The organism is Pedobacter kyungheensis (genome assembly GCF_000812965.1).
GTDB lineage: Bacteria > Bacteroidota > Bacteroidia > Sphingobacteriales > Sphingobacteriaceae > Pedobacter > Pedobacter kyungheensis.
This window is the reverse complement of the sequence record NZ_JSYN01000007.1, coordinates 57,672-115,342: the sequence shown is the minus strand read 5'-3', so window position 1 is coordinate 115,342 and position 57,671 is coordinate 57,672. Positions and strand designations below refer to the sequence as shown.

General features: G+C 40.0%; 40 protein-coding genes (1 of these 40 only partly in view). 18 read left to right on the top strand and 22 right to left on the bottom strand.

What is annotated here, in order from left to right:
- Window positions 1–1,949, bottom strand: partial view of a methionine--tRNA ligase gene (gene metG / locus OC25_RS08425; RefSeq protein ID WP_156131432.1) — the 5' portion only. It extends 160 nt beyond the left edge of the window; 1,949 of the gene's 2,109 nt are visible here — the first part of the coding sequence; the start codon lies at window positions 1,947–1,949; its stop codon lies beyond the left edge, outside the window.
- A 40-nt stretch (window positions 1,950–1,989) separates the two neighbouring features.
- On the opposite strand from metG, the gene OC25_RS08420 reads away from it, so the two are divergent.
- Both OC25_RS08420 and OC25_RS08415 read left to right on the top strand, forming a co-directional pair.
- Window positions 1,990–2,889 carry a S66 peptidase family protein gene (locus OC25_RS08420; protein ID WP_039474260.1) on the top strand — a complete coding sequence of 300 codons (900 nt, stop codon included), beginning with the start codon at window positions 1,990–1,992 and terminating at the stop codon, window positions 2,887–2,889.
- A gap of 1 nt (window position 2,890) precedes the next feature.
- The gene (locus OC25_RS08415) at window positions 2,891–3,298 is read left to right on the top strand and encodes a DoxX family protein (RefSeq protein WP_039474257.1); all 408 of its coding nucleotides are present in this window, start codon (window positions 2,891–2,893) and stop codon (window positions 3,296–3,298) included.
- A 70-nt stretch (window positions 3,299–3,368) separates the two neighbouring features.
- On the opposite strand, the gene OC25_RS08410 is transcribed toward OC25_RS08415, so the two are convergent.
- The 13 genes from OC25_RS08410 to OC25_RS08350 form a co-directional block, all read right to left on the bottom strand.
- Window positions 3,369–4,859 carry a RagB/SusD family nutrient uptake outer membrane protein gene (locus OC25_RS08410; RefSeq protein ID WP_039474254.1) on the bottom strand — a complete coding sequence of 497 codons (1,491 nt, stop codon included), beginning with the start codon at window positions 4,857–4,859 and terminating at the stop codon, window positions 3,369–3,371.
- Window positions 4,860–4,876: 17 nt separating this feature from the next.
- Complete coding sequence (locus tag OC25_RS08405) at window positions 4,877–8,044, bottom strand: SusC/RagA family TonB-linked outer membrane protein (RefSeq protein WP_039474251.1); 3,168 nt, start codon at window positions 8,042–8,044, stop codon at window positions 4,877–4,879.
- Between the two features lie 634 nt (window positions 8,045–8,678).
- On the bottom strand, window positions 8,679–10,181 hold the full coding sequence (locus OC25_RS08400) for a RagB/SusD family nutrient uptake outer membrane protein (protein ID WP_052266060.1): 1,503 nt from the start codon (window positions 10,179–10,181) through the stop codon (window positions 8,679–8,681).
- 25 nt (window positions 10,182–10,206) lie between these two features.
- Window positions 10,207–13,380: a SusC/RagA family TonB-linked outer membrane protein gene (locus OC25_RS08395; protein ID WP_039474248.1), complete on the bottom strand. Its 3,174-nt coding sequence runs from the start codon at window positions 13,378–13,380 to the stop codon at window positions 10,207–10,209.
- Window positions 13,381–13,610: 230 nt separating this feature from the next.
- Window positions 13,611–14,576, bottom strand: coding sequence for a DUF1735 domain-containing protein (locus tag OC25_RS08390; protein ID WP_039474245.1), 966 nt, complete (start codon window positions 14,574–14,576; stop codon window positions 13,611–13,613).
- Between the two features lie 31 nt (window positions 14,577–14,607).
- Window positions 14,608–16,209 carry a SusD/RagB family nutrient-binding outer membrane lipoprotein gene (locus OC25_RS08385; protein WP_039474242.1) on the bottom strand — a complete coding sequence of 534 codons (1,602 nt, stop codon included), beginning with the start codon at window positions 16,207–16,209 and terminating at the stop codon, window positions 14,608–14,610.
- 10 nt (window positions 16,210–16,219) lie between these two features.
- On the bottom strand, window positions 16,220–19,345 hold the full coding sequence (locus OC25_RS08380; protein WP_039474239.1) for a SusC/RagA family TonB-linked outer membrane protein: 3,126 nt from the start codon (window positions 19,343–19,345) through the stop codon (window positions 16,220–16,222).
- A 495-nt stretch (window positions 19,346–19,840) separates the two neighbouring features.
- Complete coding sequence (locus OC25_RS08375; protein ID WP_039474237.1) at window positions 19,841–20,329, bottom strand: lipid-binding protein; 489 nt, start codon at window positions 20,327–20,329, stop codon at window positions 19,841–19,843.
- A 22-nt stretch (window positions 20,330–20,351) separates the two neighbouring features.
- A complete protein-coding gene (locus OC25_RS08370; protein ID WP_039474233.1) occupies window positions 20,352–21,845 on the bottom strand; it encodes a SusD/RagB family nutrient-binding outer membrane lipoprotein in 1,494 nt (497 codons plus the stop codon).
- A gap of 12 nt (window positions 21,846–21,857) precedes the next feature.
- A complete protein-coding gene (locus tag OC25_RS08365) occupies window positions 21,858–25,070 on the bottom strand; it encodes a SusC/RagA family TonB-linked outer membrane protein (protein ID WP_039474229.1) in 3,213 nt (1,070 codons plus the stop codon).
- Between the two features lie 186 nt (window positions 25,071–25,256).
- Window positions 25,257–27,746, bottom strand: a complete 2,490-nt coding sequence (locus tag OC25_RS08360) for a M14 metallopeptidase family protein (protein ID WP_039474225.1) — start codon at window positions 27,744–27,746, stop codon at window positions 25,257–25,259.
- Window positions 27,747–27,916: 170 nt separating this feature from the next.
- Window positions 27,917–29,335, bottom strand: coding sequence for a SusD/RagB family nutrient-binding outer membrane lipoprotein (locus OC25_RS08355; RefSeq protein ID WP_039474222.1), 1,419 nt, complete (start codon window positions 29,333–29,335; stop codon window positions 27,917–27,919).
- An 11-nt stretch (window positions 29,336–29,346) separates the two neighbouring features.
- Window positions 29,347–32,394, bottom strand: coding sequence for a SusC/RagA family TonB-linked outer membrane protein (locus OC25_RS08350; protein WP_039474220.1), 3,048 nt, complete (start codon window positions 32,392–32,394; stop codon window positions 29,347–29,349).
- 179 nt (window positions 32,395–32,573) lie between these two features.
- On the opposite strand from OC25_RS08350, the gene OC25_RS08345 reads away from it, so the two are divergent.
- Window positions 32,574–33,875 carry a UDP-N-acetylmuramoyl-tripeptide--D-alanyl-D-alanine ligase gene (locus tag OC25_RS08345; protein ID WP_039474217.1) on the top strand — a complete coding sequence of 434 codons (1,302 nt, stop codon included), beginning with the start codon at window positions 32,574–32,576 and terminating at the stop codon, window positions 33,873–33,875.
- An 11-nt stretch (window positions 33,876–33,886) separates the two neighbouring features.
- Here the strand turns inward: OC25_RS08345 and OC25_RS08340 are convergent, their stop codons facing one another.
- Genes OC25_RS08340 through OC25_RS08330 form a run of 3 tightly spaced genes read right to left on the bottom strand, consistent with a single transcriptional unit; the run spans window position 33,887 to window position 37,035 of the window.
- Entirely contained in the window at window positions 33,887–34,381 is a 495-nt protein-coding gene (locus tag OC25_RS08340; protein WP_039474214.1) for a gliding motility lipoprotein GldH, read from the bottom strand.
- A complete protein-coding gene (locus OC25_RS08335) occupies window positions 34,350–35,885 on the bottom strand; it encodes a PSP1 domain-containing protein (protein ID WP_082018550.1) in 1,536 nt (511 codons plus the stop codon). Before OC25_RS08335 ends, OC25_RS08340 begins: the two co-directional genes overlap by 32 nt.
- A 1-nt stretch (window position 35,886) precedes the next feature.
- Window positions 35,887–37,035: a DNA polymerase III subunit gene (locus tag OC25_RS08330; protein WP_039474208.1), complete on the bottom strand. Its 1,149-nt coding sequence runs from the start codon at window positions 37,033–37,035 to the stop codon at window positions 35,887–35,889.
- Window positions 37,036–37,196: 161 nt separating this feature from the next.
- Between OC25_RS08330 and ruvX the strand changes: the two genes are divergently transcribed.
- The 7 genes from ruvX (at window position 37,197) to OC25_RS08295 (ending at window position 42,171) form a co-directional block, all read left to right on the top strand.
- A complete protein-coding gene (gene ruvX / locus OC25_RS08325) occupies window positions 37,197–37,613 on the top strand; it encodes a Holliday junction resolvase RuvX (RefSeq protein WP_039474205.1) in 417 nt (138 codons plus the stop codon).
- 7 nt (window positions 37,614–37,620) lie between these two features.
- Window positions 37,621–38,259 carry an O-methyltransferase gene (locus OC25_RS08320; protein WP_039474201.1) on the top strand — a complete coding sequence of 213 codons (639 nt, stop codon included), beginning with the start codon at window positions 37,621–37,623 and terminating at the stop codon, window positions 38,257–38,259.
- 84 nt (window positions 38,260–38,343) lie between these two features.
- Window positions 38,344–39,018 (top strand): glucosaminidase domain and LysM peptidoglycan-binding domain-containing protein, encoded by a 675-nt coding sequence (locus OC25_RS08315; protein ID WP_039474198.1) that lies wholly within the window; start codon window positions 38,344–38,346, stop codon window positions 39,016–39,018.
- A gap of 90 nt (window positions 39,019–39,108) precedes the next feature.
- On the top strand, window positions 39,109–39,951 hold the full coding sequence (locus OC25_RS08310; protein ID WP_039474196.1) for a glucosaminidase domain-containing protein: 843 nt from the start codon (window positions 39,109–39,111) through the stop codon (window positions 39,949–39,951).
- Between the two features lie 48 nt (window positions 39,952–39,999).
- Window positions 40,000–40,752 (top strand): hypothetical protein, encoded by a 753-nt coding sequence (locus tag OC25_RS08305; protein ID WP_039474193.1) that lies wholly within the window; start codon window positions 40,000–40,002, stop codon window positions 40,750–40,752.
- Window positions 40,749–41,072: a hypothetical protein gene (locus tag OC25_RS08300; RefSeq protein WP_245221935.1), complete on the top strand. Its 324-nt coding sequence runs from the start codon at window positions 40,749–40,751 to the stop codon at window positions 41,070–41,072. Before OC25_RS08305 ends, OC25_RS08300 begins: the two co-directional genes overlap by 4 nt.
- 94 nt (window positions 41,073–41,166) lie before the next feature.
- Window positions 41,167–42,171 (top strand): DUF3078 domain-containing protein, encoded by a 1,005-nt coding sequence (locus tag OC25_RS08295; RefSeq protein ID WP_039474190.1) that lies wholly within the window; start codon window positions 41,167–41,169, stop codon window positions 42,169–42,171.
- Between the two features lie 63 nt (window positions 42,172–42,234).
- Here OC25_RS08295 and OC25_RS08290 read toward each other — a convergent pair whose 3' ends face one another.
- A complete protein-coding gene (locus OC25_RS08290; protein ID WP_039474187.1) occupies window positions 42,235–42,969 on the bottom strand; it encodes a siderophore-interacting protein in 735 nt (244 codons plus the stop codon).
- A gap of 95 nt (window positions 42,970–43,064) precedes the next feature.
- Here OC25_RS08290 and OC25_RS26820 point away from each other — a divergent pair, with 95 nt between their 5' ends.
- Window positions 43,065–44,057, top strand: a complete 993-nt coding sequence (locus OC25_RS26820) for a helix-turn-helix transcriptional regulator (RefSeq protein WP_052266057.1) — start codon at window positions 43,065–43,067, stop codon at window positions 44,055–44,057.
- Between the two features lie 29 nt (window positions 44,058–44,086).
- Here the strand turns inward: OC25_RS26820 and OC25_RS08280 are convergent, their stop codons facing one another.
- Window positions 44,087–46,504, bottom strand: coding sequence for a DUF5916 domain-containing protein (locus tag OC25_RS08280; protein ID WP_039474182.1), 2,418 nt, complete (start codon window positions 46,502–46,504; stop codon window positions 44,087–44,089).
- A gap of 190 nt (window positions 46,505–46,694) precedes the next feature.
- Here OC25_RS08280 and ffh point away from each other — a divergent pair, with 190 nt between their 5' ends.
- The 6 genes from ffh (at window position 46,695) to OC25_RS08250 (ending at window position 53,154) form a co-directional block, all read left to right on the top strand.
- Window positions 46,695–48,032 (top strand): signal recognition particle protein, encoded by a 1,338-nt coding sequence (gene ffh, locus OC25_RS08275; protein ID WP_039474179.1) that lies wholly within the window; start codon window positions 46,695–46,697, stop codon window positions 48,030–48,032.
- A 175-nt stretch (window positions 48,033–48,207) separates the two neighbouring features.
- Window positions 48,208–49,746, top strand: a complete 1,539-nt coding sequence (locus OC25_RS08270) for a YifB family Mg chelatase-like AAA ATPase (protein WP_039474175.1) — start codon at window positions 48,208–48,210, stop codon at window positions 49,744–49,746.
- Between the two features lie 97 nt (window positions 49,747–49,843).
- Complete coding sequence (locus tag OC25_RS08265; protein WP_039474172.1) at window positions 49,844–50,863, top strand: hypothetical protein; 1,020 nt, start codon at window positions 49,844–49,846, stop codon at window positions 50,861–50,863.
- Between the two features lie 474 nt (window positions 50,864–51,337).
- Window positions 51,338–51,712, top strand: a complete 375-nt coding sequence (locus OC25_RS08260; RefSeq protein WP_039474169.1) for a hypothetical protein — start codon at window positions 51,338–51,340, stop codon at window positions 51,710–51,712.
- Between the two features lie 109 nt (window positions 51,713–51,821).
- Entirely contained in the window at window positions 51,822–52,391 is a 570-nt protein-coding gene (locus tag OC25_RS08255) for a Crp/Fnr family transcriptional regulator (protein WP_039474167.1), read from the top strand.
- Window positions 52,392–52,476: 85 nt separating this feature from the next.
- Entirely contained in the window at window positions 52,477–53,154 is a 678-nt protein-coding gene (locus OC25_RS08250; RefSeq protein ID WP_039474163.1) for a type 1 glutamine amidotransferase domain-containing protein, read from the top strand.
- A 49-nt stretch (window positions 53,155–53,203) separates the two neighbouring features.
- On the opposite strand, the gene OC25_RS08245 is transcribed toward OC25_RS08250, so the two are convergent.
- The gene (locus OC25_RS08245; RefSeq protein ID WP_039474322.1) at window positions 53,204–53,467 is read right to left on the bottom strand and encodes a hypothetical protein; all 264 of its coding nucleotides are present in this window, start codon (window positions 53,465–53,467) and stop codon (window positions 53,204–53,206) included.
- Between the two features lie 172 nt (window positions 53,468–53,639).
- Here OC25_RS08245 and OC25_RS08240 point away from each other — a divergent pair, with 172 nt between their 5' ends.
- A complete protein-coding gene (locus tag OC25_RS08240) occupies window positions 53,640–55,022 on the top strand; it encodes an MBL fold metallo-hydrolase RNA specificity domain-containing protein (protein ID WP_039474159.1) in 1,383 nt (460 codons plus the stop codon).
- A 138-nt stretch (window positions 55,023–55,160) separates the two neighbouring features.
- Here OC25_RS08240 and OC25_RS08235 read toward each other — a convergent pair whose 3' ends face one another.
- Both OC25_RS08235 and proB read right to left on the bottom strand, forming a co-directional pair.
- The gene (locus OC25_RS08235; protein WP_039474156.1) at window positions 55,161–56,408 is read right to left on the bottom strand and encodes a glutamate-5-semialdehyde dehydrogenase; all 1,248 of its coding nucleotides are present in this window, start codon (window positions 56,406–56,408) and stop codon (window positions 55,161–55,163) included.
- Window positions 56,409–56,523: 115 nt separating this feature from the next.
- A complete protein-coding gene (gene proB / locus OC25_RS08230) occupies window positions 56,524–57,603 on the bottom strand; it encodes a glutamate 5-kinase (protein ID WP_039474151.1) in 1,080 nt (359 codons plus the stop codon).
- Window positions 57,604–57,671: the final 68 nt, after the last annotated feature.

Genomic DNA, 57,671 nt, shown 5'->3' with positions numbered 1-57,671 from the left:
TCTTCGGGCTTATAATATTCGGCAATGCCCGAAACTACTGTACGCTCATCGATTCCGGTATTAACGGTTAGCTTTAACAGCTTTTTGGTCTTTTCTATCTTTTCGGCAGCAACAATAGTGGCTACACGGATATCTATTGCTGAGAAATCATCAAACTGGATATTTTCTTTCGCTGGTGTTGCCACCGCAGCACTTGCAGCATTGCTCACTTTGCTCTGATTTAATTTCTCGATCTGGAAATCGATAGCCGCATCTTCTATTTTTTCAAATAAAAGAATGGCCTCGCCAATTTCGTGACCTCGTTTCAGCAGGGTAACCGTTCCGGCATCTTCCCAGTCATGACCTCCGTTTTTAAGCATCTTCATCAGCTTCTCAGCAGTGAAAGGTAGGAATGGTTCGATTAAAATCTGGATATTGGCAGCAATCTGCAAAGCAATATTCAGAATCGTCCTTACCCGGTCTTCGTCGGTTTTAATCAGTTTCCATGGCTCTGTTTCGGCCAGGTATTTATTACCCAAACGGGCTACGTTCATTACTTCAGCCAGGGCTTCCCTAAAACGGTAATTTTCGATAGAAGCCGATATTTTAGCCGGATAACCTGCCAGTTCATCAATTACCGCCTGATCTACCGCTGTAATTTCCATACAGGTAGGTACCGAACCACCAAAATATTTGTGGGTTAGTACAACTACGCGGTTTACAAAGTTGCCCAATATGGCTACCAACTCGTTATTGTTTCTGGCCTGAAAATCTTTCCAGGTAAAATCGTTATCCTTGGTTTCGGGCGCAGTAGCGGTTAACACATAACGTAACACATCCTGCTGCCCTTCAAATTCCCTTAAATATTCGTTTAACCAAACGGCCCAGTTTTTAGAAGTCGAGATTTTTTGTCCTTCGAGGTTTAGAAACTCATTCGCTGGTACGTTATCGGCCAGGGTATATTCGCCATGCGCCATTAACATGGCAGGGAAAATAATACAGTGGAAAACGATATTGTCTTTACCGATGAAGTGTACGAGTTTGGTTTCGTCGCTTTTCCAGTACTCTTCCCAGCCGCATTTATCGGTTTCGTAGCTGCTGATGTAATATTCTTCTGCTTTGGGGTTCCAAACATCAAGTTTGGCGTAGTTACACAGCTCTTTAGTGGCCGAGATATAACCAATAGGTGCATCGAACCATACGTATAGTACTTTACCTTCGGCATCGCGCAAAGGTACGCGTACACCCCATTCTAAATCGCGGGTCATGGCTCTTGGCTGTAAACCTGCGTTTAACCAGCTCTGGCATTGTCCGTAAACATTCGGACGCCATTCTTTGTGGCTTTCGATATAAGCCCTTAAACGTTCTTCGTATTGATCTAAAGGTAAAAACCAGTTTTTGGTTTCCTTTAAAATAGGTTTATCGCCCGAAAGGGTCGATTTAGGATTAATTAAATCGGTGGCATTAAGTGTAGAACCGCAGTTTTCGCACTGATCGCCATAAGCATTTTCGTTACCACACTTAGGGCAGGTACCGGTAATGTAGCGGTCGGCCAGAAATTGCTTCGCGGTAGCATCGTAGTATTGTTCGGTAATTTCTTCGGTAAACACACCTTTTTTGTACAGGGTTTCGAAGAAATCGGCCGCAGTTTGGTGGTGCGTAAGTGATGAGGTACGGTGATAAATATCGAACGAAACGCCAAATTCTTTAAACGAATCGCCAATAATTTTATGATACTTATCTACCACTTCCTGAGGGGTAATACCTTCTCTTTTGGCTTTTAAAGTAATGGGTACGCCGTTTTCGTCAGATCCACAAATGAACTTTACATCGCGTTTATTCGACCGCAGGTAACGGGCATAAATATCGGCAGGAATGTAAACACCGGCAAGGTGCCCAATATGAACCGGTCCATTGGTATATGGAAGCGCTGCGGTTACGGTATATCTTTTTATTTTACTATTATCCAAAACAATTTTTATTAATTTGGCAAAGATAAGTGTTTTGAAGATGATTAAGCAGCCCCCGTATTTAAAAAAAGGAGATAAGATTGCGCTGGTTTGTCCGGCAAAGAAATTACCCAAACCAATTGACCACGCCATAGCGCTTTTAGAAAGCTGGGGACTGGAAGTTATTTTGGGCGATAGCGTTTATGCCAGTCACCACCAGTTTGCCGGAACCGACAAGCTAAGGACTAAAGATATTCAGCGTTTTTTAGATGATCCATCCATCAAAGCCATTATTGCCGGTCGTGGGGGGTACGGTACCATCCGGATTATTGATGAGCTTGATTTCAGCACCTTTGAGCAACACCCGAAATGGATAGTTGGTTTCAGCGATATTACCGTACTGCTTTCGCACCTGATTGCGCAAAACAACACGCAGTGTATCCATGCGCAAATGCCTTATACTTTCGACGAATCAACCGAAGCAGCACTGGTATCTTTACAAAAGTCGTTATTTGGCGAAAAACAGCAGTACGATTACGAGAGCAGTTTTAAAAACCGGTCGGGAGTAGCTACCGGCACTTTAATTGGTGGCAATTTAACTTTGCTGGCCATGATGCAGGGCTCGGTTTCGGAAATGGATTACAATGGTAAAATTCTTTTTCTGGAAGATGTAGGCGAACACGAATACAGCATTGACCGGATGCTGCGCATGTTAAAAAGGGCAGGGAAGCTGAAACACCTGAAAGGTCTGATTGTAGGTGCCTTTAACGAAATTTCGGAAGAAAAAATTTCGTTCGGCCAAACCGCCGATGAAGTGATCTGGGATATTGTAAAGGAATACGATTACCCCGTTTGCTTTAATTTCCCTACAGGACATATTAACAATAACCTCAGCATGGTTTTAGGGGCCGAGGTAACCTTAAAAGTAGAAACAAACAACGTTCAATTTACATATTTATAAGATGGCTATTTTAGATAATTTAGGGAAGTACAGAAACACAGGAATTTTACTTTTGCGCCTCGGTATTGGGGTGATGTTTATTATACACGGTTTTCCGAAACTGGCTGGTGGACCTGATGGCTGGACAGGCTTAGGCGGTAGCATGAAGGTAATCGGCATTAATTTCTTACCTATTTTCTGGGGCTTCATGGCCGCAGCTACCGAAACCTTTGGTGGATTTTTATTAATTGTAGGTCTGTTTTACCGTCCGGCGTGCATTTTACTGGTATTTACCATGATTATAGCCGCTTTGGTTCATTTTGGCAAAGGCGATGGTTTAGCAGGCGCCAGTCACGCTATCGAAATGGGTATTGTATTTTTCAGTCTGATTTTTATCGGCCCGGGGAAATACAGTGTGGATAAGAAGTAGGGCGCTGAATTTATTGACAATAAAAAAGGGATCGAAAGTACTTCGATCCCTTTTTTATGCCCATATGGATTTAAAAAGTATTAACCAGCGGGTTGGTATTTAATTCGCCTATCGGAATAGGGAAAGTATAACGTTGATCGGCAACCGGAATGGAAGTACCAGCACCAAATGATGGAAGTGGTGTCGCTTTTCTGGCTAGATCATTGTATCGGAATCCTTCGGCCAAAAGCTCAATTCTTCTTTCTTTTAAAATCGCGGCTTCTAATGCTGCTGGAGTAACCAACACGCCATACACAAAGCTTGCATCTGAACGCGTACGAACAGCTTGCAATAAAGCTTTCGAGCGGATTAAGTTACCTCCTGGCGCCAAGGCTTCTGCCTCAGCAACATTTAACAACACTTCTGCATAGCGGATCATCGGCACAAAATCGGTAAACGGCGATACGGCACCGTATTTAATCGGATACGAATGCAATACACCTGAGATGGTTGCATCCTGGGTTAACTGCGATTTTCTGGCATCACTTGTTGGCCAAATCGGATCAGCATAAATACCGGCACCTGTTTTATTTAGCGAATACTCCAGGTTTCCATTGCCTGCCCAGCTATAGTAATATCCGAGCTGGTTTTGCGTGCCTGGGGCATTGGTATCGGCCATTGGGAAAGAGAAGATAGATTCGGAAGTGGTAAACGGTGCCTGGAATACACTTACAATGCTAGGCTGTAAAGCATGGGCAGTACGGGCCGAATTGGTAAACGGTGCAACTTGCGGTACCAGCTTATTGCCTTCTTCCAACACTTTTGCATAATTACCCATCGCTAAATACACACGGGTTTTTAAAGCAATAGCACTGTTTTTATGTGCACGCGTGGTACGCAATAAAGGTGTACTGTAAGTATCGGGCAAACCAGCTTCTGCTTCGTCCAGATCTTTAATAATCTGCGCATAAATGGCTGCAACAGTACTGCTCTTAAGCGCATTATTGGCCAAAGATGTTTCTGGTGTTAAACGGAGTGGCAAACCTCTTGAAGCACCGTTATCGGTAACATAAGGCTTTGCAAAAATCTGTATTAAAGCAAAATAGTTTAACGCCCTGATAAACTTAGCCTCACCGGCATAATTGGCATTAAGCGCAGCTGTTAACACGGTACTGTTTTTAGACAACCCGTCCAGAAAAAGATTTGCCCGGTTAATGGTTAAATAAGCCTGCGAAAAGAAACTCGCTACATAAGTATTGGTTGAGTTATTGGTGCCCTGATAAACATCATAACCCGTAACCCCGTTGCCCGTTCTGTTTACAAATTCTTCTGCCCTGATATCGTTATAAATCAGGTACCGGCCACCAAATAACGAACCCGATTTAGATGATACATACAAGCCATTTACCTGACCTAAAATACGGGTAGGATTTGCAAATGCATCCTGATCCGGAAGGGTAAGTTCGGGAGCCTTTTCTAAAAATTCTTTTTTGCAGGAAGCAATACTTCCCACCAAAGGAATTGCAAGTATGGCTGCTGTAGCCAACTTCAATTTATATGTTTTGATATGAAATAATTTCATGGATATGCTGATTAATGTTATAAACCTAAACTAAGACCAAATGTAAACGACCTGCCCTGAGGGATTGAGTTACGCTCTACGCCACTGGCCAGGTTACTGTTACCATTGGTTGAAATTTCGGGATCGACACCGGTATAATTGGTGATCAGGAAAGCATTATTTACCGATGCGTAAACACGCACGCTATTAATGCCTGTTTTTCCAAACACACTTTTTGGAATGCGGTAACCCAAAGTTGCAGCCTGCAAACGCAAGAAATCACCTTTTTCCACATTGGCATCAATGGCAAACGACGAGCCGTTTGAAACGTTATCGCCATATACTACCCTCGGAATATTGGTTTGCTGACCAGGGGTGGTCCATGCATTTAAAACTTCAGTTGAGTTGTTCCAAACGCGCTGATCTAATAAACCGGCACGCGAACCATTGTAAATGTAGTTTCCACCAGAGAAAGTAAACATCAGGTTTAAATCGAAATTGCCGTAGTTTAAAGTATTATTGAAACCACCATACCATTTAGGCAGTGTTCCGCCAATCACCTGCGCATCGCCTGCAGGAGATGGGGCAGGTGTACCATCCAGGTAAGTCCAGGCATTGGCACCACCAAAATGCAGGTATTGAACTTCGCGTCCGGCTGCATTGATGTAGATTCTGCGACCGTTAGCAGGGTTTACGCCATTAGTTCTAACAGCATAAATACTACCTATCGATTCGCCAACACGGGTAACACTTGCCGACTCTAAACCGCCGGTTGTACCGATAATTTGCGACACATTCGGATCTAAGGCCGTTACCTCATTTTTAATGGTGGTAAAGTTTAAGTTAGCAGTCCACGAGAATTTCTCGGTTTTAACTGGTGTACCTCCTAATGCAAACTCGAAACCCCTGTTGTACATAGAGCCAACATTGGCAAGGATAGTACCTGCCGGATCGTTCGGAATACCTTTTGATAAAGCCTGAGGCACGTTTAATAATAAATTGTTGATGTCTTTTTTGAAATAATCGGCTTCAAAGGTTAATCTGTTATTAAATAAAGCCAGGTTTAAGCCGATATCTAATTGGTTACTGGTTTCCCATTTCAGCTCTTTATTACCTGCCTGACCAAAAATCCAGGCAAAAGGCGTTACGCCATAAAGTCCGGGGCTATAAGTGGTGTACTCACTATATGCAGGCACATTAGCATTACCCACACGACCATAACTTGCGCGTATTCTCAATGAATTTACGGTTTTACCCAGTGTCGAATTTTTAAAGAAATCTTCTTCTGAGATTGTCCATCCAACCGATCCGCCACCAAAGTTACCCCACTTATTTTCTGATGATAGGGCAGAGTTACCATCTCTTCTGAAGTTTGCACTTAGATAGTATTTACTTTTGTAATTATAGCTTGCGCTTGCCAGATAGGCCTGAAATGCCATTTCGTTTATTCCGTTACCGCCAGGTACATTGGTAGTAAATGTTCCCTGAAACTGATCGAAGAAAGTAGGATCTCCCAATCCCTGACGGATAGCTCCCCAGTTTTCGGTTCTGGTATTCTGAACATCGCTACCAATAGTCAGGTTTAAATTGTGTACGCCATTAAATGTTTTTTGGTACTGTAAGGTATTAATCCAGTTCCAGTTATTTCTACGGGCTGTATTGTTATAGGCATAACCATTAAAAGAATATCCATCACCCTGAAGTGGGTTCCAGAACTGGATGTTTTCGGTATTGGCTCTTTCCCATGAGAAATTAGACCTGAAGTTTAAGCCTTCAATAATTTTAAAATCAGCCCCTAAATTGGTTAAAAAACGGTTGTTTTCTGAGCTATTCACATCTTTATCAACCAATACGGTTGGATGCGCCCAGGTACTGGTAATAAGGTTTGCGCCGTTGCCTACGTTATTGGCTGAGATATTATAGCCACCTGCAGCATTGTAAACCGGAACGTTTGGTGCAATAGCAATGGCTATACGACCTAAACCCGATGAGTTGAACGCTGCACCCGGAGCCGAACCACTGTTAGGCGCTCTATTAATGCTATTGTTATAATTCACGTTCATGCTTAAGCTTAACCAATCGGTAGCTTTATGCGTAGCATTTATGCGGGCAGAATATCTTTTGAAAGTGTTATTTTTCAAGAAACCATCCTGGTCAGAAAGTCCGCCAGATAAATAATAAGTTGTTTTGGCTGTACCACCACTTAAAGTTACATTGTGGTTTTGAGATTGTGCTGTTCTGTAAACCTCATCGTACCATTTGGTATCAACCAAAGATCCATCTGGATTATAGCTCGGAAAGAAGCTTTTGTTGTTGGCATCTCTTTGCGATGCTGGAACTGCGTTTGGATTTAAAGTCAGGGCATTTGCAATGGCTGTGTTTTTACTATCCATAAATTGCTGTGCATTTAACAGCTCAGGCAAACGCACGGCATTATTTATTCCGTACCAGCCATCGTAAGTAATTTTAGCATCGCCGCTTTTTCCTTTTTTGGTGGTAATTACCAATACACCTGCTGCAGCCCGCGAGCCATAAAGTGCTGTAGAAGCTGCATCTTTTAAGATATCGATCGTTTCGATGTCAGATGGGTTAATATCGCCCAGTGGATTATTGGTTGCAGAGTTTGCAGAAGCATCGGAAGTTGGAAAAGGAATTCCATCTACTACGATGAGCGGGAAAGAACTTAATGAAATTGAACTTACGCCCCTTACCCGGATCACCGGAGGGTTGTTTAACAAACCGTTGGGCTGGATAATGCTTACCCCTGCAGCCTGCCCGGTTAAGCCCTGCACGAAACTTTGAACAGGTTTGTCTTTTAAATCCTCACCTTTAACGCTTGCTGCAGAACCGGTAAAGTCTCTCTTTTTGGTGATTCCGTAACCTGTAACAACAACATCTGATAATGTTTTAGCATCGCTCAATAAGCTTACATTAAGCGTGCTGACAGCTCCAACAGCTTTGGTTTGACTGATATAGCCTATAAATGAAAACTCAAGTGCACTAGCCCTCCCTGTAACGCGAATAGTATACTTACCATCGGCGCCGGTTATAGTTCCTCCTGTTGCACCCTTAATTTTAACACTTACGCCTGGGAGTGGAAAACCATCTTCCTGGCCCGTAACGGTTCCTGTGATTGTCCGGTCTTGCGCTATTGCAGAGCTTGCAATAAACAGCAATATGAACAAACTCTGTAGAAGTTTTTTCATAGAAATTTTAGTTTAGTTAATTAAATGATTGTTAATAAAGTAATTGGTGTTTGTTATCTGTTTTTGATTGAAAATTATTTTTACGACGACTATTAACTATTATAACAGCTATATAATTAATCAGCTGTTAAAATCAACACAAAAAACTACTTTAAATGTCTGTTATACATTTAATAATCGAATGATTAGTTGTGATATAAATAATGTGGATCTTCTCTGGCCGTAATCAGGCCAATAGTTGCTCTATAGCGGGTTATTGCTCCGGCTGCAATGAACTCCGGTATGAACAACTCCGGTTGGAGTTTTTTCATGAATTAGTTTAGTTTTAGGTTAACAAGCTGTCAATATAAAACTAAGTATTTCGTAATGCAAATTTTACACGAAAAAACAATAAGCTATAATTTTGTGATCGCGCGGAAATAAGGATAGAAATCCACGTAAAATCAGCCACCACACGTTCAAAACAAAGAAAATTAATGTAATTATTTAATTATCAACAAAATGAATTAAAACAAATAAAATACAATTACATTAAAATGGGATTAGAAACCAGAGCAGATAACATACTGTGGATCAAACAAAAAAGGGTGTCCATAAATTATGGACACCCTTTTTAAAGCATATAAATCTAAAACTATGGATTTTGAGGCCCGATGTTCGGATTTGCGTTTATTTCATCACGAGGGATAAGGAACAAGAACCTTACGTCGCCTGCCGGAATAGCCATAACGTTACTAACCGAAGTGGCTACGTAGTTTGGTACCGCATTTCTGTTAAGCGGCAAGTTAAGACGTTTCAAATCCAAATACCTGAAACCTTCTCCCCACAACTCAACCCTGCGGTTAATCATGATTTCATCTATAAGCGCTGTACCGATTTTAATGCTCTGAATAGCGCTTAAATCTCTTTTAGAAACTAAAGCGAAGAGCGCAGCTTGTGCTAAAACATCCTGACCATTTCTGGCATATGCTTCAGCTAAAATCAAATGCATTTCTGCACTTCTCATCCATGGCACATCGCCCAAAGAAGGATCACCTACTGTTTTTACCGAAAATTTTCTGCTCATATAAGCTCTTCTGGTAAACGAGGTAGTTGGTAAAGGAAAGTTAGCAGCCGTTGGCGATGGTTCCCACATTTTCTTCCTTACGTCTGTAGCAGAAATCTGATCGTACAATGCAGAATTAATCATTTTAGGCGTACCACGCATGTAAGTTGTGTTTGCATTATATGCAATCTGAGCATAATAAGAGCCAAAAGTATCTCCCTGCTCGGTAGTTGGCATAGCGCACCACATAAACTCCGATAACCCGTTGTTGTTAAAGCCGCTTTGATAATCTGTCTGGCTCATTAAAGGATACTTACCGCCATCAATTACATCTTTGGCATATTTAATTGCGTTAGGGTAGTCCTGCATGGTTAAGGCAACCCTTGCTCTTAGTCCTTTAGCCACCCATACGTCGGCGTGGGTTTTATTTGTTTTAGTGGTAACATTTAAAGCTATTGCTTTGTCCAGATCTGAAATAATCTGAGTGTAAACCTGCTCAACCGAAACACGTGGTTTAGCAATATCAGCAGATGTTAACACCAGAGGAACAGCCAATTGGTTATTCGGTTTCGCCGATGCATCATACCGGGTACCATAAAACTGAACCAGATAAGAGTAAGCATAAGCCCTAATCGTGTAGGCTTCGGCTTTAATTCTGTTTTTTTCCGCGTCAGTTCCGGTAGCGGCATCAATATTGTCTAAAATATAGTTTGCATTGTTGATCATCCGGTAAAAAGTACGGTAGTAATAAAGGTTACTGGCATGTGTATCTGTACGTGGAGAAACATAATTGCCTTCGCCGGTAGAGGTAAACCAGGTAGCATTAGCCTGATGAACATCTTCTCCCATAAAATCGATACCCAACAAGATACCAGCTACACCAGGCTTGCCTTGGGCATTTGAAGTTGTTGTGGTAGTTCTGGTAAACATATAGGCATAAATACCGTTTAATACAGCATTAGCATTCGTGGTCGAGGTGAATACTTCTTCTAAGGCAACCTGATCGGTTGGTTTAGTTTGAAGATATTCTTTTTTACAGCCTGTTGCTAATACAGTTGCCAACAAGCCGGTATATAATAAAATCTTTTTCATATCTCTATCTACACTTATTTAAATATTATAATGATAAGTTAACCCCAACGCTGATTGTACGGCTTTGTGGATAGGTATTTCCATTCACGCCATCAAACGATTCTGTCGGATTTAAGCCTTTTCTCTTTGAATGAAGATATAAGTTCTCTCCAGTTACGAAAATACGGGCGCTCGGTACATCAATTGTTTTTAACCACTCTTTAGGAAGGTTATAAGATAAATTAATGTTACGGATGTTCCAGTAAGAAGCATCAATTAACCATCTGTTGGAGGTTGCATTGATATTTGTAGAGTTACCGTAATCTGCCCTTGGAATGGTTGCAGAGGTATTGCTTTGCGTCCATGAATTCAGGATATCTTTATGTAATGCACTACCAAATGAACCGGTACTCATTAAACCCTGATAAACACCATCGTAAGCTTTTCCACCAATTTGATAGTTAATCAAAACGGACAATGATAATCCTTTATAGCTAAAGCTATTGGTAAATGAGCCTGATAGATCCGGAATCGCTGTACCTGAATAATCAAATTTAGCAAAAGACTGGTTGGTTACATATTGAACACCATTTACTGTGCGGATATTTGCTGCTGCAGTTCCATCGGCAGGAATATAAAGGGCAGCACCATCCGAAGGATCCACGCCGGCATATTGTCTTAACCAATAGTCGTAAATACCATGCCCCGCTTCTCTCTTTTTGGTTCCGCTGATAATGGTTGGCGTTTCATCTGGTAGCTTGGTGATTTTATTTTTGAAAAATGTCCAGTTAGTCAACAAATTCCAGGTAAAATCCTGAGTTCTTACGATATCTCCTGCAAGCTGGATTTCGAGGCCCTGATTGTACATTGAACCAATGTTACGATATACACTCGTTACCGCAGCTGAAAGCGGTTGCGGCACACTGAAGATCAAATCATTAACGTTTTTCCTGTAAAAATCAACCTCGCCATATAATCTTTTTCCAAAAAATGAGAAGCTAACGCCTGCATTAAATGTATTTTGCTTTTCCCAGCTTAAATCCGGTGTAGCAATTGAGGCCAAAAGCACACCACCTTCGGTATTACTGTTAGAACCCAGGTCGAAAAATGCCCTGTCCCCGTAGTACCTGCTGTTTCCATTAGCATCAAGTAAAGCATTATTACCTACTTGTCCGTACGATGCTTTAATTCTTAAGTCATCAATCCAGCTTGTATTCTTTAAGAAACTCTCTTTGTTAAGCGCCCAGGAACCCCCAACAGAGAAGAATGTACCCCATCTTTGATCTGGCGAAAATCTCGAAGAACCATCACGCCTTAATGAGGCATCTAAGAAATACCTGTTATCATAATTATAGCTCGCTTTCGATAAAAAAGACTCGATTTTATCGTTATCAGCCCTACCATAAGAACTTGAAGCTGATACAAAGTTGGCCAACTCAGTATTTCCCTGAGCAACCAGGTTTGTACGGTCTGCCTGAAAAGTACGGTAATTATAGCTGTAGTTCTCGTGACCAACTAAAGCAGAAATATGGTGTAAACCTAAGGTTTTATCGTAACTTAACAATTGGTTAAAAGTGTAAGACCTAATGGTATTATTGCTTTGAAACTTGTAACCATTTGTACCTGCACCATCACCAACTAACGGATTCCAAAACTGGTCTGTATTGTTATTTCTTAAGTCCATGCTAATTGTTGGTGTAAACGTGAAATCCTTTAAAAATTTCACTTCAACAAAGGATCTTGCGCTAATTAAACTTCTTCTATAGGCGTTATCATTCAGCATGGTTTCATATACTACGTTCCGACCAGGAGAAGCTCCTGCAGGACGATTAATGGCTCCCGGATGAATACCATAATCGTACCACTGCGCACCAGTAATCGTATTCATAATAGGATTACCCGAAGCATCAAATGCGTGAACCGGATAAATTGGACCGATACCGCGTGCAAAACTAAACGCATTAACAAAACTTGATCCGTTACCAGTTGAGGCATCACTGGCGATATTCGCATCAGACATTGCTCCCGACAAGTTCAACCCGGTTTTTAACCATGGTCTAAGCTTAGTATTTACATTAACCCTGGCATTAAACCGTTGAAAATCGGATTTTAATAAGAATCCTTTATCATTCAGATAACCCAAAGAGACAAAATAATCTGTTTTATCATTACGACCTGATGTACTGATATTGGCATCGGTCCTGTTTCCTGTTCTTTGCAGTGGCTTGTACCAATCAAAATCATTGTACATCAACGAAGCATTAGGGTTTAATTTACCATCAGTTCCAACCAATTGGTTCGCCGGAACATTAAATGGATTATAAACTAAATTGGTAGCCACATCTGTACTCGCTTTTGCCGAAGCTGCCGCTTCATTTAATGGCGTGGTAGCAGAATACATCAGGTTATTTTTAATTGCCTGCCAAACTGCAGGATAATACTCGAACGTATTTAAACGATCATACTCAGGGATTCCTCTTGTAGACCAGCCCTGATTAAAGTTTACATTAATAGTGGGATTGGCATCTCTACCTTTTTTAGTAGTAATAATAATCACACCATTTGCTCCTCTTGAACCATATAATGCAGAAGATGATGCATCTTTCAAAACTGACAGGCTCTCGATATCATTCTGGTTGATATCACCAATACTACCGTCATAAACAGCACCATCCAAAACAATTAGCGGACTGTTTGATGAGGAATAAGAACCAAAACCACGAATCCTGATCCCGGCGCTGTTTCCTGGCTGACCATTGGAGGCAACAACAGAAATACCCGGTGCAGATCCCTGCAAAGCTGCTGTTAGGTTCGTAACGGTTCTTTTCTCTAAATCTTTAGAAGTGATATTAGAAACCGAACCTGTAATTGCTTCTTTCTTTTGTGTACCGTAAGCCACAACTACAACGTCACTCAGATTTTTAGCATCGGGTACCAATGCAACATTTAATGTGTTGGAAGAAGTAAGATTAATTGTTTTGGTGGCAAATCCAATATATGAAAATTGGATCGCGTTAACCGAAGCACCTACCTTAAGGGTAAATCTTCCGTCTCCACCAGTTACGGCTACCGCCTGCGCACCCAGCGCCTTAACACTTACACCAGGAAGCGGAATATTATCTTCCGTTGATGTTACTGTTCCATTAATAGTTCGTTCCTGCGCCATAGCAGAAAATGCGAGAAGCATCAATACGAACAAATTTTGTAGAAGTTTTCTCATGAAAAATGATTTAGTTAATTAATATTTCATCTAAACTACAAATTATTATTTTGTAATACAAATATTACAAAATAAAACTATTTTAATACGAATTGACACCAAAATAAGCAACAAAAGTTCTTCATGTAAATCCTTATCATATAGAGAGGTTTCGCAAATAATTTAAAATAGCATGCAATAAAAAAAGGGATGCCTTTTGGGCATCCCTTTAAAAACCAAGTCAATCCAGACTATCTGGCTGCTTTGTAGGTCCATTTTTCGTAAAAGAATGTTCTATCAACTCCATTTTGAACCATGATATAACTTACCTGCAATACTTTTGTATCTCCATTAACAGTAAATTTGTTAACCCCAGATGGATTTAACCTTGCCGACCTTCCACTAGAATTAGTTCCTTGTCCAAAATAATTAGTTACACTAACTACATTGCCCGCATCGTCCATATTAAAAATTGGGCTAAAGTTTCCGTAACTAGATGTTGAAGTTCCGCTCTTTATAGGGTGCGCGTAATTATTGGCTGCATAGCGGCCATCGTATTCTGTTACTGAACTTGCACCTGTGGTACGTAATTCTTGCTCTATAGGATAGTACCCTACCAGCGTTGAGGATGTAGCATCAAACATTGGTGCAGTTTGGTCAAGAGTGTAAATACCATCGTATTTGTTTTTAGCACCTAATGCCACCACTATTGTTCCAAAATTACCGCTAATAATCCCTGTTGATGCAGAACTTATTTTAAAACCCAAAGCATATGCTGCATTCAAGTCAAATTGATCAGGTTTTACATTGATTGTAAAGCTTGCAGTTCTTTGACCTTTCGGGATTACCAAATTTAGCGATGTTAAAGAATAAAGCGTAGTTGGTAATGGTGTATATGATTTTGTATTATCGCTGTTGTACTTTGTAATTGCATCAGGCGCTAAATCAACTTTCACAGCTATGTCTTCAGGTGCTACGTCTACTCCAGAATAGGCTACCTCTATAACAGTGCTTCCGGTAGGTTTAATATCAAAGTTTTTAATATATAAAGGATATGTACTGGTAGTACCAGAAGCAATATGATCCGGATTCAAAAATTCAATGATATTTTTTGTTGCACCAGGAGCATCAGGCCCTATTATTGAATCATCTTTCAAGCAAGAGCTGAATCCTGTTACTATTAATCCTAAGACTAATAAATTTATAATTTTTTTCATGACTTAATTTTATGAATGTTTAAAATAACAATTATTTAGCCCAAAATATTTTACTTGAGTATTTATTTATTGCTGGTACATTCGCTGCATTATATTTGAATTCATTTGCAGGATACTGAATTCTGGTTGGTAATTTATCTGCTGCACTTGATTCTGAAACGATAGAAACGAACGTATCATTCTTGGCTGTTCCAGGTAAAATCTTTGGATAGCCTGTTCTTCTATATTCATTCCATGCTTCATGTCCAAATATCATATTTAAAGCAACGTACTTTTGTGTAATAATGGCTTCAAGTTTCTGGTCGTCAGTTAAAGCCAAATCAAAATTTGCTAAAGGGCTAGCAGCATTTGCAATAAGATATTTAGCAGGATCGCCCTGGTTTGCAACAGGAAGTGTAATATCTGTTGAAAGATTATAAGTTGAAGGAACCGCGCCTGTATTATCTTTATAAAGATATTTAAATGACGAAGCAATTCCATTGATGAAGTTATTCTTAGCTGTTCCTGCAACCAAACCTTTAACATTGGCTTCAGCTTGTAAGAAGTAACTATCCGCAGCCAACAGAATTGGTTGTCCGGCATCAGGTCCTTTTAAAATACCAACTTTAGCAGCTGAAGTAGCTGAAGGGCTCGCTGTTGCGCTTACAAACCAAGAGCTTGGTGCTTGTCCTCTACCTGCATCTGAATTTTGATAACCTAACTGATTTGTCGGGGTTGCTGTACCAGAAATATAAACAGCCTTTGCTCTTGCTGCATCTTGAAGCTTAATACCGTTATAAAACGTCATGATATACGCACTAGGCGCATATTGACTAGCAGCACCAACAGCTGTTCCTGAAGCACTATAAGCCCATGCATTCCACATTGGGTTTTGCTTATTGTCTGTTTTAGCGTAAACTGGTTGTACAATTGCATCTTCAGTTAAAAAGCCAACAGCACTATCAAATGTAGTATTTGTAAAAGTAACTTTTCCTGTTCCTTTAAGCACTAATCTCAGTTTTAAAGTTTGTGCAAAAGCGGCCCATTTCCCTAAGTTACCATTGAATAATGGATCTGCTGTTACAAATAATTTAGAACCTACACCTGTACCAGCAGCTTTAAACGTAGTAATAGACTGATCTAATAAATCAACTAAGCTTTTGTAAATATCTGTTGCCTTATCATATTTTGGCTGCAATTTAGAATCACCTTGTAAAGCTTCTGAGTATGGCACATCATTATAAGTGTCAACTAGCAAAGCATAATTATACGCCTTTAGCGTTTTGGCAGCAGCATTGAATTCTTTGTAGGTTGCATTTCCTTCAGAATTAGCAATTACATACTGAACATCAGTTAAAATATCGTAAGTAGTTGCCCAAAGTCCTGCAAAATCACCAGTATTCCAGTTGTAAGAAATAATACCTCCCCAACCGCTTACTCCACCTCCATTTGTAAAATATCCTACCTGTTGTGCTCCCATTGTATTATAAGCAGGCATACTATTAGCCGTCGCTACAATAGCATTAGGCAAAACCAAATCCACAGTAGCTACTGTAACTGAATTGGGATTGGTGTTGATATCTAAATCCTTTTTACAAGAATAAACAGACACCAACATTGAAAATCCGAATATATATTTAAAAATTCTTTTCATGTCTTTATTATTATAGGGTTAATGTTAAAGTAGCTCCATAATATCTTGATGGTGGAGTTTGATTTAAATTGGTCAAACCAATAGCATTACCACTGCTCGATCCGTTACCATCACTATATTCTGGATCGGTATATACGTTTGTTTTAGGCAAGAAAATAAATAAGTTTCTACCTTGAACACTGATCCTTGCTGCTTTAACAACTTTAGATTTTGCTAAGAATGCTGCAGGAACATCATATGATAAAGATAACTCTCTAATTTTCCAGAAAGCACCAGAAGTAACATAGTTTTCGTTAATTCCAGTTCTTGGTCCTGCAATAGTCCAGTAACCAGGACCACCATCACGCACAGTAATATTGGTATTGGCTACATAAGTGTTTGTAGCAGGATCTAAATAAGACGAGTTAGGGATAACAAAACGATCACGGTTGTAAGCTGCAGAGTTTATACCAGCACCACTGAAATCAAATGTACTACCTGCCGCGTTATAAATAACGTTACCACCGCGATATTCACCAGATCCATATAGGTTAAATCCTTTATAGTGAATGTTCACATTAACACCTAAAATATGTTTAGCATTAGCTTGTCCCAAAATGCTGATACCAGTAGTAGCAGAAGGATAACCTGTAATTCTATCTACAATGATTCTTCCCTGATTGTCACGAACGTGAGTAGTACCCTGGATAACCGGGAATTGCTGACCAGCAATTGCATAAGAACCAACTGTACCGCCATACGCACCTAAAGTTAATTGACTTAAATCAGCACTGATGTAGTCAACTGTATTGTCATAATAAGCATAGTTAGTACCTAAAGTAATTTCCCAGTCGTTAGTTTTAAATGGCACTACATTTAAGCTGGTTTCCCAACCTTTACTTGTTGTTTGCCCTGCGTTCACTAAATAATTGGTGTAACCAGTTGTGCTCGATACTCCTGTTGGAACGGTTTGGTCTTTAGTTTTAGTGTTGTAATAAGTAGCTGTTAAACTTAAACGGCTCTGGAAGAAGCTCGTTTCGATACCATACTCGAACCCAGAAGTGATCTCAGGTTTTAAATCTTTAGATATTAAAGTATTTCCAACTGATAAACCACCTTGTCCGTTATATGGATAACCAGCACCTTGTCCAAATGTTGGCACTAAGTTATAAGCACCAATATTTACCTGACCTACTTTAGACCAACCACCTCTCAATTTAATAAAGTCGATTTCTTTAATATCTTTGATCGCTTCGATTGCATCAGAAGCTACAAATGATAATGTTGCACTTGGATAAAAGAACGAACGATTTTCAGGGGCTAATACGGATACCCAATCGTTACGACCAGTTAAGCTTAAGAAAAGATAATCTTTAAAGCCAATATCTAACTTACCAGATAAACCATAAGAACGCGTTAATGAATTACCTTCAGATGCTGTAGGATTATTTGTACTATTACCTAAGTTAAATACGCCAGCGGTTACCAAACCATTTACAGAAGCAGTTGTAGATTTTGATTGGTTCTGAATTAATTGACCCAATACCGTTAAATCAAATTTAAAATCATCCACCTTTTTCTGAGCATGACCAATGAAATCGGTAACGATATTAGTGGTATAGTTCATATTATCTGATACACCGCCCAATATATCCTGTTGTTTGTATTCACTGGAACCTGAAATTGATTTGGTATAATCGCTGTATTTGAAAATATCAGAATATGATTTAGAGGATTGGTTTTGAGTAGTTAAACCCACACGACCAGTAAAATCCAACCACTCTAAAGGCTTATACTTCAATTCTGCATTACCTAGGAAATAGTCATTTCTTACTTGTTGCCTGTAATTGTCAGCCAGGAAGTAAGGGTTATTGTAATAAGCATTATAGTAACCATTAGGATTAGCAAAAGGATTGTTTTTCCAATCTTTATAATCTGTTATTAATGCCTGAGATGGCGCGTTTAACAATACATTGTAAATAGAACCTGTTTGCGTAGTTAAATTCTGTCTGTTTTGAATATAGTTTGCAGAATAATTGAAAGTAATTTTATCCGAAACAATTCTAGTACCGCCAATTTTCACTGTTGCACGGTTGTATTTATCACCAGGGGTAGTTCCAGAAGCTTTCATGTATTGTGCAGAAGCATATAAACTTCCTTTATCATTACCAGAAGAAACTGAGAAATCTGTAAAATTAGTTACACCAGTATCCCAGAAGTCATCTTTACTATTGGTATAAGAATAAGGAACCATTTGAATTGATCCATCTGCTAACGGACGACCAATAGGACGAACTACACCATCAAAACGTGGGCCATATTGCTGATTTTCATAAGGCAGATAGATCTGCAAATCATTATCAGATCCTGATCCAAACTCTTTTTGTAATTTAGGGAAGAAAGCAACTTGCTCTAATGTAGTAGTATTACCAATCTTGATATCAAAAGAGCCATCTTTTTTACCTTTTTTAGTAGTAATAATTAATGCACCATTTGAAGCCGCAGAACCATAAAGCGCGGCTGCACTACTACCATTTAAAACGGTAATGTTTTCAACGTCATCAGGATTGATGTTACTCAAAATAGTGTTTGGCACAATTACATTATCCACCACGATTAAAGCCTGGTTATTACCTGTTAATGAGCGCATACCACGCAATACAACACGATAATTAGGGTTAACACCACTACCAACGCCCTGTATATTTAAACCCGCAACTTTACCAACCAAACCAGATACAACGTTAGTTGGTTTAGCTTGTGTAATTGAGGCATTACTTAATGTGGTTTGAGCAGCTCCAAGTTCTTTTTTACGTGCAGTTAAACCTGCACCTGTTACCACAACCTCACTTAACGACTTAGAATCTGCCTCTAAAACCACATTAATGGTAGAAGAGCCACCAATAGTTCTGTTCTGAGGGGCATAACCGATAAAAGAAAAAGTTAACACTGTAGATCCAGATGGAACTCTAACGGCATATTTACCGCTGGCATCTGTAACGGCTCCGCTTTGGGTGCCTTGTACCTTAACACTTACACCAGGGATCGGCAATTTGTCATCCGCAGAAGTAACTGTACCAGTTACGGTTCTTTCTTGAGCAAACGCAGAAAATGCGCAAAGCACAAGAATGAACAAACTTTGTAGAAGTTTTTTCATAATTTGAAAATAGGTTAGTTAATGATTATTTAATCGCTAAAATAGAGTTAGTTATGGTTAACACCAAATTTATTTTAACAATTTTTAACACTTTATACACAATAATGTCATAAAGCGCCTAAATGGCGTTTAAATGCATACAACAAACTATAAACTAGTCATTTAGTTTGAAAAACAAGCATGATTAAGCTTACATAATTTATAGTTATTGTTAAATAATTCTCTTATTCTAAGGCTATTTGTTGTTCAGTTTAACATGCTGTTTACAATAACTTTTTCATCAAAAACGACAGACAGCCTCTTGAAAATTAATCAAAGAGGCTGTCTGTGTTGAATATCTACAAATTTTGTTCTGTGGTAGCTAACTGCACCACGATCGTTAGAAGACCTCTGGCCAAATCAGATGCATTATCCACAGCAACAAAACTCTAAACGAATAAAGGACTCTTAAAAGAGTCCTTTATTATAAAAAATGGATACATTAAATCCTGATTATTAAGGTAGATCTTCCAAAAACCCTGTTTTATGATAACCACTGACCTTATAAACTGTACCACTTACATTTAGTTCAAAGTAAATAGAATCAGTTGGTGTTTTTGAAACAGGCCCTTTTGTTCCATTAGGAATAATTTTACCATTAGCAATAGTAAAAGTTGCCGGCCGACCTGCAGTAGTAGCAACGTTTGCTATATTGGCTCCAGAAAAAAGTTTATTGGGATAATCCACCCCTGTTTTTCCCTTAACTGCTAATACTACCGCTCCAGATTTTAAACCTGTTCCCTGCACCCACATTACGTTAGGCGTATTTTCTGATGTATTGAAAGTATACAAAGTAGAGTAAGAACCAGCCTGATTTACTTTAACATGCCAGTCTCCGGCCATATCCTGAACTGCAGTACCTCCTGGCTCAGGATCTTTTTTACAAGCACTTATTGCAACCGTAATTAGTGCAATAAAAATGAATATTATATTAATCTTTTTCATGATCTCAATTTATTGTTAACAATTATTTACCCCACCACACTTTAGTATAGATGGGAACCTGAGCAGGCGTATTAGAATTTCTGCTTTTCTCAAAATCCGGGTATACAAATCTCCTTGGAAAATTGCCCGCACCGGTTACACCATTTGGAGTGTAAACCAACTGACCAGGAATGTAACCTGCATCTGTTGAATAAACCGCGCTGGTTTTAGGATATCCGGTTCTGTTTTGCTCAAAGAAAGCCTCCAAAGCATGAGAACCAAATAGTGATGCCCATTTCTGAACAATAATCGCTTCCAGATTTACGTTTACATCAGCTGATGCGGGGTAAGCATAAGTTGTTGCAAGTAAAGTTGCTCCATTTAAGCCAAGCTTTGCAAATGCAGCCAAAACACCGGCATCATAAAGATCCTTTGCTCCGGCGCCTCCAAAATAACGTAAACGGGCTTCAGCCTGCATAAAATAAGATTCCTCTTTAGAAATTAATGGAACAGCATCAGTAGCATTTACCACCACATTAACAGCGTTATTATATTCTGGATGTGCTGCTGCCCCAAGGTAATCACCCTGGTTGATAGAAATCGGATCAGCTTCCCCAAAATACACCTCAGCTCTTGGATCCTGATTTTTCTTTAACCAGGAAGTAAATGTAACACTCGCTTTCAAGTTATCAGGAGTATTTAACCTTCTGAAATTATACTCGTAAAAAGGATTACTCTTATTAGGTACATCTATAAATATATCCACTTTAGCATCTTCATCAAGAAATTTTGCGCCATCCTGATAAAGCTTTAATATACCCGCTTGTGCTTCTGCAGGCTTGGCATTAACCATCCTTAAATACATTTTTAATTTTAAGGTGTTTGCAAATTTTTCCCAACTCGCCATAACATCTGCTGATGTTCCTTTTTTTCCAAAAACAAAATCCGTTTTAATCTGCGCATCTGTTAGTGGTGCTGTTTTATAATCTTTAGCTAATGCAGCATTAATTTCAGCAATTAATGAGGTATAAATCGTATAACCATCATCAAATTTAGGCTGAAGGTTTCCTCCCGCTTTAAGTGCCTCCGAGTAAGGAACTTTATCAAACAAATCTACCAATACTTCATAAGTATAGGCTTTCATTACAGTATTCATCAGGTTATATCTCCAATCCTGAGCTGCTACAGATTTACTTATACCCAATTGATAGTCGGTTAATGCGCCTGCAAATAATTCAGAGTAAGGCCCATTAATAAAATTAGAGGTTGCCTGAACATCGTAAGAATCAACCGTTCTAAACTGGCTCGAATTACTGTTTTGAGTCCAAAACTGCGCCCATAAACCGCCAATAATTGACAGGTCACCACCGGTTCTGGAAACAGTTGAAATTACTGCAGAGGGAAACAGGGTCTCAACCGTAGCAGATTCAACAGGGGGGTTATTAGGACTTTCATTAATGTCAAGTTTCTTACAACTCGTAACAATCAACAAAGTCGAAAAAGCTAAAACTTGCGTTTTTCTTAATATATTTTTCATAATCAGATGCGATTAAAAGGTTAAGTTTAAAGAAATACCCACATTACGAACGGAAGGCCCTGTTCTGAATTCTCCAAACTCACTGGTTAAATCATTACCAAAGTTAGAAACCTCTGGATCAATAGTTCTGTTCTCTCTTGGTAACCAGGTAATCAGGTTACGGCCATAAACAGTTAACGTAGCGCGATCCGCTCTGATTTTCTGAGCAATCGATTTTGGCAATGAGTAAGATAATGTGATATCCCTTACTTTTAAGAAGGTTTTATCTAAAATCCTGTCTTTATAGGCGACTGCTTTACCATTATTGGTATAATATAATGCATTTATGTTTCCTTCAGTAATAGGAGTCGTGTTCTCTACATAGCTTACACCACCACCAGGATTATTAACCTGCACGACTGAATTAGGAATGATAAAAGTTCTTCTATCATTGTACAAAGTTTTAATGTCATTACCTACGAAATTCAGCAAATCTGCTGTTCCCGAATAAAACACACCACCTTTACGATAATCTAAGGTAAAGCCTAAAGTAAACTGTTTAAATTTGAAAGAGTTAGTTAGCCCCATAATAAAATCGCGTTGCGAAGTTCCATAGCTTCCATTGTTATCAGCAAGTAACGGGAATCCATTACTACCAACAACGATTCTTCCTTGTGGATCATATTTGGCAACTGGTGCTTCCAAAACACCTAATGGCTGTCCAACTCTTGCTACAAACTGGGCATCGTAAGCCGTGTTTAAAATTAATTTGTCTAAGCCATCAGGTAGCTCAAGTACAAGGTTACGGTTTCTTGTAAAAGTATAGCCTATATCCCAGGTAAAGTTTTCACTTTTAACAGGCGTGCCGGTTAATGCGATCTCTACACCACGGTTACGAACCTTACCAAAATTTACTACTCTCGAAGTTACACCTGATGATGGTGCTGTTACAACCGGGATAATCTGATCTTTTGTCACACGGTTATAGTAAGAAACATCTAACCCTAAACGGTTATTAAAGAATCTTATCTCACCACCAAACTCTGTTTCAGTACTGATCTCAGGTCTGAGATCCGGATTGTTTAGTACATTAGAAACCGAGTAACCAGGTACGCCTGCAATCGGGAAGATAATGTTACCAAAACCTAATGCTGCACTTGTTCTCGATAAAGTATTGAAAATACGGTAAGGATCAGTATCACTACCAGTTTGACCAACTGCAGCCCTAACTTTCAGGAAGCTGATTTTAGCAGCAGATAAATCCCATGCATCCGAAAGAACTACAGCCAGGTTTGCTCCTGGATAAAAGAAACTTCTATTATTTGATGGAAGTGTAGAGCTCCAGTCATTTCTTGCATTTAATGTCAAGAAAGCATAGTTTTTATAGCCCAATGTAGCAGAAGCATAGGCGCCAAACAATCTTCTCTCACTCTCAGCACTTGTACTGGTTGGATCGTTTGCGCTATTGTTAATCTGATAAAAACCTGGGATGGCCAGATTTTCAACGCCTGTGTATAATGAGCGGTAACCCCGATCGTTATAGTTAACTCCAATTAACGCATTGATATCGAAATCTGTACCGAACTTTTTAGTAAACAATGCATTGAATTTCGAATCATATTCGAAATATCTTTCAGCACCCTCAACTACATTACCAACACTTTCTTGCCTTACTGCACCTTCATCATTTCCGCCGCCTGCCCAGCTACCAATTGCAGGATTGTTCTTGGCATTCCAGAATTTAGTTGCATTGTTGGTTAAATCTGCCCCTTGTTGGAACTGGAACGATAACCAGTCTGTAGCTTTGAATTTAACATCTACGTTCCCGTAAAAACGGTCGCTTTTGAAACGCGAACCATTCTCATAAACAGAATAATATGGGTTTTGCGCGAACGGAGAAAAATAATTATCTACATTGTAGAATTTATTATTGTAATCTTTAAAGTTGGTAAACGGATAATCTACCGGAATCTGTAGTAAATCTTCGTAAAATGACGATCCGATGCCTGATACCGCCTGACCAGTTTGAACCGCTCTGGTATTTTTACCCACATAATTTGCAGAAGCCGTTACTGTAAGTCCCTTGTATTTGGTTGAACCATTTAATGATAAGTTATTACGCTTATACATATCGTTCGAACCAGGTAAAATACCATCGCTATAGATGTTACCATAAGAAAGGTGGAAGGTTGACGTTTCGTTACCACCGCTTAGCGCCAGGGTATTGTTAAATTCCTGCCCGGTATCAAACGCATCACGGAAATTATCTTTAATAGCAACAAATGGCTTTGTTTCCTGATCGCCATTAATAATAGGCCCCCATGGTCTGGTCATGCCATCCAATTTTGGCCCCCAACTTCCGTTTTCAGCAAGCCAGTTTTGTTTACTCCAGCCTTGACCATATTGATCCTGAATGCTAGGAACAATGGCAACATTTGTAAAAGAAGCCGCTGAGCTCAGATCGATTTTTAAAGCTCCTGCTTTACCTTTTTTGGTTGTAATTAAGATTACACCGTTAGAAGCTCTTGAACCATACAATGAACTTGCTGCCGCCCCTTTAAGGATACTGATCGTTTCAATATCATTTGGATTGATATCGTTCGCTCCGTTTCCGAAATCGTAATTCTCAGAAATATCACCTACAGAGCCATCTGCTGATGTACCCCCAGGTCTTGAGTTGTTGATTGGAACCCCGTCAATTACATAAAGCGGTTGATTGTTTCCTCCAACAGATGAAAATCCCCTTAAAATTACTTTACTTGATCCTCCCGGCGATCCTGATGTTGTAGAAATATCAACACCGGCAACCTTACCTTGCAAACCCGCAACGGCATTGGTTGGTGCGCCTCTGTTAATGTCTTCCGTTCCAACCTGTGTTGAAGAATAACCTAAGGTTTTCTTTTCTCTTGAAACACCCAAGGCCGTAACAACTACTTCTCCAAGTTGCTTAGAATCCGATGTTAAAACTACGTTAATTACGGTTTGAGAACCAATCTCCCGTGTTAGTGTTGTAAAACCAATAGATGAGAATTCCAATGATTTTGCTGTTGATGGAACTTTTAATGTGTACTTTCCACTAGGATCCGTCGATGTTCCTAATGTTGTTCCTAGTACCTTAATGCTGACTCCAGGAATGGGCAATTTGTCATCTTGCGCCGTAACAGTTCCTGTGATTGTTCGATCCTGCGCTATTACATTGATTGCAATAAGCATGAGAATGAACAAACTCTGTAAAAGTTTTTTCATAGTAGAAATAGGTTAGTTAATGTGTAAAATAATACGCTAAATTAGAGTTAGTTAATTCCTCAAGCAAATTATTTTTAACGTTTTTTAACTAATCCTGTCTTAAATACCCCCTAAGGCCAATTTTGCAAGCGTAACTTTTTTGTTAACTAAAAAATTAGGCGTATTTTTTAGCTTAGAGAAAGTATGTTAATAACTACAGAAAATGATGTTACCGTAAAGGGTTTTGCCTCCTTCCCAAAAGTTCCTGAAAAGCGGGTCGTTTGCCAGGTAAACAACCTGCCCACGACCAAAATCCTGCACCCCAATCAGCAAGCCTGTTTTCAGTTCTTCTCTTGCTTTTTTGCCAACAATCCCCGCCATTAAACTTTTTTCGTTAACCAAGCCAACATTCCAGCCTTTGGCAAAAGGTTCATATATCTTGCGGTCGGTTTTTAAGCTGTAATATGTTTTTCCGATACCGTACGAAAAAGGGTGAGAAGCATCGAGGTTAATTTTATAAATGGCACCCGGTATAGTGGTTTCAAAATCATCACGGTCTTTATCTTTAAAAAGCAGTTTATTGGCATCTGTTTTTTCATCTTTCTTCACTGCGGCCTCTTTCTTTTTAATGTCGAAGCCTTTTTTATCGAAAACACTTTCGATAGCATCTTCCATCAAAATCAACTTTCCTCCCTTGTTTAACCATGCCGTTAAACCATCACCTATAAAAGGTGCGTAGCTACCATCTGGCAGAATCAGTATATTAACCTTGTTGATATCTAAATTGTTAATATCTCTGGCATTAATAATACTGGGCGAGAGATTTAAATCATGTTCCAGGTAGAACCAGACTTCGCCAAATGCGAGAGAGGAAACCTCCATACCCGATACTATAGCAATTTTAGGTTGTCTTAATAATGGATAAACATTGGAACCAAAATCTTTGCCTTTTTCTACAAAACCGCTCGAAACCGCCTGGATGGGCTTATCTAATTTCCTTGCAATTGCAGCTACCTTATCTTTTACCCCTCTGGCCAGTTTTTCATTCTCAGCCCTGAGTACGATCAGCGTACCGGCAGGGTAATCTTTTCCATTTACCGAAAAGGGCTGATCGGCCTGCCTCACTTTAATATTTTCCTTTTGCAAAGCAATCAACACCTGCGCATCCTCGCTTGTTCCCCAGTTAAACAACCAGGCCAAGGGCTTATCCACCTCGTTACTGGCTATTTTAGGTTCATCGAGGGTAGAAAATTTACCTTTTATGTTTTCTTTACTGGCGTAAGCTTTTAATCCATAGATATAAGGTAACGCCCAGGCGGTAATATCGTAGGTGTTAGAGTCGGTTACAACGGTATGCGGCTCTAACAGTACATTCGCCAAAACGGCCCGTGATTGCAGCACGTTTACAATTAAATCATTCCGCCCAACTGAAAAATTTTCCTCCTTTTGAGTGTCGTAGTCGTAACCACGACCTTGTTTATCGCCACCAAAAGCAAATTCGATCTTGTTTTTAGTCAGTAGTTCGGCCAGTTTCTTCAGGCGCGACAGGTTACTTGCCTTTATAATATAGCTTTTATAAATACCTGGCGCATTGCTCAACCCTTGCTGAAAATATTTTTTATACTCTTCTAAAAGTTTATTGTGGCTTAATGCAGTTACTTCGAGAGTCGACATACCCGTTGTAAAGTGATGGGCAATACGATCTTTTAATGTTAATGTATCGCCATCGTTGGTTACCACCGATAAACCTGCCCGAATGCCACCTTGCTCGTAAGTCATCCCAATTGATCCGTTATACAGCGGATAGGTATCGCCATAAGAAGGGTAGAGCAGATCGAAACGCTCTTTGGTGAAATATTGCCAGCCTTCGGCATCGAAATATTTGGCATTATTTTTCCCTACAACTACCTGAAAGCTTTTTTGCCATGGTGTAATATCCTGATGTACAGGCTCTGCGGCAGGCGCAAAATAATAAGGCTCATTATAGCCTTGTTCATGAAAATCGACATGCACCTGAGGCATCCATTGGTTGTACAAGGCCAGTCTCTGCTGGCTTTCCAGTTGCGTTTGCCAGGCCCAGTCGCGGTTTAAATCAAAATAATAATGATTGGGCCGGCCTCCTGGCCAGGGCTCAATATGTTCGCGCGAAGAAGGGTCTGCATTAGGCGTTTTTCCTACTACACTGTTAAAATAGTTTACATAACGATCACGTCCATCAGGATTTAAACAGGGATCGATCACCACGACGGTATTTTTTAGCCATTCTTTAGCGGGTTTATGAGTCTCTGACACCAATGTGTACAGCATTTTCATTGCCGTTTCTGTAGAGCTGGCCTCGTTGCCATGCACATTATAGCTCAACCAAAGGATTGCGGGTTGCTGGGCAATATCAACGTTGGTATTGGTTCCGGTGCTTAGCTTCAGGTTATTATTCCTGATTTGTTCTAACTGGCTGATATTTTCAGGTGCTGAAACAATGGCTACCAGTAATGGCCTGCCTTCGTTAGTTTTGCCATATTCAATTAGTTTTACATTTTTTGGAGAAGCCGCAGCAATTTGCCTGAAATAATCGGCTACTTTATGGTGCGGGGTAAAGTGCGTACCCAATTCGTAGCCAAGAAACTGATCAGGGTTTTGTATTTGTCCGTAACTATTGAGACCGATAAATAAAACGATGCAAAACAAATAATATCTCATGAGCGTAGATTATTAATCAATAATACATAAAATATTTTTCATTTAAACTTTACCGTTCTTATTCCATTTTCGCCTGGTAAGGTCTATAAGAATACAATAGGCTGCTTAAATTTTTATGACAACAAAAAAGCAATCCTTTATTCGGATTGCTTTTAAGTGCATCAATAGGCTTAATTGGCCCACCATACCTTGGTTGAAGTAGCTATACTTTGCTGAGGCTGGGGATTTGAAGTAATTTCTTGTGACGGATAGGGGAAGCGTTGTGGAATATAAGGCTTAAATGCATTTTGCACTACTGATAAGGTTGGGTAACCTGTTCTGCGCCAATCATTATACACTTCAAGAGATAAGAAATCGGCAATATATTTCTCACCAATTATTGTTTTCAATGGTGTTACAGGATCGAGTACGGCATGAGCGCTTAAATATGCAGCCTTATCAGTTGCGGCAACCTTTAACATATCCATGTTTGCACCAATTGCACTACTGTAAATGGGAGTTGCTGCTACCGCTCCGGATTTATAAAGTGTCGCTTCGGCTTTTAAAAATAACGCTTCAGCGTAGGTTGACAGATATACAGGACCGGCAGCTCCAGAACTATTTCCATCAATATACCCGCCAAAAAACGTTCCAACAGTTGCATATATTGTTGGGTCGGTAGCTGCTGCTGTGCCACTGGTTCTGCCTATATAATCGTTACCTGAGCCAGGGTTGGCCAAAATGGGTAACCTTGGATCATTATTCGCTTTTAATCCATTTATCAAATTAGAAGACAAAACAACTCCTCCGGCACCTGGTAAGGTATTTTGATACCAGGGATTTTCAGCTTTGGCCGTACCGGCATAGGTTATTAAAGCATTATCTGCGTTAGATGCAAAACCATTTTGAAGTGCTGCAAGTGCCAAATCGGCCTGAGTAGCCGCATTATAACCTGCAGCTTTACTTAAACGCAGGTAATATCTCGCTTTAAGTGTATATGCAAATTTCTTCCATGCTGCCAGATTTCCACCATAAATAAAATCATCAGAACCTACAGCTTTACCAGATGATGGTGCCCCTAGTTTTACAATTGCATCATCAAGTGTAGATTGAATCACTTTGTAAATACTCTCCTGACTATCATACGCAGGTTTTACATCATTCAGCGCCTGAAAGGCCTGCGAGTAAGGTATATCCCCCCATAAATCAGTGCAAGCGGCTAAATTATAGGCCAATAATACCCTGCCAATACCCGAATAACCATTGCTTCCTTTTTGATCGGCATTGCTAATCATGGTACGCACATTATAGAAAATGGCGGGGTAAAGGTCAAAACTCCAGGTATTATTCACATCTGTGGGTGTAATCCGATAAGTATCAATATTAGGAGATTCCTGGTTTAATGCCAATTGCTGAGTCCAGTACGCCGTGGTAATGGCCGGATAACCGGCTGCAATTTGTGTGGTTGTATACAGTTCAATAGGTGATAGGATTAATGATTCCTGTACGGTTGTTGGATTATTAGGATCCTGATTAATATCAAGAAATTTCTTGCAACTGCAAACGGAAAGCAGTAATAGGGCCGTTATTGAATAATATATGATTTTCATAACTTTCGAAATTAAAAGGTAACTTTTATTGCAAAATTATAACTCCGGTTTGTTGGGGTAACAAAGTTGGTAAAACTTGCTCCGTTACCTGTTCCATACAAACTTACCTCCGGATCTGAGCCTGTATAATGAGGGGCATACAGCCATAGGTTTCTACCTGTAGCCGATACTGTTATTCCTTTAAATGGGGTTTTCTTTAAAAATGATGAATTAAAAGTATAGGCCAGGGTTACCTGCCTTAATTTATAATAAGTACCGTCCTCTACTCCAGTTTCATCTACAACGCTTTCGTTATTCTGATAATATCCCTGATCGAGCTTGGCCACCGTGGTATTTACCTGCCCGTCACTCTCTCTTATTCCATCAAAAACTTTCGTTGCAGTTCTATCCTCTGTTTTTTTAGTAGTTCCATAAAAGTCAAGGTAATGCCCGTCTAAATTATATACATCGCCACCATATCGCATATCAAATACAGCAGACAAGGTTAATCCTTTATAACTGAAACTTGTAGTTAATCCAGCATTCCATTTTGGTGTGGTATTACCGATTACACCAAGCTGATCGTCGATTATCGGGTATCCTTTATCATCAATTAATAGTTTGCCATCGTTATTTCTTTTATACCTCGAACCAAATATTACGCCATAAGGCTGATCTTTATAAGCAAAAATACCCGGGTTGGTAAAGCCTGCAAATTGTATATTGTCTAGCCCTTGTCCGATTTCGGTAACCTTGTTATTGATTTTTGAGAAATTAACGCCGATATTCCAAGTAATATCTTTTGTTTTAACCGGGGTACCATTCAGTATTAATTCTACCCCCTTGTTGTACATACTTGCCGCATTTATTGTTGCTGCATTAAATCCTGAAGATGGAGTAATTGGTGTTGTTGTAATCAAATCAACACTCTTTTTATCGAAATAAGTGGCCTCTAAACTTAATCTGCTTTTAAACATTTTTAACTCTATCCCGGTTTCAAACTCTTTTAACCCCTCGTTTTTAAGGTTTGGATCGCCGTAAGTATTGGTCAGTAAAAAACCATTCTGACCCTGATACGGGAATTCAATATTAGAAATAACAGGGTGTACATAGGTAGTACTCAGCGCGTAAGGCCCTACATTATCGTTTCCTACATAAGAGTAAGACAACCTTATTTTACCAAAGTTTAAGATAGCGTTATCGCTTAAATGGAGAGGCTCTGTAAAAATAAATGCAGCTGATGCCGAACCATAAGGATAGTAGTTTTTATCCTGGCTTAAAACCGATGTTCCATCATAGCGGCCGGTTAATGATAAAGATATCATTCTTTTATATTCTGTAGTTAGCTGAGCATAATAACCTACCTTTCTTTTGGTATAATTATTAATCGAAGATATCTGGGTTGAGGCATTATTGATATTATAAAAATCATTAACCGATAATCCCACTCCCTTATCAAACACCACTCTTTGTGAGTTGCTTAATATATTATTACCAATTAGAATACTACCAAACCAATCTTCATTAAAGTTCTTTTTAGCCTCAACGATAATATCATTATTAAACTGTTTATAATTTATCTCGCGATTATACATCTTTCCATCTGCCGATTCCCCACCAACAATACCAGGTGCCTCGTGATAGTTACTATTATCATTGTAAATATCTGCTCCGCCGCGTTCGGTTATGGTTAACCAGGGTAAAGGGTTGTAATTAACTGTCATTACAGGCAGAAACCGGTTAACGGCTGATACAAACTTCGTATTGTCTACCAGCCAGTATGGGTTATTCCTCGCGGCGCGGTACACGCGTTGCGAACCGTCAGGATTTGTGGTTGGGAATGGATCCCATGAAATAGGAGCAGCATAAACCGTCCAGTACGGACTGGCCAGACCATTTCCTTCTGCAAGTCTGTCATTTACCGAATTAATGTAATTAAACTGCCCGGTAAAAGTGAGGTCCTTTGTTATTTTATTCGAAAACTTAGTAAATAGGGAGTGCCTGCCGAAATCAGTAGAAGGCACCGTTCCGTTTGTTTTTAGATAAGAGTAAGAAACCAGGTAAGTAGAATTATCGCTTGAACCATTTACAGCAACTGTATTATCGGTGGTAAAACCTGTTTTAAAGAATTCCTTTCTGGGATCGTGCTTTTGAACCGGCTGTCCGTTTACCATCAAACCATCAATAGGTGGCCCCCATGAAGATGAGCTCAACTTACCATTATTTCCATCAACATAAACGCCATTACTACCCTGGGCATACACATCCTGAAATTCCGGCAAAATCGGGTGATCGAAAGTAACACCAGAACTTAAAGTTACCGTTGGTTTTCCCTTTCCTGTTTTTGTGGTGATAATTACAACGCCTCTTGCGGCAGCGGCACCATATAAGGCACTTGCAGCCGCACCTTTTAAGACCGTTACACTTTCAATAATATTAGGATCAATATCAATTGCACGGTTTGATGTTCCTCCCGCACTTAATGCTCCATCCGGATTACCCGCCTCAGAATTATCAATCGGCACACCATCCAGAATAAAAAGAGCACCGTTCTCACCTGTTAATGAGGTGTTTCCACGAATTACTATTTTTGAAGATCCGCCGGCAGCACCGCTTGAATTCGTGATTTGAACACCCGCAACTTTACCAGCTAAGGCATTAACCAGGTTGTTTTCCTTTGCATCAACCAATGCTCCTCCTGTTACTTCTTGTGTAGAGTAGGTTAGGGTACGTTTTTCTCTTTTAATACCTAAAGCTGTTACCACTACTTCACCCAAAAGTTTTGTATCGGGCACAAGTACAACATTTATCACGTTCCCCGAACCAATATTTAAAGTTTGTGTTAAAAACCCAAGCGAAGAAACTTCAACTCTTTTTGCTCCGGAAGAAATTCTTAAAGAGAATTTTCCATCAGCACCTGTTGATGCTCCCACATTAGTTCCAACAATTTTGACACTTACTCCGGGAATGGGCAGGCCGTCTTCTTTTGATGTAACCATCCCCGTTATTGTTCTGTCTTGTGCCACAGCAATCGATGCAAATAGCAGCAGAACAACCAAGCTTTGTAGTAATTTCTTCATAGCTTAATTTTAGTTAGTTAATAATGATTGTGCGCGACAATAAGCAAAGCTGTAAGTCACTAAGCACTACATGAATTTAACCAGATTTTTACTGAGAAAAATGAAGAAAGAATGAAGATTTTAAAAACCGTGTTTTATTCAGGCAGATTCGTAATTTTACCTCCGCAACCTGATTAAAGATGACAACTACTGAGACGATATATAAGCTTTATACTAAGCATCCTGTTATTTCTACCGATACAAGAAACATTACACCCGGTTGTATATTTTTTGCATTGAAAGGTGACCTTTTTAATGCGAACGAATTTGCCCATCAGGCCATTGAGAAGGGGGCAGCTTATGCCGTAATTGATGAAGAAAAATATGCAGAAAATGCACAATGCTTACTGGTAGATGATGTATTAACCACTTTGCAGGATCTGGCCAGCCACCACCGCAAACAGTTAAATATTCCGGTTATAGGTTTAACCGGCAGCAATGGCAAAACCACCAGCAAAGAACTGGTAAACGCCGTATTGGCCGAGCGCTATAAAACCTTTGCCACTTTTGGCAACCTGAATAATCACATTGGTGTGCCTTTATCTATCCTGGCCATTACTGCCGATGTGCAGATTGCAGTGATAGAAATGGGGGCAAACCACCAGAAAGAAATTGAGCTGCTTTGCACCATTGCCCAGCCAACGCATGGCATTATTACCAATGTAGGAATGGCACACCTCGACGGTTTTGGCGGCTTTGAGGGGGTAAAGAAAGGTAAAGCGGAGCTTTATGCTTACCTGAAAGCAACCAACGGCTACACTTTTATTAACCGGGATAACGCTTATCTGCTCGAAATGAGTGCTAATGCGGGTTTAAACAAACTGATTTATTACGGAACAGAAAATGGCAATACCATTAAAGGCACCCTGAAAAGCAGTGATCCTTTTATCGAGGTAACATGGACCAACCACGAAGCTGAATCGACCGTTAAAACCAATTTAACAGGCAGTTACAATTTCGAAAATATCCTGGCAGCCATCTGCATTGGCGATTTCTTTGATATGAACCCTGATGAAATTAATGCTGGTTTAGCCAACTATCAACCCAAAAATAACCGCTCGCAATTAACCAAAACCGAAAAAAATACGGTAATCTGCGATTTTTATAATGCCAATCCCAGTAGTATGACTGCTGCTTTAAATAATATTTCAGTTTTATCGGCCGGAAAAAAGACTGCTATTTTGGGCGATATGTTCGAACTCGGCCCTGAATCTCCGGCGCAACATCAACTGATTGTTAACCAGGCACAGGAAAGCGGGTTAGACCAGCTGATTTTTATTGGAAAGTATTTTTACGCCTTTAAAGAAATGGTTAATGCCCTGTTTTTCGAAACACCGGCAGAAGCGGCAGCTTATTTACAGCAAAACCCCATAGAGGATCATTTAGTGTTGCTAAAAGGATCGAGGGGGATGAAGCTGGAGAATTTGTTGCAGTATATTTAGTGCTTTTAGCACTACTGAACCTGCTCAATCGCAAGCCCTACATCGCTCACTTCTAACAATGGATTATCGCGCATATTCTGTTCAATTTCAATATCAAATTTTCCATTGCGTGGAAAATGATAATTGGTGAGCATGGGTAAGGTATAGCTGAATATATTGCCTGAACCACTTCCCAACCATTCGCCATCATTTTTGGCCAGCTTGTACTGGTAGCGTTTAGTCACCACCTGCTTCCCATCTTTAAAGTGCGCCAAAATGAAAATATTGGCATACTTATAATCGGCTGTATGCCTTAGTTTGAAATAAATATTATAACCTTTGGTGTAATCCTTAATTTCAAACGGTGTTGAAATATGGTTACGATAAGTCCAGCGGCGGTCGGCCAACTCAACATTGCTATCGATAACAGTACCGCTGGTACAACTCGCCAATAACGATACCATTGCACAAAAACCGAATACCAGGAAGTTTATTTTATTCGGCAGCAGGTTTATTTTCTGAACCATTGTTATTGTTTCGGCGGTTATTGTTTTTCCTACGATTATTTCTGTTCTTGTTTTTGCTCGCTTCAGGCTTTTCTCCCTGCACCGCATTTCCTTCGGCTTTAACAACTGGTTTTGGACCTTGAGGTTGTTGTTGCTTAGGTTTATTGTTTTGAGGCTTAGGCCCGTTAACATGTGCTGGTTTTGGCACTGCCTGCTGCTGACCTTTCGGCGCGGCATTTTGCTGCTGTTTCTGGTTTTGCTGCTGCTTTCCGCCCTGCTGTTGTTTCTGACCGCCTTGAGGAGTTTGCTGCCTGTTGTTATTAGGCTGGGTATTTTTCTCGCCGGCCGGCACCCTGTCGCGATTATTCTTCTGGTTATTGCGGTTGTTTTTCTGATTACTGTTACGGTTGTTTTTACCGCGCGAACGCTCATCTAAACGGGTTAAACTATCCTGGCCAACTACGTTTTCGTAATCGAACGATTTTTCTACCACTACCGGAGCCGCAACCTGGATGGCGTCTTCTTTCAGGTTTGGCACTTTTTTACCAGCCTTGTTTAAAGCCATGATTTCTTTTACGCGTGCCGCCTTAACCGGAATCCAGTTTTCATCGCCCTGATAGCTAAACCACATTATTTTTTTAAAAATATCGGTTTTTTGGTGGCGGGCATAACCTGCTTCGGTATCTAAATTTTCGATTTTATCAGGAATATCTTTCAAGGCGTCCAGATAGGTATCGAGCTCATAGTTTAAGCAACATTTTAATTTACCACACTGGCCTGCAAGCTTTAAAGTATTGAGCGAAAGATTTTGGTAACGGGCTGCCGCAGTAGAAACGGTTTTAAAATTGGTTAACCAGGTAGAGCAGCATAATTCGCGCCCACAAGACCCAATTCCACCTAAGCGGCCAGCTTCCTGACGCATTCCAATTTGGCGCATTTCAATCCTGATCCGGAAACTCTCGGCCATTTTTTTAATCAGCTCACGAAAATCCACACGGCCGTCGGCAGTATAAAAGAATGTTGCTTTGGTTTTATCGGCCTGATAGTCTACATCGCTTATTTTCATCTGCAAACGGAGGTCGAGCGCCAATTTACGGGCCTTGTGCATGGTTTCCCATTCCATCCCTTTTGCAGCATTCCATTTTTCTACATCGGCATCGGTAGCTTTTCGGTAAATTTTCTTTACCACCTGATCAATATTGGTTTTACGGCGCTTCATCTGAATGCGTACCAACTCGCCGGTAAGCGAAACATGCCCCACATCAAAGCCACCTGTTGGTCCTTCAACAGCAACCAACTCGCCTATTTCGAGGTAAATGTTATCACTGTTTAAGAAAAATTCTTTTCGAGAGCCTTTAAATTTAATTTCGGTAACCTGAAAAGGTTTATAATTAGCCGGCATATCCAGGTTGGATAGCCAATCGTGTACTTCCATTGTCTGGCAACCACCGGTGCCGCATGAGCCATTACTCTTGCATCCATTAGGGGTGCAACCACCACCTGTTGAACAACTTCCACATCCCATATTAATTGTATATATATTGAGTCCCCGCGGGGAGCGTTTTAAACTTGATAATTTTTACCAGTTGTAAAGATACATCTAAAAACAGAATTTTCGGATTTGCGTTTCTTTCAATGTGGTAGTGTGCTTTTTCCAGCTCACCAATTATGGCCTCAGCCATCGGTAGCGTAAGCACGTGCATACTTAATTTTTTAGCCGTTTCGAAGGTCAGGGGAGGCAATTTTACCAGTTCTTCTGCTCCGCTTAAAATCAAACAGCATTCGCGCAAATAATTTACGCCATACTTTAAAAAATTCTTTTGGTTTTCCCGTCCCCACTTGGCCGCCTCATCAGTAAAGTTAATCAGATCGGGCACTTTATTACCAAACCCCATTCTTAACCAGGCCGTAAATGTACCTGAGCTATCGTTTTGGGTATCGGCCGCCAGTGCTTTGGCCTCAATTAAGTTGCCATCGGCCAAAAAAGAGTAATCGATTGCCTGGTGTTCGGTTAAACCACTGCTATGTAATAAATATCCGGTAACTTCTTCTGCAGTTAGTTTCGGGATTTTAACAATCTGTGTTCTGGACAAAATGGTAGTTAAAATCTGATCCTGACTTTGAGCAATGAGAATAAAAAGCGTATTGGCAGGTGGTTCTTCAATCAGTTTTAACAAAGCATTACCCGCCTTATCCAAATATTCGGGCAGCCACATAATTAAAACCTTGGTTTCGGCCTCGAATGCTTTAAAGCTTAGTTTTTTAATAATATCGTGGCATTCTGCAATGTTAATATTGGCTTGTTTGTTGGCGGCATCCAATTTTGATCGCCAGATATCCATATCGAAATAAGGATCGCCCAATACCATATTGCGCCATTCATCCAATACATCAACAGCAGTTTTTACACTGGCTGAGGCAAAGAAAGGATACGAAAAATGCAGATCGGGGTGAATTAACCGCTCGTATTTTCTACAACTCGAACATTCGCCGCAGCTATCTGTTTCGCCTCTATCGAGGCAATTAATGTATTGCGCATAGGCAATAGCCAGCGGCACAGCACCAGAACCCGCAGGCGATAAAAACAACTGCGCATGGCTAATGCGGTTTTCCTTAACCGTTTGCACCAATTGTTGCTTCACTCTTTCCTGTCCTATGATTTCTTTAAACTGCATTTGGTGCAAAATAAGAAATAGATATGAGATTCGCACATTCGTAATTACGATCTTACCTTAGAAGTACATACTTTGCCCAAAAATCACGCGATTATCGATTATTTCAAAAACCTTACCTTTGGGCTTTATTTTTTTAAACGGCGCAAAACGCATAACAACTTATGGCCCGAATTTTAGCTTTTGATTATGGTACCAAGCGCATCGGCATGGCGGTAACAGATCCTTTGCAGATTATTGCAACCGGTTTGGATACTGTGCATCCCAAAGATGTAATTGAATACCTCAAAAAATATCTGCTTACTGAGCAGGTTGAAGCTTTTGTTATTGGCGATCCTAAACAAATGGATGGCACGCCTTCAGATTCGGCGCAACATGTAAAGGGCTTTGCTACGCTTTTAAAAAAGTCATTTCCCGATATTCCCAGACATTGGGTTGATGAACGTTTTACCTCTAAAATGGCGCACCAGGCCATTATACAAAGTGGGTTGAAAAAGCAAGACCGGCGCGACAAAGAAAGGGTTGATACCATTGCCGCGACTATCATTTTACAATATTTTATGGAAACCAACCGTTTATAACCAACACATGAGCCTGATAAACGACGATTTACAAGATTTACTATTGGCCTATTGCGAGCCTGAAAATGAGCTCTTGCAGCACATAGACCGCGAAACCAATCTGAAAGTTTTAATGCCGAGAATGATTTCCGGCCACTACCAGGGCAGGGTTTTGAGTATGCTCAGCAAAATGGTTTCGCCAAGGAGGATTTTAGAAATCGGCACTTTTACCGGTTATGCCACGCTTTGTCTGGCTGAAGGTTTAACCCCCGACGGAATTTTATACACATTGGATATTAATCTGGAACTGGAGGATATGGTACGCAGCAATTTTGCGAAATCGAAATACAACGATCAGATTAACTACATCCTGGGCGATGCCAATGCCACTATAAATGATTTAGACGAAGTTTTCGACATTGTTTTTATCGATGCCGACAAGAAAAATAATGGCACTTACTACGACCTCATTTTTGACCGCGTACGCCCGGGCGGAATAATCATTGTGGATAATGTGCTATGGAGTGGAAAAGTACTTCAGGAGAAACAAGACAAAGACACCAGAAATATTACTAGTTTTAATGATAAAATAGCTGATGATAAGCGGGTTGAGAAATTAATATTACCCGTTAGGGATGGTTTATTTGTGATCAGGAAATTAGCTTAATTGTATAAACTGTTTAAATCGGTTAATTGATTTGTCAACTCCGGTTAACCAATTAAACGATTAACCGCTTAACCAAAAAAGAAAATGAAAAGAGTTTTTACTTTCTGTTTGCTCCTTTTAACAGCAATTATTTCCAGGGCACAAGATACAGACGAGTATATTGCAGAGCATGTAGAATATGCACAGGATTTAATGCGTGACCATAAAATTCCGGCCAGCATTATCTTAGCGGTTGCCATACACGAATCGGCTTCGGGGAACAGCAAAATTGCACAACACCTGAACAACCACTTTGGCGTTAAAGGGCCTAATAACAATGCAGAAATTCGTTCTTCGTACCGCGATTATTTAAATGCCGACGAATCTTACAGTCATTTTGTTGAGATTATGGAAACCCGCGAGCCTTTTAACAACCTTTTTGCCAAATACGATCAGTACGATTACAAAGGTTGGGCATACGGAATCAGGAGTTGTGGTTACGCCCGCAGCCGGAGCTGGGCTTCGCAGGTAATCGGGCTGATTAAAAAATATGAACTTTACCAGTACGATGAGCGACCTGAAGGTTATGAAGAACCCGTTTATGCCAGCCCGGTACGTCACCGCAAAAGAACCACAGCCCGTTCTAAAATCTATACCGTTAAAGCAGGGGATAACCTGAGTGTAATAGCCAAAAAGAAAGGCACCACAGTTAAAGCACTGATGCAGAAAAACGGCATGAAGAAAGTAAACTTAAAACCAGGGCAGAAATTGAAGTTTTGAGCCGGGAGTCAGTTTTCAGTTCACAATTTTCAGTTCTCCGTTAACCAATTAACCGATTTAAACAATTAACCAATAAACATTACCATCCATATGCGTTCAGCCAACCATCTCCTCATTATAGCGGCAATCCTTGTTTTTTTTAGCTCGTGTGGCACCAGAAAATTTTCGAAAAACAATAAACAAATCGAAAAAGAGGCCAATAAAGCAAACAACAACAATTACAAAAGCTATAACACGCTAAGTTACATCGACGAATTTAAAGGAGTTGCCATAGAGGAAATGAACGCGGCGGGTATTCCGGCCAGTATTACACTGGCGCAGGGCATCCTGGAGTCGGGTAGTGGAAACAGCGATCTGGCCAAATATGCCAATAACCACTTCGGTATTAAATGTACATCAGAATGGAAAGGCAAGAACTATTTCCGCGATGATGACCAGAAAAACGACTGTTTCAGGGTATACAAAGATGCCCGCGAATCTTTTAGGGATCATTCGGAATTTTTAAAGCGCAAGCGGTACAGCTTTCTTTTTCAACTGGATAAAAACGACTATAAAAGTTGGGCACAAGGCCTAAAAACGGCTGGTTATGCCACGAATCCGCGCTATCCTGATTTATTGATCAACACCATCGAAAAGTATCAGTTATACCAATACGATCAATCGGAAACCGAAAAGCAGAAAATTGCCCGTGAAGACCGGGTATTTACCGAAATCAATAAAAATATTCCACAGGAAAAAGCCAAATTTACACCAGTTGAAACGCCTCCTGCCGGTGCCAAGCCTGTTTTAGCTGATGGAACTTATACCGTTGTAAAAGGCGATACTTTGTATAATATTGCAAAACGTTTTAACTTAACCGTCGATCAGCTAAAAATGCTGAACGAAATGAGTACTGATGGCATTAAACTGGGCCAGGTACTTAAGGTTAAATAATGTTAAGTACAAGACTGGCCTGCCAGATATTTGTAGTTTTGTAATCTGATGAAATTTTTTGTTATCCTTCTTCTGACTTTCGGCTTCAGTACCGCACTTTATGCACAAACCAAACCTGTGCAGGGCATTGTTATTGATAAAGAAACCAAACAGCGTTTAGCAAAAGTTTACATTTACAATATCCGCACGGGCGATGGCCTGTATAACAATACCAAAGGAGAGTTTAGCACCTTTGCCCTTCCGGGCGATACCCTGGTTGCTGCCTTATCGGGCTACGGCGTAGATACCATGGTTTTTAAAGGCCAAACTGCAGCCTATTTTCAGCTTAAATCGCTGGGTATACGTTTACGTGACGTGGTTATCCAGCAGAAACGCCTGAGCCCGCAGCAACTTTATGAAAAAAATGTACAGGAATACCGTTACCAAACCATGAAAGGCAGCAGCAAAGATCTGCTTAATTTAGGTAATGGTGGGGTAGGTCTAGGTATCGATGCCATCTATAATCTTTTAAGCAGGCAGGGTAGGAATGCCCGTCACCTGCAAAAAATCCTCGAAAAAGATTACCGCGAAGATTTGATCGATTTCCGTTTTAATGCTAATCTGGTACAGCAGGTGCTCGGAATTAAAGATGATGAACTTACCGATTTTATGCAGCAATACCGCCCAACCTATCAGTTTGTGCTCGATGCAGATGATTATGCCTTTAACATGTTTATCCGTAATGCATACAAAAGTTACCGGATAAATCCTAAAGCCCTGCAGTTACCTCCGCTGCCCAAAATAACCATCGAGAAGCTGTGAAAGCGCCCATCTTCATCGTTAAAAAGCTGCCCGCTGCCGGCATGGCCCTGTTTCCATTCATACTGGTAAAATCGGCTGGGCTTAAAAGCGATGCCATCATCATTAACCACGAAAAAATTCACCTCCGCCAGCAACTCGAATTACTTATCCTGCCCTTTTATATCTTTTATCTGCTTAACTATTTTGTTAACCTGATTAAATACCGAAGCCACCATTTAGCCTACCGTAACATCATTTTCGAAAAAGAAGCTTACAACCATGAGCACAATCTGCAATACCTTAAAAAAGGCAGCTGGTATGGCTGGTTAAAAAAAATATGAAACAGCTGTTTTTGTGGTAAATACAATTGTCATGCTGACAATCATTTTGTTAAATGCTTTTTATCTCTAAAAATTTTGTTTTTCTTTGTAGGTAATGAAGAACTTTTTAGCTGCCATAGCCCTTATTCTAAGTCTCTGCTCTACACAATTATATGCTCAGGAAATTGATACCATTCCGATCAATACCAAAGACCTGAACATAAAATTAAAACGCAGTCCGCTGCCAAGCAGACAAGGGCCGCTAAACTTCGAACCCGTAAAAATTAAACCCCTTGTTGTTAACGCCAAAATAAGTTACTGGAAAACCAGAACCAACGTTGGTATTAACCTTAACCAGGCGCAGTTTAGCGATAACTGGAAAGGTGGCGGTACAAACTCTATTGCAGTGGGCGGTTTATTGAACTGGAAGGCTGAATACAACAAAAACAGCTATAGTTATGTGAGCGAAGTAGTTTTGCAATATGGTAAGATTAAAAACAAAGACCAGCTGCAAAAGAAAACCAACGACCGTATTTTCTGGGATAATAAAGCATCATTTCAATTGTCGAAAAGCTGGTATTTCTTCGGATCAGTCAGTTTTGAATCACAATTTGACAGGGGTTTTCGCTATTACAGAGATGGTAATGGAGATGAGCAAAAAGTTTTAATTTCGAGGTTTATGGCGCCAGGTTATTTAACCGAATCAATCGGTTTTGAGTATAAGCCGGTTAAATATTTCTCAACGCGTATTGGTACAGGAACGGCCAGACAAACTTTTGTGCTCGATACTGCGGTATACGACGGTAAAAAGGAAGTGTATGCAGTTGAGAAAGGCAAAAAATTTAAAAACGAACTGGCTTTCCAGATTGTAAGTGCTTTCGATAAAGATATATTCACCAATACCAATTTGAAAGCCAGATACGTCATGTTTATCCCTTATAAGGACTTTAAGGCAAGTAAAATTGACCATAGGTTGGATGTTGCTTTAACCGCAAAAATCAACCGTTTTATGAACACCAGTTTAACAGGCGTATTGTTATTTGATGACGATACCGGCACCAATAAAATCCAGGCCAGTCAAACCCTGGCACTTGGTTTTGCCTTTACCTTTCCGAGGTAATTGCGTATAAAATAAAAAGACCACAGCACAAACTGTGGTCTTTTTGCATTTAGCTTAATAGTTTTAAGCTCCTCCGCCAACTTTACCAATTTCCCAATAGGGCATGGTAATGATCTGGCCAAAGCGTACACCCCGTTGTTTAAGATATTTTTTAAACTCCTGTACCGATTTTGCCCTGCCCGTAAGATAAAAAGTAGCATTTTGCCACATCTCCCAGCACAGGGGATGCATATTGTCCATCCAGGTAATGGCATTTTTTGCCGGAGCACTCAAATCTGATGGTACTACATCAATTAAAAGGTTAATATGATCAACCGAATCGAAGTTTGCTTCCTGCAGCTCCAATACGCCGAAATACTCTACATCCTCATCTACAGCTTTTTTTCCCAGCGATTCGTACAATCCCATGCTGGTTTCGTCGCCGAAAAAGAAATGCTGATTAGATGCTTCATTATATTTTACCCTCGCCCGATCGGCAATTAGTTTTAAATGATCGCCTTTTTGGATATTGGCGGCAAAATTATAGCCCGGTCCTTGCTGGTTTAAATAAAAAATAACCTCGCACGTATCTTTTTCCTGATCGAAAGCCGATAAAGTATAGTGGCGGTACTCGTTGGCATTTACCCTAAAAAGCACCTCATTGCCCGGTATAAATTTCGCATCGAAAAAATCGCCTTTAAAGGTGATACATTTCAGGTTGCTGCTGAGCATTTTCGTTTCTACAACTTCAACAGCGTATATTTTGTTGCTGATCACCTTTTCCATTGTGTTGACCAGCCATGATGGTAACTTAGGCATCGTATTAATTTGTTTAGTAACTTTGAGCAAAAATAGTTGTCCAATAAACAGGTCTTTTACATCAAAAGGATTAAAATTTATACCAAAAGGATTTTATGGCCTTAAATATTTACGATGACGACAATATCCATTACATTGTTGGCAACAAATTCGACGATATTGCATTTAACCAGGCGCTGGTAACCGAAAAAAGGGAGAAATATAGCTTCCCTTTCGGCGATGCCGAGATTGTACAGGTATCTTTTGCCGGAATTTACATTGTTTATGGAGATATGGTGGTTAAAAAGAACCGTTTGCGGATAAAATCTTTTGACGAGCCAGAATTGGTAGAACTACATTTTTCGCTCACTGGCGGAGGAATTATGGAAAATTACCTCACCAACAAGCGCCTGGATATTAAGGCTAACCAGCACAATATCATTTACAGTCCTGATTTTGATGGTATGGCCGAATTCCCAACTTATGGGCCGTTCAAATTCTTCGAAGTTCATTTCCAGCGGGAACAGTTTGTTAACTTAACCAGCGAAAGTGGCACACTGCTTAAAAGTTTTGCAGAGAACATCATGAACAATCATTCGGTAGAAATATCAGCCGAAAACCCCCCCATCAGTTTGGCCATGCATAGCTGCATTAACGATATCATGGCTTGTGAGTTTACAGGTGGCTTAAAATTGCTTTTCCTGCAATCGAAATGCTTAGAACTTCTGGCTTTGCAGGCGCAGGCTTTTGAGCTGGCGGCTAAAAAAACGGAAAAACCGGGTTTAAAATCTGCCTACGATAAGGAACGGATTTACTATGCACGCGAATATTTGCTGGCCAATGCCTGTACGCCTCCATCTTTAACCGAGCTGGCAAAAGCTGCAGGCATAAATGAGTTTAAGTTAAAGCAGGGATTTAAGGAAACTTTCGGCAATACGGTTTTTGGCTACCTGAGCGATTACAGGCTGATGAAAGCAAAAGAGCTTTTGGCCGACAAACAGGTTGACATCAAAAATATTTCAAATGATTTGGGCTACTCGTCTGTACAGCATTTTAACAAGGCTTTCAGTAAAAAATTTGGAATCAGCCCGGGCAAGGCCAGGCTATAATATTTGCGATGGGTTTAAACCCATCACAATTAGTTTTTCCGTTTTTTCTTCAGATCTAAATAATCAACGTAATACAAAACCTTAACGGAAAGGCTATTGTTTTGAGGGGCATCTAAAATCCTGCCGAGGTTTTTATTGTAACGCTGGGTATAAAAAGTATCGTAAGTTTCAGCGGCATCTTTATACGAAACAGAAAGTGTACTGCCCGGAGCAAACTGCCAGGTATAAATTAAATCGATATTAAAAACGTTGTAATTCCGGTCCATGCCAGTTAATGGCGCGCCCTGATAATCTGTAAGGTTACCATCGGGCTTAAGCAGGTAAAATTCCTTGTTCCTTCTATCACTCCAATAATGCCGTAACACCACCGTAATTCCCATCAGGTTGGTAAAAGTGTATTTAGCATCGAAAGAGTTTTCAACCGTCCTGCGGTCGTATCTCGAAAAAATAGCCTGGTTACCCTGTGCTGTTACCCAGTTTACGTAATTATAATTGGGGTTAAAGTTTAAATCCAGCCCAAATGCAACTTTATCATTCAGCCTCAGGTTTTGGAAAAAATAAAAATTGTACATTTTTCCCTTAAAAAGTTCCTGTTCAAAAAAGCGAATATTTCCGCCAAAATTATAGGCTTTGGCCCGGTTGGGATTGATATATAAACTTACGCCATAATTTTCGGGGGCATGGTAAAGCTGCCCGTTGCGCGCTTCATAAAAGTCGTTACTTTTTCTATCCCAGCTTACATCCAGCTCTGCCGACCATTGGTTTTTAAACTGTACCCAATAGCCCCCGTTAAAGCCTATTTTTTGGTAAGCCGCCGGAATAGCCCTGCGCGAATAATTTAAGTTAAGCCAGCTTTCAAATTGGTTATACCATTTACTGGGTTTGTATATGTTGTAACCAATGCCAATCCGCTGATCCAAAAAGTTGTTGTTGGTAAAGAAACCCATATCTGAGGGGTCGAATTTATTATCGGCATATACCTGGTTGTAACTCCAGGTAAAATTGCCACTTTGTTTACCAAACCGGAGGGTATAACTATAACCCGTGCTACTTTCTTCGCCCCGTAAATAGCTCATTTTAGCACCGCCATTTATAAAGTATTTATTGCTTTTGTTATTTAAATTAAAAAGCAACGCACTTACATTGGCATCGTAGGCAGAGCCCTGTCGCAGCACATTGGTATTGATAAAAGTAGCCGAACTGTTGTTTTTTAAAGATTGGTCGAAAACCAGAATGTTATAATTGGTCAGCGGTTGCGTTTCTACCATCCTGAGGTTACCTTGTGCATCTTCTACCTCGGTTTCCATGCTGTTGGTGATGGCATTAAAAATACCAATACCCAATCCCTTAGCCGTACGCCCCGAAATTTTAGTTGCATTTAACACTTTCGCCTCGGTTTGGTCTTTCATAATTTTATCATTACCAACCCCACTATAATCGTAATAGGCAGGTATAGAGCCAATCCGTTTCGAATAAAATAAATCGCCTTTGTTAAACAACTCGGTCCCTTCGGTAAAAAACTGCCTGTTTTCGTTAAACTTTACTTCAAAAGGGGTAAGGTTAAGAATGCGGTTATCTGATTGTACCTGGCCAAAATCGGGCACAAGGGTCATATCCAGGGTAAAACTATTGTTAATCCCATATTTTACATCCATCCCACCATTAAAACGCGAAGTCGTGTTTTTAACCCCCGGCTGATTAATCGGGTAATGATTTACATAGGCAGAAAGGTATGGCGAAAAAGAAAGTCGCAGGGGTGGCTTAATGTCTTTAATGCCTGTCCAAAGCCCCTCCTGATTGATAAAACCATTTACCTTAGGGTCAACAAAATTCCAGAAAGTTTGCGTATTGCTCCGTTGTATCCTCCGACTAAAGTTAAGCCCCCAGTTTTGCACCTCCTTACCCGAAAAACGTAATGCCGAATAGGGAATTTTCATCTCACAGGTCCATCCTTTATCATCGAGCTTAACTGCACTTTCCCATACCGCATTCCAATTCTCATCTTCATTGCCCACCTGTGAGTATTTGGCATCGAACTGTACACCTGCTGCGGTAACAAAAAAACCATTGCCATTCATCTTATCGTAAAAAGGGTCGACTATGATAGAGATAAAATCGGCATTCCCAATATTATCTCTCGAAACCAGCTCATGCGATACACTATCCGGACTATCGTACATGCGTGCGTACACATAAACGGCTACATCATCATAAAGCACTTTCATCTCTGTACGTCTATCGGGAGTTTCTACTTTTCCGGGATGTGGCCTGATTTGAAAAAAATCGGTAGCAAGCGGAACATCTTTCCAGCATTCATCATCTAAAACACCATCAATTTTGGGGCTTTGAAGGGTTCTTCTGGCTTCTAAATGCTTTTGTTTGGTAATATCCTGAGCTTTGCAAAAAACGCATATCAGGAGTAAAACCGGGAGGATGCAGCGTTTCATTCGTTTAAGTTAATCGGGTATAAGACTCCCTTTTAAAGAAAATGTTGCACCAAAACATAAATATAATCACCAAGCCTAAAGTTTTGACTTTGAGTTGCTAAGATTTACAATCAAAATTTGATACATTTGCCTTTTATTAAAAAACAAGTAGCTTTTTGCCATCCGGCAGAAGCCTTTAGCTTAAAAAAAGATGTTTGATAATTTACAGGACAAGCTAGACAGAGCGTTTAAAGTATTAAAAGGGCAGGGTAGTATTACGGAAATCAACGTGGCAGAAACCATGAAAGAAATTCGTAAAGCATTATTAGATGCCGACGTTAACTATAAAACAGCAAAAGCATTTACTGATGAAGTAAGACAAAAAGCTTTAGGGCAGAATGTACTTACTGCGGTTTCGCCAGGTCAGTTGCTTACCAAAATCATGAACGATGAGCTTGCAGCCTTAATGGGCGGCGAAGCTACCGAATTAGATACCAAAGCCAACCCAACCATTATTTTAATTGCAGGTTTAAACGGAGCGGGTAAAACCACTTTTGCAGGTAAACTGGCCCTGTATTTAAAAGGTAAAGGCAAAAAACCTTTATTGGTTGCCGGCGATATGTACCGCCCTGCGGCTGTTGATCAGTTAGAGGTTTTAGGTACTACTGTTGGTGTTTCTGTTTATGCTAACCGGGCATCAAACGATCCGGTGGGTATTGCCTTAGAAGGTATTGCCCATGGTAAACAAAATGGAAATAATGTAATCATCATCGATACCGCCGGTCGTTTAGCGATCGACGAATCGCTGATGAACGAAATATCTGAGGTTAAATCTAAAACCAATCCGAACGAAATTTTATTCGTAGTGGATGCCATGACGGGTCAGGATGCGGTAAATACAGCCAAAGTATTTAACGACAGATTAGACTTTACAGGTGTTGTTTTAACCAAATTAGATGGTGATACCCGCGGTGGTGCTGCCCTTTCAATTAAATCGGTAGTAAATAAGCCGATTAAATTTATTGGTACCGGTGAGAAAATGGAAGCACTTGATGTTTTCTATCCTGATCGTATGGCTTCGCGTATTTTGGGTATGGGTGATGTGGTTTCGCTTGTTGAACGGGCACAAATGCAATTTGACGAGAAAGAGGCTGCTGAACTTCAGAAAAAAATCCGCAAGAACAAATTCGATTTCAACGATTTCTACAACCAGATTCAGCAAATCAAGAAAATGGGTAACATGAAAGACTTGATGGGTATGATTCCGGGTGTAGGTAAAATGATGAAAAATGTAGATATCCAGGATGATGCATTTAAATCAATCGAAGCCATTATTAACTCGATGACTCCATTCGAAAAAGAAAATCCTGATGCTATCCAGCAAAGCCGCCGTTTACGCATTGCAAAAGGATCGGGCAGTAAAGTAGAAGAAGTAAGCAAGCTGATTAAACAGTTTGAAGATATGCGTAAAATGATGAAGCAGTTTTCGAACCCGGCCGCAGCAGCAGCCATGATGAAAGGCATGCCTAAAATGCCATTTGGCAGATAAGCTTAAATTGAAATAATTAAATCCCAATCAGCAATGGTTGGGATTTTTTGTTTTAAAAGATTTAGAAATGAATTTGGATATTTTCTTTTCTCCAAACAATTACTATCTTAGTCACAATTGATTATCCATTTCCGGATAAACAACACATCCCGATTTATTTTATAAAAAAAATTGAATGCTTGTAAAAACATACGGGAGTGCTGTTTATGGCGTAAATGCACTCACCATTACCATCGAAGTGAATATCAGTGCCGGAGCCAAATATTACATGGTAGGCCTGCCCGATAATGCAGTAAAAGAAAGTTTACGGCGTGTGGCCAGTGCCATTACGGTTTCGGGCCTGCGCATGCCCAAACAAAAAATTGTAGTTAACCTGGCGCCTGCCGACCTCAAAAAAGAAGGCTCTTCTTACGATTTGCCCATCGCTATTGGCATTCTGGCTGCTTCAGGTCAGATTCCTCATGATGAACTTAACCAATACTTTATCATGGGCGAGCTTTCTTTAGATGGCTCTATTCAACCCATAAGAGGGGCATTACCCATTGCCATACAGGCTCAGCAAGATGGTTTTGCAGGTTTTATCCTGCCCAAACAAAATGTACGCGAAGCAGGCATCGTTAATGATTTAATTGCCTACGGGGTAGATAACCTGGCACAGGTTGTGGCATTTTTCAATAAGACAGAAGCGTTGGAGCAGGTAAAAATCGATACGCGGGATGAATTTGTAAAAAACATCAATAAATACGAGCACGATTTTGCCGATGTTAAAGGGCAGGAGAATATTAAACGTGCACTCGAAATTGCCGCGGCAGGCGGACATAATGTTATTTTAATCGGTCCGCCGGGCGCCGGAAAAACCATGCTGGCCAAACGCCTACCCACTATTTTGCCCCCTTTAAACTTATATGAAGCTTTAGAAACCACCAAAATACATTCGGTTGCCGGAAAGCTTTCAGCTGCTGATGCATTAATGACCATCCGCCCATACCGTTCTCCGCATCATACCATTAGTGATGTGGCCCTGGTAGGAGGTGGAATAAACCCGCAACCCGGAGAAATCTCATTGGCTCATAATGGCGTACTTTTTCTGGATGAACTGCCAGAGTTTAAACGCACCGTTTTAGAAGTAATGCGGCAACCTTTGGAAGACCGGAAAGTAGCCATTTCGAGGGCCCGGTTTTCTGTAGAGTATCCCGCAAGTTTTATGCTGGTTGCTTCGATGAATCCATGCCCATGCGGCTTTTATAACCATCCCGAAAAAGATTGTGTATGTGCTCCCGGAGTTGTTCAAAAATACCTGAGCAAAATTTCAGGACCACTTTTAGACCGCATCGACCTCCACGTTGAGGTTACTCCCGTAAATTTTACTGAGCTGGCGTCAAAGGAAGAGACCGAAAAAAGCGATGAGATCAGGGCACGGGTAATCCGTGCACGCGAAATACAGGATCGCCGTTTTGCAGATAAAGAAGACTTGCATTACAATGCGCAAATGAGCCCGAAAATGGTACGTAAAGTATGCCAAATTAGTGATGAGGGAAATATCCTTTTAAAATCAGCCATGGAAAAACTAGGCCTTTCGGCCCGGGCCTACGACAGGATTTTAAAAGTTGCCCGTACCATTGCCGATTTAGATGGAAGTGAAAATGTAGAAATGGAGCATTTGGCTGAATCAATTAACTACCGCAGTTTGGATAGGGAGGGCTGGGCGGGTTAGACGCTCCATCTTCTAATATTAATAAAACATATAAGGGCAGGTCAATAATTGCAAATAAAAACCTAAACAAATTATACACTTTCAAAACTAAATTAACATGAAACAGACAGAAAACCATGAGCAATTAAGTGCGCTTCACATTAGCCACAAACAGCATTGGATTTTAAAATTTACCAAAACCTGGATAGTCCTGGCATTAGGGCTTATAATGGGCGGATTATTTCTTAACCATATTTATGAAATGTCGCACCAAATATATTATCTGTTTGGCTGCCATTTTTTAATCATTTTAGGCGAAGCCATTTTTGTAATGTTCACCCTGCATCTGCTTGTTGAAAAAAGAAATCATGATTACAGTTATTTCCTGTTGCAAGAACAATCTAAAAATTTTAACGGGGAGTTTAATAGTTTAATAAAAGAATTTAAACAGGAAACTAAAGAAACACTCGAAGATTTAAAGGTAAATGGAATTTTCACCGCCATTTTGAGGGAAAAATTACCGCATCAGATTGTAGAAAAAATGATAAGCAGTAAGTTTCTGAATGCAGCAATCTTAAGAGAGCGCTTAAAATTAACCTTTGACTTTTTGCGAATTGAAGGAGATAATATCATTTTTAATCAGCGAATGGATTTCGATCTTCGGTATATATCCGGTTCTAAGTCGCACTATGAATATGATTTATATTTAAAACTCAGCAAAACACCTGTAGCTGAATATAAATTTAAAGAAGCAGGGCACGGATCAAATAACGACTGGAATAAATTATTTTATAAAGGAGATGGAAGTGGAGGGATAAAAAAGGAATCAGGTGATGTTTATAAAATGGCTACCCCTGCATTAATTGCCAAAAATGAAAAAATTAGCTTTTATCAAATACTGGAAGCATCTTATAATATTGCTGGAGAAGGCACAATAGACAATTATTTTTCTAATCTACATACTATCGACATGGCAATTGAGATCAACAATTTCCCTGAAGCGTATTCGTTTATGGTATATCCAACATTTCCAAGGACAAATTTTAACCCTAGAACTTCTGGCACGAAAATTTCTTATGATTTAATAGAATTTTTGGTGCCGGGGCAAGGGTTTAGTTTCAGTATTTCAAAAAAATAAAAAATTGTATATATTAGTATTATTAATAAAAAGCATCATGCCAATTGAAAATTAAATAACTTGAGAAACAGTGTTAAATTTATAAACTAAACAGTTTTTAATAATCAAAACCTGTTGAAAGGGATATTCTTTGAGTAGAATATCCCTTTCCTTTTTAGTGGATTTAATGCTTTCAGGTTAATGAAATTGTACAACACTTTTGTTGGAGTAGCAGCTTATTGCTGTTACATTCTATAATGTTCCCCCTAATAGGCTATCCTGTAAACTGAACAGTTTGACTTCCTTTTCAGATCCTTGAATCACAATATTGCAAAGCGATCAACACACAATCAATTCATTAATTATCAGTCAATTAAGTTAAAAAAATCTAAAAAAAGGTCCTTGTTTATGATAAGCTATCGCCAAACTTTGGCATAGTCATTGTCATAGCACTGTTACATTTATTACCTATTTAAAAACTAAAAAGTGAAAGAGATGAAAAAGACAGTTCAGATTTTCAGCATGCTTTTGATAGCATTAACAGTGATGGTTTCGTGTAAAAAAGATACCGATCCAGCCGATCGCGATTTCTTTGTAGGCACTTATAAAGGTTCTGTTTCGTACAGAAGTGGCGAATCTACCATCACCAGCTCCGATGGCAAAGTAACTGTGAGTAAAGTGGGCGAAACCTATAATTTTTACTTCGGCAACAACATTCCGGATATTACAGGAGTAAAATTCGAAAAGAAAGGCGATAACAGCTATGTGAGTATCGGTTCAGGTTTAACAGGTATTAGCATCGACGCCAGCAACCTCACCATCAGGGTAGCTAAAGACAGCCAGATCTGGACGGCAGATTGTACCAGATAATATTTCAAAGAAACAGGCCCGGTTAATCATCGGGCCTTATTTTTTACCCATACTTTTTGTTAAAGCAAAAAATAAAACGAGTTTAATGCTATTTAGCTAATTTTATAGCATGAGTTTTGAATTAAAAACACACCTCGAAGAAATTATTTCACTCACAGATCAGGAGTTTGAACATATCGCTGCGCATTTCAAATCTAAAAACCTTAAAAAGCATCAATACCTCATCCAGGAAGATGAGTTTGTACACAACATCTATTTCGTGGTTAAGGGCCTGTTAAAAGCTGCATTTACCGATGCCAACGGTAAAGAATATATTATCCAGTTTGCCATGGAAAACTGGTGGCTTTCAGATTTTCGGGCCTTTTATGGCAATGTTAAATCTATTACCAATATCAGCTGCCTCGAAAATTCCGAGTTGCTTTATATCTCGAAAGAAAATTTGGATAAATTATGTCAGGAAAGCCATAAAATGGAGCACTTTTTCAGGGTTAAGGGCAATTTTGGTTACGTAGCTTTACAACAAAGAATTTTATCGCTGCTTAGCACCAGCCCCAAAGAACGTTTCGAACAACTGGCATTGCAGTACCCGCAACTTATGCAACGCGTTTCTAAAACAATACTCGCTGCCTATCTGGGTATTTCCAGAGAAACACTGAGCAGACTCGCGGCAAAAGTGTGATTTAACGCACACGAAATCTGTGACTGAAGTCCTTTGCCACAGGAAAGCATAGGCCTAATTTTGTGATACACTTAGCATAAGAAATATGAATAAGAAAGTTTTATTCGTGCTTACGAGCCACGACGAATTAGGAAACACCGGTTTAAAAACAGGCTTTTGGTCAGAAGAATTAGCCGCACCTTATTATGCCTTAGCCGATAAAGGTATTGATATTGTATTGGCCTCGCCAAAGGGTGGTCAGCCGCCAATTGACCCAAAAAGTGAGGATCCATCTTTCCAAACCGATACCACGCGAAGAATGGATAAGGATACGGTTCTATTAGATAAACTAAAAAATACGCTCCCGCTGGCCAATGCAAAAATGGAGGATTATGATGCGGTATTTTATCCGGGTGGCCATGGCCCGCTGTGGGATTTGGCTGAAAGCGAAACCTCTCAGCAACTTATTACAGCATTTTATACTGCCAATAAGCCTGTTGCATTTGTATGCCATGCACCGGGGGTGCTAAAAGATGTTAAAGTAAATGGTGAGTACCTGGTAAAAGGGAAAAATGTAACCGGATTTACCAATACCGAAGAAGAGGCTGTTCAATTAACCTCAGTAGTACCTTTCCTTGTAGAAGATATGCTGGTTAAAAACGGAGGAAACTATAGCAAAACTGCAGATTGGAATCCTTATGCTGTAACAGACGGTTTATTAATCACCGGACAAAACCCGGCATCATCAGAAAAAGTTGCGGAAGAACTTTTAAAGCTGATTTAATGTTTTTCACACTGGTTCGCCATAAAGTTAGCCAGTGTGAAATTATTTGTTAATCGACAATAAATTCGTTAGCGTCGTCCTCATCTTCTTCAGGAACATATTTTTCAATCGCATGACCAATGGCATTCACTTCTTCGTCCTCCTCAAAAATTGGCAATTCGGTTTTATAATCCATTTTTAACCAGATAGATGATGTATCTTTCTGAATCTGGATGTACTCCTTGCCTTCTTTAAAAATGGTGTACGAATCGTTTCCTTCAGGAAAAACTGAATAATTGATGGCGCCGATTTCTATATCAAAAGGTTCTTGCATATTTTCTTTTTTATGTAAAGATAAAAACATTTGTTTGGGATACAGAACACCAGAAGCGATAGTGGGTAAACACTTCATGAAATTACAATTAACCAAAAAATTACCTCTTATTGTTTAAAATTTGGGGTAATTATACTACTTTACGCCAAACTAACATAGTACGGATTAGAAGATGAAGTTAACGTTTTGGGGTGCAGCACAACAGGTAACCGGCAGCATGCACCTGCTCGAAGTTGGGCATTATAAAATACTGATAGATTGTGGCTTGGATTATGAGAAGGAAACCTACCAGGAAGAAAACCAACAATTTCCTTTCGATCCGGCCAGTATAAATCTGGTTATTTTAACCCACGCACATATCGACCACTCCGGTAATTTACCTACTTTAGTTCGTCTGGGTTTTGATGGTCAGGTGCTTTGCACTTCGCCAACCGCCGATTTAACTGCTATCTTATTGTTCGATTCTGTTGAGCTCTTCTTACGTAAACAGAGCCGAAAACCACGTACCAAAAGAGGCAATTTTAATGGCCCCAAACCTTTATACCTGCATAAACATGTAATGGATACTATTGATCGCTTTGTAACCATTGCTTTCAATAAACCTTTTAAAATAAATGGCGATATCAGCCTTACTTTTATCCCTGTTGGGCATTTATTGGGTGCAGCTGCAGCCGTTTTAACCATTAATGAGAATGGAGAGGAAAAGAAAATAGCATTTACCGGCGATATCGGCCGCGAAAACTATCCTGTGCTCGTAAATCCAGAGCCGCTGCCAGAGGTTGATTATTTAGTTAGCGAGGCTACTTATGGTGGGCGTTTACACACCAAAGATCAAACCCTCGAAGAAAGGCTGGTACACGAAATTACCGAAGCCTGCATTAAGAGCCCCGGCAGGTTAATTATTCCTGCTTTCAGTATTGGACGTACCCAGTCGCTTGTTTTTGCACTGAACCAGATCTTTACCAAAAAGCTGTTGCCGCCTGTCCAGATTTTTGTAGATAGCCCCATGGCCATCCAGGCAACCGATGTTTACCGTAAGCACCACAATTTGGTTAACCAGGAAGCAAAAGACTTTTACCAAACCATGGGTGATGAGTTTGAATTTGAGCACCTGGCATATGTGCAAACCATGAAAGAGAGTAAAGATGTTTCCAATTATTTCGATCCCTGCATTATCATTTCTTCAGCTGGGATGCTGGAAGGAGGGAGGATACAAGACCACTTGTATTACAACATCCAGAATTATTATTGTACCATTCTTTTTATCGGATATTGCGCTAAAGGTACCTTGGGTTATAAATTACTAAGCGGGGCACCAATTGTACGCATTAAAGACCGCGAAATGATGGTTTACGCCACTATTCGCCAAACCGATTTACTAAGTGGCCACGGCGACCATAACGATCTGCTAAAAACGGTTAAACAAACAGGCCAGCCTAAAAAGGTTTTCCTGGTACACGGCGAAGATAAAAGCCTGCAAAGTTTGGCCGCAGCTTTAAGCAAAGATGGATTTAATGTAGCAATCCCTGAAAGAGGAGAGGTATTTGAATTATAGTTGATAGTGCATGGTCTTATAGCTTATGGCCTAATGCACCATAGCCATTAACTATTAACCATCAGCAGAAAATACGGTTTGATTGGCCTTCGCTATTGGTCATTGAAAATTGATAATGGGTTATTCCATTTTACATCATTACCCTCTTATTTGTCCATTTCCCCTTACCACCCATTTGTAGCTGGTTAATTCTTCTAAACCCATAGGGCCGCGGGCATGAAGTTTTTGAGTACTGATGCCTATTTCGGCACCAAGACCAAATTGTGCGCCATCGGTAAAACCTGTTGAGGCATTGGCATACACCGCGGCAGCATCTACCTCATTTAAAAAACGGGCAATGCTAGCTGCATCCTCCGAAATAATTGCTTCGCTATGTTTTGAACTGTAAGTAGCAATATGGTTCAGTGCATCGTTCAGGTTATTTACGACCTTAACCGCCAGTTTTAATGATAAAAATTCGGTGCCGAAATGTTCAGGCGTGGCCTGGTTCAACAATGAATCCGGGTAAGTTCCTTGCAATGCAGCATAGCTTTTTTCATCAGCATACAATTCTACATTTCCATCCGCCAGGGGCGATAAAAGCGTAGGCAAATCATTCAGTCTGTTTTCATTAATTAATGCACAATCTAAAGAATTACATACGCTTACCCTTCTGGTCTTGGCATTAAAAATAATGGCTTTGCCTTTCTCCAAATCTCCCGATTCGTCGAAATAAGTATGCACAATGCCTGCTCCGGTTTCAATTACGGGTATTTTACTGTTTTCGCGCACATAATTAATCAGCGATTGGCTTCCCCGCGGAATCAACACATCAACAAAACCACGTGCATTTAATAAGGCTTCCGTTGCAGCGCGCTCCGCAGGAAGCAAGGTGAGCACATCCCTGTTAATGGCATATCGGTCTAATACCTCGTGAATAACTTTAGTAATGGCTAGATTTGAAAATTCAGCATCGCTACCGCCCTTTAACACAGCAACATTTCCTGTTTTAAAACACAATGAAAATACATCGGCTGTAACATTCGGGCGCGCCTCGTAAATTACACCAACAACCCCCAATGGCACACTAACCTTTTGAATATGTAATTGATTATCCAGCGTTTTATCAGAAAGTACCTTCCCCAATGGGCTGTTTAAGCCGGCAACATTTTTAAGATCATTGGCAATATCTTCAATACGCACTGTAGTTAGCTTCAAACGGTCGTATTTGGGGTCTTCGATTGGCATTCTGGCTAAATCCTTAGCGTTTTCAATAAGAATTTCAGTCGCGTTTGCCACTAAAGCAGCAGCTACCTCTGTCAAAACAGTATTGATGGTTTCCTTAGCCAGGCTAACCATGGTTCGGCTGGCCTGCTGCGCCTTTTCGAAGTATTGTTTGTAATCCATTGTTGTTTTTTTACCACAGAGACTACCGAGTTTTCACAGAGAAAAAGAGAATACTATTAATTCCCTGTAATAAAACTACTGAGTCGCTTTGGTCTTTATGCTTTAGTCTTTCAGCTTAAATAGCCGAATAAAAATAATCGTAATGTACCAGCGCTTTTTGTTTTTTCTGCCCAATGCGCTCGCGGGCCTTATCCGATCCGTATTCTGCTATACCTAAGCCGATTAATTGATTTTGTTCATCAAGAATTTTAATAATATCGCCTTTTAAAAAGTCGGTTTGAATTTCAATAATCCCAACTGGCAATAAACTGGTAGCTTTGCCAGAGGTTAATACCGTTTTTGCACCATCGTTCAGTTTTACAATACCGGTAGCGGCCGTTTCTGAATGGGCAATCCATTTTTTCTTACCCGATTTACTTTTTTCGGGCACAAAACGGGTATGCACCAATTCGTTATTTAATAAAGAAGTAAGCACATGATCTTTCGTTCCATTAGCAATATGAACCGTGATACCCAGTTTGGCAACCTTTTGCGCCATGGTCGATTTGGTAATCATGCCTCCACGACCAAATTGCGATTTGCCCGTTTGGATGAAAGAAGCCAGATTGGCAACTGAGCCACTAATTTCCTGAATAACTTCCGAACCTTCAATTTTGGGATCGCCATTATAAATACCGTTTACATTCGACAAAATAATTAACGCATCGGCATTGAGCATCGAGGCAATTAAACCAGCCAACTCATCATTATCGGTAAACATCAGCTCCGTAACCGATACCACATCATTTTCATTCACCACCGGAATCACTTCGTTCTGAAGTAAAATCTGCAGGCAGTTTTTCATATTCAAATAGTGGGCGCGATCGCGAAAATCTTCTTTCGTTACCAGCACCTGCGCGCATTTTATGGCATGTTTGGCAAAGAAATTAGCGTAGGTATTAATTAATTTCACCTGACCAATAGCAGCCAGTAATTGCCTTGTGGTTACAGCATCCTGCTTTTCAGAAACCTTGATTAAGCTCCTTCCCGAAGCAACCGCTCCTGAAGACACCAAAATAACTTCGATACCCCGTTTTTTAATTTCGGCGAGCTGGTTTACCAGATGCTGAATCCGGTTCTCATCGGGCAATCCGTTTTCCTGAGTAATGACATTCGAACCTACTTTGACAACAATTTTTTTATACCCGGATTTCATTTTATGCTTAAAACTATTTGATGTGGCAATTTAGCACGTTTTTTCATAATAAAGGGCAATATCTATAG

Bases quoted from the DNA above. Each gene is read 5' to 3' on its own strand.
- OC25_RS08420 (WP_039474260.1), top strand. From the start codon at position 1,990: ATGATTAAGCAGCCCCCGTATTTAAAAAAAGGAGATAAGATTGCGCTG.
- OC25_RS08415 (WP_039474257.1), top strand. From the start codon at position 2,891: ATGGCTATTTTAGATAATTTAGGGAAGTACAGAAACACAGGAATTTTA.
- OC25_RS08410 (WP_039474254.1), bottom strand. From the start codon at position 4,859: ATGAAATTATTTCATATCAAAACATATAAATTGAAGTTGGCTACAGCA.
- OC25_RS08405 (WP_039474251.1), bottom strand. From the start codon at position 8,044: ATGAAAAAACTTCTACAGAGTTTGTTCATATTGCTGTTTATTGCAAGC.
- OC25_RS08400 (WP_052266060.1), bottom strand. From the start codon at position 10,181: ATGAAAAAGATTTTATTATATACCGGCTTGTTGGCAACTGTATTAGCA.
- OC25_RS08395 (WP_039474248.1), bottom strand. From the start codon at position 13,380: ATGAGAAAACTTCTACAAAATTTGTTCGTATTGATGCTTCTCGCATTT.
- OC25_RS08390 (WP_039474245.1), bottom strand. From the start codon at position 14,576: ATGAAAAAAATTATAAATTTATTAGTCTTAGGATTAATAGTAACAGGA.
- OC25_RS08385 (WP_039474242.1), bottom strand. From the start codon at position 16,209: ATGAAAAGAATTTTTAAATATATATTCGGATTTTCAATGTTGGTGTCT.
- OC25_RS08380 (WP_039474239.1), bottom strand. From the start codon at position 19,345: ATGAAAAAACTTCTACAAAGTTTGTTCATTCTTGTGCTTTGCGCATTT.
- OC25_RS08375 (WP_039474237.1), bottom strand. From the start codon at position 20,329: ATGAAAAAGATTAATATAATATTCATTTTTATTGCACTAATTACGGTT.
- OC25_RS08370 (WP_039474233.1), bottom strand. From the start codon at position 21,845: ATGAAAAATATATTAAGAAAAACGCAAGTTTTAGCTTTTTCGACTTTG.
- OC25_RS08365 (WP_039474229.1), bottom strand. From the start codon at position 25,070: ATGAAAAAACTTTTACAGAGTTTGTTCATTCTCATGCTTATTGCAATC.
- OC25_RS08360 (WP_039474225.1), bottom strand. From the start codon at position 27,746: ATGAGATATTATTTGTTTTGCATCGTTTTATTTATCGGTCTCAATAGT.
- OC25_RS08355 (WP_039474222.1), bottom strand. From the start codon at position 29,335: ATGAAAATCATATATTATTCAATAACGGCCCTATTACTGCTTTCCGTT.
- OC25_RS08350 (WP_039474220.1), bottom strand. From the start codon at position 32,394: ATGAAGAAATTACTACAAAGCTTGGTTGTTCTGCTGCTATTTGCATCG.
- OC25_RS08345 (WP_039474217.1), top strand. From the start codon at position 32,574: ATGACAACTACTGAGACGATATATAAGCTTTATACTAAGCATCCTGTT.
- OC25_RS08340 (WP_039474214.1), bottom strand. From the start codon at position 34,381: ATGGTTCAGAAAATAAACCTGCTGCCGAATAAAATAAACTTCCTGGTA.
- OC25_RS08335 (WP_082018550.1), bottom strand. From the start codon at position 35,885: ATGGGATGTGGAAGTTGTTCAACAGGTGGTGGTTGCACCCCTAATGGA.
- OC25_RS08330 (WP_039474208.1), bottom strand. From the start codon at position 37,035: ATGCAGTTTAAAGAAATCATAGGACAGGAAAGAGTGAAGCAACAATTG.
- ruvX (WP_039474205.1), top strand. From the start codon at position 37,197: ATGGCCCGAATTTTAGCTTTTGATTATGGTACCAAGCGCATCGGCATG.
- OC25_RS08320 (WP_039474201.1), top strand. From the start codon at position 37,621: ATGAGCCTGATAAACGACGATTTACAAGATTTACTATTGGCCTATTGC.
- OC25_RS08315 (WP_039474198.1), top strand. From the start codon at position 38,344: ATGAAAAGAGTTTTTACTTTCTGTTTGCTCCTTTTAACAGCAATTATT.
- OC25_RS08310 (WP_039474196.1), top strand. From the start codon at position 39,109: ATGCGTTCAGCCAACCATCTCCTCATTATAGCGGCAATCCTTGTTTTT.
- OC25_RS08305 (WP_039474193.1), top strand. From the start codon at position 40,000: ATGAAATTTTTTGTTATCCTTCTTCTGACTTTCGGCTTCAGTACCGCA.
- OC25_RS08295 (WP_039474190.1), top strand. From the start codon at position 41,167: ATGAAGAACTTTTTAGCTGCCATAGCCCTTATTCTAAGTCTCTGCTCT.
- OC25_RS08290 (WP_039474187.1), bottom strand. From the start codon at position 42,969: ATGCCTAAGTTACCATCATGGCTGGTCAACACAATGGAAAAGGTGATC.
- OC25_RS26820 (WP_052266057.1), top strand. From the start codon at position 43,065: ATGGCCTTAAATATTTACGATGACGACAATATCCATTACATTGTTGGC.
- OC25_RS08280 (WP_039474182.1), bottom strand. From the start codon at position 46,504: ATGAAACGCTGCATCCTCCCGGTTTTACTCCTGATATGCGTTTTTTGC.
- ffh (WP_039474179.1), top strand. From the start codon at position 46,695: ATGTTTGATAATTTACAGGACAAGCTAGACAGAGCGTTTAAAGTATTA.
- OC25_RS08270 (WP_039474175.1), top strand. From the start codon at position 48,208: ATGCTTGTAAAAACATACGGGAGTGCTGTTTATGGCGTAAATGCACTC.
- OC25_RS08265 (WP_039474172.1), top strand. From the start codon at position 49,844: ATGAAACAGACAGAAAACCATGAGCAATTAAGTGCGCTTCACATTAGC.
- OC25_RS08260 (WP_039474169.1), top strand. From the start codon at position 51,338: ATGAAAAAGACAGTTCAGATTTTCAGCATGCTTTTGATAGCATTAACA.
- OC25_RS08255 (WP_039474167.1), top strand. From the start codon at position 51,822: ATGAGTTTTGAATTAAAAACACACCTCGAAGAAATTATTTCACTCACA.
- OC25_RS08250 (WP_039474163.1), top strand. From the start codon at position 52,477: ATGAATAAGAAAGTTTTATTCGTGCTTACGAGCCACGACGAATTAGGA.
- OC25_RS08245 (WP_039474322.1), bottom strand. From the start codon at position 53,467: ATGCAAGAACCTTTTGATATAGAAATCGGCGCCATCAATTATTCAGTT.
- OC25_RS08240 (WP_039474159.1), top strand. From the start codon at position 53,640: ATGAAGTTAACGTTTTGGGGTGCAGCACAACAGGTAACCGGCAGCATG.
- OC25_RS08235 (WP_039474156.1), bottom strand. From the start codon at position 56,408: ATGGATTACAAACAATACTTCGAAAAGGCGCAGCAGGCCAGCCGAACC.
- proB (WP_039474151.1), bottom strand. From the start codon at position 57,603: ATGAAATCCGGGTATAAAAAAATTGTTGTCAAAGTAGGTTCGAATGTC.